The organism is Silvimonas sp. (assembly GCF_031291215.1).
GTDB classification, from domain to species: domain Bacteria; phylum Pseudomonadota; class Gammaproteobacteria; order Burkholderiales; family Chitinibacteraceae; genus Silvimonas; species Silvimonas soli.
On the sequence record NZ_JARLJK010000110.1, the window covers coordinates 1 to 57,671 of the forward strand.

Sequence of the window (57,671 nt, forward strand, 5' to 3'; positions counted from 1 at the left end):
GGGTGGGGGTGTGCGGGGTGGCTAGGGGGGGGGGGTCGGCCGCTGGCGCCCCGGCCACCCCCCCCGCCCCGGCCCGCCCCCCCCCCCCCCCCACGGCGCCGATCCCGGCGGCGTCCTGGTTGTTGAGCAGCAAGGTGCCTGCATCGACGTTGCTGCCGCCGCTGTAGCTGTTCGCCGCGCCCAGCGCCAGCGTACCGCTGCCTGCCTTGTGCAGGCTGCCGGTGCCAGCCAGCCCGTCGTTGTAAACCAGGGCGCGGTCCGCTTCGACCTTGGCATCGACGCTGCCGTTCAGCGTAATGCCGCTGGACGACAATGTGCCGCTACCGGTGATCAGGGCGCCGTCGTTGGCGTCGATGCGCACGCTATCGGTTACGCTCAGCGTGCCATCCGTAGCGCCATCGCCAACCTGCAATGTGCCGTTCAGCGCCACACCGTTGGTCGAGGTCACGGCGCCATTCCCTGCGAGTGTCCCGCCTGTGTTGACTTGTACTTTCCCGGCAAAGCCCACGTTGGCATCGTCCAGAGCCAAGGTCGCACTGTCCTGAATGCGCAGTGTGCTGAGCTTGTCGGTGCTGGTGAAGTTCAGGCTGTCGGTGACAACAGTCGTCCCACCGCTCACGTCGGCCAGTACGTTCACCACATTGGCGCCGCTGGTCATGCCGATGCTGGCCTGGTCCACATTGACGCGGGTGAGGTTCAGCGTGTCGGTGCCTGCACCGAAGGTGATCGAGTCGGTAGTGGTGCTGCCGAAAATGCTCACATTGGTGAGATTGGCCGTATCGTTGCCCGCGCCCAGCAGCATGCTCGATGCGTTTGCCAGATTCAGCGACATGTCGCGCAGATTGGCCGTATCGTTGCCGTTGCCCAGATCAATGGCGACGCCGCCTTGCAGCGTGGTGCCGGTCAGGTTCAGCGTGTCATCGCCGTCATCAAGCTTGATCGATACACCATTGAGCGTCGCGGCCGTGGCGGTGAAGGTATCCGGACCATTGCCCATGCTGACCTTGCCGCCGATGAGTTGCGCACCGTCAGCCACGGTCATGAAATCGTTGTAATAACCGAAGTTGTAGACGATGTCGGTGGACGAAGCATTCCTGCTGATTTGCACGGTGTCACTGGGGTTTTGCCCGGTGCCTTCCCCCATGCTGCCGGTCAGTCCGCCGGTGCCTTTGTCCTGGGTATCGGCAAATTCGTACATCCGCACTTCGCTCACTGGCTGGCCGTTGACTCGCAATGCGGTGATGGAGATGCCTTCGGGCACGATAAAGGTGTCCGAACCCATGCCCATCTCGATCTTGCCGATGGCTTGGTTGTCTTCATCCGCAGTGATGATATCGTCGCCGCCGCGGGTTGAAAGCCAGCCTCCGTTAAAGATGAAATTGGAGAGTTTTACATCGGTATCGTGGCGATAGGGGTCGTAGCGGAACGTCCCGCCAGTCAGCTTGATATGACTGTTTTCGCCGAAGACCACTGGCGTGTAGTTGTAGTCGTAGTTGCCGTTGTTGGTTACGGCGACATAATTGCGGCCTTCATAATTGAACGCGATTTCCAGCGTGGCGTTCTTTTCCAGCACCAATTGGCCGCCCGGTTCGCGCGGGTCGTAAAGCAGGAACATGGCACCGGATTTCGACGGCGCGACATCTAGTGCCGGAAGCGTCGGAAAGTAGGAAGGCAGCCCAGTACCACTGCCGCCAGTGATCTTGCCATATTGCCCTTCGGCGACGGTGAATTTGCCGGTTGCGCGGTAGTAACCACCGGTTACATCCAATGTTCCTCCAGTAAAGAAATAGTTTTCAACGACTTGCGTGGCATCCGGTGCGGCGCCACCGGCTTTGGCCTGGTCCTTGTAGCCGCCAAGGATTGTTTTGGTGTCGTCTTCGGACAGTTCAATGGTTGCCACGGCCAACGCATCTACATTGGCCAGCGCCAAAACCAGTCCGTAGCCCACGGCCAACACGCTGCGAGGCAAACTCACGTGCTCGCCCACTGTCTGCTGTTTGGCCGGTTTGCCATGTGCAGAGGCATTCTCGGCGACGGCAACCCAAGCATTGCGGCTGGCATTCCAGATTGTGCGAAAGAAGCGGTTCATGATTGGTACTCCCCACTCAAAGAGTTGGCTGGAGCGCGGAGCACTGCTTGCAATGCAAGCTGGTCAGCCCTTGAATTGCCCGCATTGGCAATGGTGATGAAGTCTTCGAGATTGAATCGATCTTTAGCTGTGCTCATTGCGGTATGGCGTTGCGGCAAATTCTGATTGGCATCTATTCGCAGGTTTTCATCGGTCACAAAATAATTTCTTTTCATTTGAGGATGCTCACTTTGCTGAATGAGATGAATTGGTCATGCCCAATTAAAATTCGCCAACTCGGTCATTCATGAAGTAATTAGGGACGTGACATTGCCTCGCAATGGAGCGAAACAAAGCGGATTCACGTTATTGAAAAGCAGCAAGCCGCTGGCTCTGATGAGCTGGAAATGAAACTGCCGCGTCTGGCTTTTAAAACCAGCGCAATATATCCAGCAAATGAAATGCTCTCAGAATCCCGCTAGCCAGCCGTAATTCAAGACAGCCTGGTTTTTCGGTACAGGGTCAGCACAAATACGGCAGGTATTCGAAACGAATTTCATGGGAAGCCCTTTCAGATAACAGCCATCCAACTGGTCTTATGACCAATACATGGCTGCTATCATGAAAGTTTTAGAAAATGACGATAATCGCCAGATCACGCACGTGACGTAGGAATGGCACTACATCGTATCTGCGAGGCCGGTTTTTCAAGGAATTGCCCATTCACCGGCGTTGCACCTGATGAATGCCTGGCACATATCCGCAGTCACGTTATGGCGCTGGCTCATCCAGCGCGCGAGGCAGCGGCAGCCACATACTGATTTGCTGCCCGTGCAGATTCAGGCGCCCATCCAGACGCTCCACCAACTGCCGACACAGCAACATGCTGGCGTGATCTTGGTCAGGTTGATCCAGCCAGATCGCATCCGCAGTATCAATGGAAATATCCAGTTGCATGTCCAGCATGGCGCGACTTTGCAGCGTGGAATGCAACTGCACATGCAACGTGCCAGTGCCTGACGTGGTGGCGACAGCATGGCGCATCAGCGCATTCATAATCCCGGCGTAACAGCGCTGATCCAGCCAGACCTGATCTTGTTGCATGCCGGTACCGCTTTGCGCCAGTTGCAGGTCCAGACCTCGCTGGCTGGCGGCATTGCGCCAGGACTCAAGCAATTCCACGGTCAGGCCATGCAGTGGCGTGCGCACCGCGAGCAAGCCCTGATCATCGCCTTCCGCCTGGACCAACAGTTCCAGGTTGGTGAGCCGCGTGCGCAATGCCAGCAAAGCGTCGCGTGTTTTGCCCAGCACCTCCTGGGTTGCAAGCGGCAGGCTGGCACGGTCTGTTTGCAGTTGTTGCAGTAACTCGCCGATCAACTGTACGGGTTCGCCTAGTTGCCAGTCGGTTTGCCCCAGCAACACGCTTTTTGCCTTGCTGGCGGCTTGCGCATGCTCTTTGGCCTGGCGCAGTTTCTGAAATCCCCTTTCCAGACTGGAGATATTCTGGCTGCCGCACACCATGGCGATCAGCTCGCTTTGTTCGTTCAGGATCGGCGCGCCCCAGTGCAGCACGGCCTTGGTGCCATCTTTTCCGGGAAAAGCTACTTCGCAAGAATAGGGCCTGGCTTCCTGCACCGCATCGGCAAATGCAGTCTTGACGGCAGCGACTTGCGTCAGGTCGAACAAGCCACCCAGATCGTCCAGATTGCTACCCATGACCTCACGACCTGGCAGGGTAAACGTGGACCGCAAATACACATTGGCAAACAGCACGGTACCGGTCAGGTCACGAATGGTGACAGGTGAGGGAATGGCATCCAGAATCGTTTTTGTCAGATGGGGGTTTTGCTCGTCAATGACCTGCAAGGCATTGGACTCGGCCTCGGCACTCTGGCCCGGTCCCAGCACGTTATGCCGTTTGGCAACCTCTGCCAGTTCAATCAGTGAACTCACGTTCAGCTTGCGCATGAGGCGGATTTTATAGGTGCTGACGGTGCGATCACTCAGAATCAGCGCTTGGGCGATCTCCCGGTTGCTGCGCCCGGCGGCCAGATAATTAAGCACGGTCATTTCGCGTGGCGACAGGGTCTGAATCTGCGCGTCGGCCGCCTGGGTGGCCGGGTCAGTGCCGGTAAATTCCAGTACGGAGGAAGGGAAGAAAGTTCGCCCGCGTCCTACGGCCTCCACCGCTTGTACCAGATCGCCCAGGTCATCCGTCTTGCTGACAAAACCGGCGGCACCTTCCTGCAGACACATGCTGATAAAGTGGCCGCTGTCCTGGGCTGTGAGTACCAGCACGCGGGTGTCTGCTCCGTGTTGACGCAAACGTTTGATGACTTCCAGTCCGCCCAGGCGTTTGAGCCGCAACGCCAGAATCAGGATATCCGGTTTGAGTTCCAGCACGCGATGCAGCGCATCCATGCCGTCGACGGCCTCTTCGACGACCTCGTGACCTTCTTGTTCCAGCAGATTGCGTATGGCGTGACGGGTAAGCGGTTGTTCTTCGGCAATCACGATCCGGTACATTGCACGGCTCCAGGCTTTACTCCAGGCAGCGTCAGAGTGAAGACAGTAATTACGCTGGGTATCGTTTCAATGTAGCTGGATTCCGGCATGTACCAAGGGGTTTTCCGCGATGGACAAGAGGCAGCACGGGCATGGCGACAGCTGACATGCGTCCGGCGTCTGGCAGGAAATAGTCCGGTTGCAGCGGTATCTTCTCCCGTAACCGTATCCAAACCGTCATAATTAGCGCAGTGCTGAGCCAATTATCAAAGAATCAAAGAAGGAGATGTCCATGACGCATCGCGCCACAGACCCGAACGGGCAAGGAATCCAGAGCGCGGAGTGGTTTCGTCACACTTATGGTGACAACGCCGTTGGCCTGTGTGAGATCTGTGAGGCCGAACTGGTGCTGCGCGTGGCGCATCCGCCGCACACGATGACGCACTTTGCCCACAAAGGCGGCAGCCGTTGCAGTTCCATCGAAAAATATCGTCACAACGTATTCAATTTGCCGCCTTCGGCGCTGGATGTTGCCAATGGCAAGCGCATTCGCGCATGGTTGCTGGACCAGCTTTATCCGGTCTATCTGAAGGCGTATTCGTTGTCGGGCCGCAAGCTGGCGTGGGGCGATTTTCAACGTGCGCTGATGGATGCCAACACCCGCGGCATCTTCGATCATGCCGGGCTGCAACCGCACTATCTGCCGTACTTGCTGCTGTGTTTGTATCCGGCCCGCTTTCACGAAAAAACCACCTACGACCAGATTGACGCCTACTTTGTGTTGCCGTCGGGCCTGACCCATCTGGACGATTTGTGGAACAAGCCGCAAACGGTCAAACAAACCATGTGGAAGGTGTCGCACATTGCGCGCCAGTCGCGACGCGGTGCGCCCAAGTCGGTTGAGCTGTTTACCGAAGTCGAAGCCATTGCCATCGACGATGCCCAGTTTTATATCCCGGACTGGGTGGAGTCGGCCAAAGCCAAGCTGGAACCACTGCTGGCGCCATAATTTGCTGCTACCGATGCACGGCGGCGCGGGTCAGGTGTTGTACTTATACCTGGGCTTGCGCCGCCGTTTTGCGTCCGGCCATCGGTCCGCGTTAACGTAACGCCAGTTCTCATAATTTTAAAAAAACATTCCCCCGACTTTCAGGAGCCAGACCCATGAATCACCCCGTCAAGATCGGGATGATCGGTTGCGGTGTCGCCGCTCGTGAGCTGCATTGGCCCGCACTGCAAGCGGTGACCGAACATGTAGAACTGGTTGCCATATGCAACCGCACCGCCCAGAAAGCCCAGCACTTCTCGGCCATGTCCGGCGGTGTGGATTGGTACGTGGGCTGGGACGAATTGCTGGCGCGCCCCGACATCGAAGCGGTTGATATCGTGCTTCCGGCCACGGAAAACCTGCGCGCCACGCGGGCAGCGCTGGCTGCTGGCAAGCACGTACTGGTGGAAAAACCGCTGGCCGCAACCGAGGCCGAAGCACAAGAAATGCTGGCGCTCGCGGCGCAATACCCACATCTGATCACCATGGTGGCCGAGAATTTTCGCTACGCCGCCGCATTCGAGCGCATCAAGCAGTGGCTGGATTCTGGCGAGGCTGGTCGGCCCTACGCCTTGAACTGGAACGCCATGACACTGATGCAGGAAGACAACCGTTACCTGGCTAGCGGCTGGCGGTCATCGGAGGCTTTCCCCGGCGGGCTGGTGCTGGATGCGGGCGTGCATTACATCGCCGTGGTGCGCGATTTGCTCGGCGAAATCTCTCGTGCCAGTTTGTCTCCCAGCCAGGTTAATCCCAAGCTCGGGCAACTCGATGGCGCCATGCTAAGCGCGCAAACCGCTTCAGGCGTCAACGTGACGCTCAACCTGTATTTCTCCGCAGCGGCGCACAATGAGTGGCGACTGGTGCTGCTGGCCGAACATGGTGCGGCGATATACGACGGGCGCAAATTGCTGCTGACTTCTGTGCGCCCCGATAAAACCCGCGAATGGCGCCGGGACGATGACGATGGCTATGCCGCCGAGATGCGTGCTTTTGTCCGGGCGATTCGCAGTGGTCAGCCGGTTACCAGCGATTTTGCCGCTGGCTGGCGTGACATGCAGGTCATTACTCGCACGTTGGCGCAGCCGGGAAAATGGGTGACGCTGGATTGATCACGGCACTTTCATCGGTGGGTGCGGACTTTGAAAATGTATGTGAATAAATTGTGGATAAGCTGTCTATAAGCCGGTATGACTTGTGGATGAATTTGCCCGCAACGCGGCTTGCACTACTTGCTTGTTTTTACCACTGCAGCGCTAACCAGAACCCCGAATCATGACCCAGACTTTGCCAAGTGACGACCCGTATCAGTGGCTGGAAGAGATAGACAGTGAACGGGCTCTGGCCTGGGTTGAGGGCCGCAATTCGGTTTCGCAGCGCGAACTGACCGGGCAGCCGGAATACGCCGAACTCAAGCCGCAGATCCTCGATGTGCTCAATGCCAGTGACCGCATTCCTTATGTGGTGCGCCGCGGTGAGTGGTTTTATAACCTGTGGCAAGACCAGGACCATAAGCGCGGATTGTGGCGGCGGACCACGCTGGATGAATATCGCAAACCGGCTCCAGACTGGGAAACCGTGCTGGACCTGGATGAACTATCGCTGCAGGAAAACGAAAACTGGGTCTGGGCCGGAGCACACACACTCGGGCCGGATCATAGGCATTGTTTGATCCAGCTATCGCGCGGCGGCGCGGACGCCGTGGTGGTGCGCGAATTCGATACGGTCAGTAAAATTTTTCTGACTTACGGGTTTGTGCTGCCGGAAGCCAAATCCAGCGTGGACTGGATCGACGGCGACACCATTTATGTCAGTACCCATTTTGGCGAAGGCTCGCTCACCGATTCGGGTTATCCACGCGTTATCAAGCGCTGGCAGCGTGGCAAGCCGCTGGCCGAAGCCGTTACCGTATTCGAAGGCGCAACGACGGATGTCGCCGTGAGCGTCTGGGTGGATCACACACCGGGTTTTGAGCGCACCGTGTTTACCCAGTCGATCGATTTTTACAACGCGCATACCTTTGTGCTGCACGACGACGACACTTTGCTGGCGCTGGATGTGCCGACTGATTCATCCCCGCATTTCGTGCGCGACCAACTGCTACTGCGCTTGCGCAGCCCGCTCACCGTTGCCGAGCAGAACTGGCCAGCAGGCTCGCTGTTGATTGCCAAAGCGGCGGCATGGCAGGGTGGCGACAAGCACGCTCAGGCGATCTTCACGCCAAGTGCCACGCGTTCTCTGGCCGACTACACCCTGACCCGCGACACCGTGCTGCTGAACGTGCTGGATAACGTGGCTGGCAAACTGGAGATATGGCGTCAGGACGCGGCTGGGCATTTTCGCGGCGAGGCTGTGGATGCGCCTTTTCCAGGTACGCTGGGCGTGGGCGCTTTGCATGATCCGCAACTGGCCGAGGACCCGCTGGCCGAACATTATCTGCTGAGCTACACCGATTTTCTCACGCCGGATTCCCTTTACCTGGCCAATACCGATAGCGCGGAGCGCGAATGTCTGAAAGCGCGCACCACCTTGTTCGGCACGGACAAACTGCGGGTAGAGCAACGGTTCGCCGTCTCCGCCGATGGCACGCGCATTCCCTACTTTTTGATTGGCAACAACGCTGCCAGCGGCACTCCACAACCCACGCTGTTGTATGGCTACGGTGGCTTTGAGGTATCGCTGGAGCCTTGGTACTCCGCTGTATATGGCCGCGCCTGGCTGGATAAAGGCGCGCAGTGGGTCGTCGCCAATATTCGCGGCGGTGGCGAGTTTGGCCCGGACTGGCACCGCAGTGCGATCCGCGAAAACAAACAGCGCAGCTATGACGACTTTATTGCTGTTGCCGAAGACCTGATCGACCGTGGTGTCACCAGTCCCGAACATCTGGGCATCATGGGTGGTTCCAACGGCGGTTTACTGGTCGGGGCAACCTTTACCCAGCGCCCGGAACTGTTCAACGCTGTGGTGTGCTCGGTGCCCTTGCTGGATATGCGGCGCTATCACACCTTGCTCGCCGGTGCCTCGTGGATGGCCGAATACGGCAATCCCGATCTCGACGATGATTGGGCATTTATGTCGCGCTATAGCCCGTACCAGAACCTGCAAGCTGACAGCAACTATCCGGAAGTGTTATTCACTACCTCCACAAGGGACGATCGCGTGCATCCGGCGCATGCCCGCAAGATGGCCGCGCGCATGCTGGCGCTTGGACACCCGGTGTTGTATTACGAGAATATCGAAGGCGGACACGGCGGCGCGGCGGATAATGAGCAACGTGCGCATCTGCTGGCGCTGGAATTCAGCTATTTGTGGCGGCAGTTGCGCTAACCCTAAAGCGGCGCTGTGTGTCGCGGTTGGTGGCTGATGAGCAGTTTGCGGTACTGCGCCTTCGAGAAAAGCGCCACACAATAGGGTATGACGATTGCAAAATTGCGTTTGGCAAATGAATATCCGAGTAATACACAGCCGTGGTGCTAGCGCATGAGTATCAAACCCGTTTGGGCAAACGATGCACCGCAAGGCTTGGCCGGTACCGCCGCCGTCTGTCGCGCATTGCTGCAGCAACGCTCGCTGGTCGGTATTGCCGCTTGCCTGGAGGCCGATAAACCGGTTTGGCTGATCGGTGACTGGGCCTGGTTTATCCATCGTGATGAATCGTGGCAGCAAGTCGCCGGCATCGACGACTTCAACCCGTTTGTCGAAGCCTTGCAGGACGACAACCCCATCGACGCCATTGGCGATATGGGCGGTCAGGCGTTTTTCGCTGGCGATCCACTGCGCCCCGATGGCTGTCTGATTGTGCGCGGGCAGGTCGATCACTTTGTGGCGATGTGCGCTGCCGAGGTTTTTGGCCGCTCCGTGCTGAGCCGGCATTCAGACCATTTGCAAAAAATTGCAGACGCCGTGATCCGGCTGGCCGATCTGGCTGCCAGTGAAACGCAGCTGGATGTCTTTTTGCCGCAGGTGCATCAAGTGATTGGCACCTTGATCGATGCCGAAAATTTCTACGTGGCGCTGTATGACCGCGCCCGGCAAACCCTGCGTTTTCCATATTTTGTCGACACGCTGGACGATGCGCCGCCGGACCCGGCCACTGAAACCCCGTTTACGCCGGATGAAATTTCGCTGACTGGCTGGGTGATCCGCAACGCCGAACCGCTACTGATCGACCGCGAAGGCATTCTGTATCGGCAGCGCACCGGCAGTCTGGGCACGGAAGGGCCGGTGGCCGAATCCTGGATTGGCGCACCGTTACGTGGCGCCAACGACGACGTGATCGGTGTGATCGCGGTGCAAACCTATCGGCCAGGCTATCGCTACGACGCGGATGACCAGCGCCTGTTTTTGCTGACGGCGCAGCACGTCGGACTGGCGCTGGAGCGCTTTTTGCGCAAGGCGTTTCTGGAATCCGAAGTTGCCCGCCGCACCGAAGAACTGGTGCAACTGAACCAGCGCTTGCTAAGCGAAGTCGAAGAACGCGAGCGCGGTGAAGCGTTGCAGCACGCGTTATTCCAGATTGCCGAGTTATCTTCGCGGCCCATTGAAATGGCCGACTTTTACGGCCAGATTCACGCCATTATCAGTACGCTGGTTTATGCCAGAAACTGCTTTATTGCGCTGCATGACGCCGACACCGATATCGTCAGCTTTCCGTATTTTGTCGATAGCTGCGAAACCACACCCAAGCCGCGCAAGATGCAGCGCGGCCTGACCGAATATGTCATTCGCCAGCGGCGACCGGTGTTGGTAAACCGGGCCGTAGCCACTGACCTGGCCATGGCAGGCGAGATCGATCGGCGGTTTTTAAATCGCGACGATAACTTCACCTGGTGGCTGGGTGCGCCGTTGTTTGAAGATAACGACGTTTGCGGCGTGATCGTGATCCAGATTTACGAAGGCCAAATTGAATTTGGCGACGCCGAAATGGCGTTGATGACTTTCGTCTCGCATCACATCGGCACCGCGCTGTCGCGCAAGCGCACCGCGGACCGGCTGCATGCGGCCTATGTGGAACTGGAACAGCGAGTACAAGAGCGCACGCAGGATCTGGATTCCGCTAACTCCCGCTTGCAATTCGAAAACCTGCATGACGCGCTGACCGGGATCGCCAACCGCAATTACTTCATGCGCGAGCTGGATGCCGCCTGGCAGGGCCTGGGCGTTTCCGAAGAATCGTTTGCGGTCATCTTTGCCGACCTTGATCGCTTCAAGCACATCAACGACACCTTTGGTCATATCGAAGGCGACACCTTGCTGATTGAAGCGGCCAAACGCATCCAGCACTGCTTGCGGGATGGTGATTTGCTGGCCCGCATTGGTGGCGACGAGTTTGCCATTCTGTTGCCAGGTGTACGCGTGGCGGACGCGGCCACGCTGATCTCGCAACGCATTGTCGATGCGTTCGATCACCCCATTGTGCTGGCGCGGCAATCGATTTTTGTCAGTTGCTCGCTAGGCATTGTGCTGGCCGAGCCCGAACTGCATCAGACTCCGCAGGATTTGCTGCGCGATGCGGATTCGGCCATGTATCTGGCTAAAGAGCGCGGGCGCGATGGTTATGTGTTGTTCAACCATAATTTGCGCGAGCAGGCTGGCGATTTGCTGGAGCAGGAAACGCGCTTTCGCAATGCGCTCAAAGGCCAGGACGCCATCGTGCCGTTCCTGCAGCCGATTGTGGATTGCCAGAAAGGCGAGGTGGTGGCATTTGAAGCGCTGATGCGCTGGCGTTCGCTGGATGGCAGCTGGACCATGCCCGCACAATTGCTGGCCGTGGCCGAGAACACCAAACTGATCACCCGCCTGGATTACTACATGCTGGACTGGCTCTGCCGCTGGCTGTCGCAGGTGCCGACGCACTGGCCACCGATTCATCTGAACTGGTCCGGCTTGAGCCTGGTGCAGCCCAACTGTGCACAAACCATTCTGGACCGGATGCGCCACTTTGGTATCGCGCCGGAACGCCTGCAGATTGAAGTGACCGAGGGTGCGCTGGTGGCTGATCCAGTGCAAGCCAACCAGACCATGCAAGCGTTGCAGGCGGCGGGCGTTAAGGTAGTGCTGGATGACTTTGGCACAGGCTATGCCTCACTCAGCTATCTGCATCACTACCAGTTTGATGCCATCAAGATCGACAAGAGCTTTATGCACTCGCTGGATAGCGACCCTAAAAGCGCAGCGATTGTGCAATGTGTGATCCAGCTAGCACAGGCCATGCAGCTGGATGTGGTCGCGGAAGGCGTTGAGACGGTCGCGACAGTGGATCGGCTGCGGGCGATGGGGTCCAGCAAATTGCAGGGCTTTTTGTTCGCCCGACCTATGCCCATTGGCGATATCGATCTGGTGAGCCTGGCGGCACAGATCAAGGAAACCTGCGCCAGAACGTGGGCGCTGGATCTGGTGGAAGTGCGTTGAGGTTTTTGCAGTGCGAGAGGGCCGATCAGTATCAGGCTATCTCTTTCAGGCAGCCAAAAAAATAAAAAGCCCGACGCAGAGCCGGGCTTTTTATTTGCGGTGTGCCAGCGGTGTTAAACCCGATAGCGTTCCACTTCACGTTGCATGTCGCCAGCCAGTTGGTGCAGCTGTTGCGCTGCGCTAGCAGTATGGCGGGCGGAGGCGCTGTTGCCTTCCGACATCTGGGCAATCCGTTCCACCAGTTGCGCGATATTGTTGCTGGCCGCGCTTTGCTCCTGGATCGCAGTGCTGATGTCATCCACGCGTTCCACCACATCGTTGGCACCGTGGCGAATTTCAATAATCGCCTGGCCAGCCTGACGGGCATGATCCACGCCATCTTCCATGCGCGAGACCACTTCCTGCATGCTGGACACTGCACGCAGCGCGCCATCCTGAATTGAGCTAACCGTTGCCGAAATTTCCTGGGTAGATGCCGACGTACGCTCTGCCAGCTTGCGCACTTCATCTGCCACCACCGCAAAGCCGCGGCCTTGTTCGCCGGCTCGGGCCGCTTCAATTGCTGCATTCAAAGCCAGCAAATTGGTCTGGTCCGCAATTTCCTTGATGACTTTCACCACGGCGTTGATCTGGCCGCTCATGGTTTGCAGGTTTCCGATTTCATCCGCGGCAGTGCGCACAGTACCGGCAATGCCTTCGATGCGGCTGACGGTGGACTCGATCACTTGCGAGCCAGTTTGCGCCAGCTTGCCCGAGTGACGCGACAACTCGTTGGCTTCACCAGCCCGATCTGCCACGTGGGTGATACTGACGGTGACCTGTTCAACCGTTGCGGCCATATTGCTGGCGGCTTCGCTGGTGTTGGTGGCATTGCCAGACATCTCGGCGGCGGAGCGCGACATATCGGTGGCGGCACCGGCAACCTGGCGAATTTGTTGATGGATACCTTGCAGGCTGTTTTGCAGACCGTCCAGCAACTGGTTGAATGCGCGTACTGCTGCACCAATTTCGTCACGTCGGGTTAACGGCACCCGCAACGTGAAGTCCAGATTCTGCTGAACCTGGGTAAACGTCTTCTTCATGGCGTTGAGCGGTTGGCGGATCGCGTTGTAAAGCACAATGCCACCGGCAATCAGCACCAGCGCGGCAACGGCAATGACGGCAATAAACCAGATCTGCGCAGTGTGGCGGCGCTGGTCGATGCCGGCTTGCTCTTTTTGCGCCCGGTTAACGTTATACGCGGAGACTTTTTCCAGCGTCTTTTCGACTTCAATCGATACGTCACGGCCTTGCGTGCCCGCTACGGTAATCGCCGTGGCGTTGTCACCGGCTTCCGAAGCTTTGATGATTTGATCGAATACGGTGTGCAGTTGATTCAGCGAGGTCTTGAAGGCGCCGAAGGCTGCCGTGTCTTCGTCGTCATGCACGCGGCTTTTCTCGTACGAGCCGATCTGTGTTTTGAGCTTCTCGCGCGTTTCCGCGATGCCCTTGCTCAAGGCCACGCGATTGTCCGGGTTCTGTTCCAGAATCAATCGGCCCAACTCGATTTGCTCAACTTTGTAGCTGTTGTTCAGATCGTTGGCGATCAGCATGCTGTCGATGTCATCGTCCATCAGCCGGGTTACGCCCGACTGGATTTGCGAAAACTGGTACATTCCTGTCGCGCCAATGACCAGCACCGCGGCCAGCGCGACGGCAATCATTGCAATTAAACGGTGACCAATGCTCATTTAAACTCTCCATAATTCTGTTTTGCTTACAAATTGCCGCAGCTTCTTGAGCGAGCCGCTAGCGGGTAAGGCGAACACTGTAGGCGAATGGTTCCGGTTTCCGGTCTCTGGCGCGGCTACTTCGTAAATAGCCGTCTTGGTGCATTTTTTAGCCAGTTTGCACGAGGATAGTGCGGGATGCACTGAAAAAATGATCAAGTGTTTCAATCTCGATACCCGCTTTGAAATGGATTGCAAAACCAGGTGTGCGGCCAGGTTTTTGTCCTATTGATTGTGCTGTTTACTGATAGAAAAAGTCAGTCTGGTGTCAATATGTGGCGTCAGTTTTGATGCGGGAAATCGGTCGGCAGTGGTTTATCGAGCGACCGTCAATCCGCATTGGCATCTCGCTCTGCCAATGCGGTATCGCCAGATCAGCCGCACACGGACGAATATATGCTCTGGTGCAGTTGGCCCGGCCACCTGTGCCAACGGCGAGCACGGCGTTTTGCCACATGTTTGCTGCTAAGATACGGCTCATTTTCATTACGCTGTTTCGGCCGCAATGGAGCCATCTTGAGCGAAGAGCGCAACAAACAACCCCGCCATTTTTCGATGATCCGCAGTTTTCATCTGGCGGACTGGATTACCCTGGCCAACGCCTTGTGCGGCACCGGCGCGTTGTTCTCCGTAATGACCTATCTGCAACGCCAGGCTCCCGTTCATTTATTGATCGCCTGCAGCCTGATTCCGCTGGCGTTACTGTTCGACGTGCTGGATGGCCAGGTGGCGCGCTGGCGTCATGCGCAGTCGGCGCTCGGGCGCGAACTTGATTCGCTGGCCGATGTGATTTCATTTGGCGTGGCACCTGCCGCCATTGCCTATGGCGCTGGCATGCAAGGCATGTGGGACCGCGTCGTGCTGGGTTATTTTGTGGCTTGTGGCGTGAGCCGGCTGGCGCGATACAACGTCACCGCCGAACAACTCAAGGGTGAGTCCGGCAAGGTGAAGTATTACGAAGGCACACCGATTCCGACTTCCCTGTTGCTGGTGTTTGTTCTGGCGGCGGCGGCATGGAGTGGGGCGGTGGGCGATGCGCTGTGGTTTGGTTATGTCCACATTGGGCCGTGGCGGCTGCATCCGCTGGTGCTGATGTTTGCGGTTTCGGGCTCGCTGATGATCAGCCGCACTTTGCGCATTCCCAAGCCCTGAGCAAGCGGCCGGGCCAGGCAATCTAGCTGGCGCCAGCGTGGAGATTGCAGCTCAAAACCGTCTATACGCTTGATTTTGCTGGTAATGCCCCGAACTGGGCTAACACGGTATAATCCGTTTCTTTTGGGGATATGCACATGCCTATTTATGCTTACCGCTGCACCGCTTGCGGCTATCAAAATGATCATATGCAAAAGATGTCAGACCCCCTGCTGACCGAATGCCCGTCCTGCAAGGCTGGTGCTTATCAAAAGCAGGTGACCGCGGCTGGCTTTCAACTGAAAGGCACCGGCTGGTACGCCACTGACTTCAAAGGCGGCAGCACCGCGTCTTCAACCTCTTCGGCTGCCAGCGACGCCCCTGCGGCCTCGTGCAGCCCCGGCTGCGCGTGCCACTGACCTGCCTTGGGCTGGTCAATAACATCGTTTTCGCGCCTGTGGCGCAAGGCTCAAACCTGAATGACGCATTTCAAGAAATACATGCTGACCGGCCTGTTGGTGTGGGTGCCTCTGGGCATCACCCTGTGGGTGCTGAATCTGATCATTGGCACAATGGATCAGTTGGGGACATTGCTGCCCCAGGCAGTGCGGCCTGATTTCTGGCTGCTCAAGCTGGTTGCACCTTATGCGCCTTTCCTGGATGGCGCACACCATATCCCGGGTTTTGGCGTGGTCTTGACCGTGCTGGTGGTGCTGATTACCGGCGTAGTGGCGACCAACGTGCTGGGCCGTCGTTTGCTGCTGATTGGCGAGCATCTGCTCAACCGTATCCCGATCGTGCGCTCGATTTATTCCAGCGTGAAGCAAGTCTCGGACACAGTGTTTTCTGATTCCGGCCAAGCGTTTCGCCAGGCTTTGTTGGTGCAGTTTCCGCATCAAGGTACCTGGTCAGTTGGCTTCATGACCGGCCAGCCGGGCGGGGAAATTGCGGATCATCTGGGTGGCGACCTGGTTTCGGTGTTTGTGCCGACCACGCCGAACCCGACTTCCGGCTTTTTGTTCATGGCACGCCGTGCGGATGTACGCGAGCTGAACATGAGCGTGGACGAAGCGCTGAAATACGTGATTTCCATGGGCGTTGTGGTGCCAACCAGCCGGCCCGCTGTCGTGCCTGCGCCCGCAGTAGTAGCCGCGCCCAATCCCGTTTAGTTTCAGATCATGACCGGGCTGGCTTGCGCTGGCCCGGTCGATTTATTTGCACTCTGGTTTATTGCAATTACGCTTTTCATATTTTCATATAGCACCCATCGAAAAACAGGTTTAGACAATGATACGTACTGATTACTGTGGCTTGATCGACAAACGATTCCTCGGCCAAACCGTTACCGTCAAAGGCTGGGCACATCGCCGCCGCGATCACGGTGGCGTGATCTTCATCGACTTGCGTGACCGTGAAGGTCTGGTGCAGGTGGTGTTCGATCCGGATACCCCGGAAGCCTTTGCCACAGCCGATGCCAGCCGTAGCGAATACGTGCTGGAAATCACCGGTATCGTGCGTGATCGTCCGGCAGGTACTACCAACAAGAATCTGATCTCCGGCGAGATCGAAATTCTGGCCAAAGACATCAAAGTACTGAACACCGCCAATACGCCACCGTTCCAGATCGACGATGAAAATCTCTCTGAAACCGTGCGTTTGCAAAACCGCGTGATCGACCTGCGTCGCCCGGCCATGCAAAAGAACATGCGCCTGCGTTACAAAGTGGCGTTGCTGGTGCGTAACTTCCTGGATAGCCGTGGTTTCATCGACGTGGAAACACCGATGTTGACCCGCTCGACCCCGGAAGGCGCACGTGATTATCTGGTGCCAAGCCGGGTGCATGACGGCATGTTCTTTGCGCTGCCGCAATCGCCACAGTTGTTCAAGCAGTTGCTGATGGTGGCCGGGTTCGACCGTTACTACCAGATCACCAAGTGCTTCCGTGATGAAGACTTGCGCGCAGATCGTCAGCCTGAATTCACCCAGATCGATATCGAGACTTCGTTCCTGAACGAAGACGAAATCATGGACATCACTGAAGACATGGCACGCCATGTGTTCCAGGAAGCCATTGGCGTGGATCTGGGCAAGTTCCCGCGCATGAAGTACGACGATGCCATGTTCTATTACGGCTCGGACAAACCCGATATGCGCGTTTCGCTCAAGTTCACCGAACTGACCGACGTCATGAAAGACGTGCCGTTCAAGGTGTTCGCTGGCGCAGCCAATATGGAAGGCGGTCGCGTGGTTGGTCTACGTGTGCCAGGTGGTTCGTCATTCAGCCGTTCGGAAATCGACGCCTATACCCAGTTCGTTGGCATCTACGGTGCGCGTGGTCTGGCCTATATCAAGGTTAACGACATCACCAAGCTGAACGAAGAAGGCCTGCAGTCGCCGATCGTGAAGAACCTGACGCCAGAATCGCTGGCAGCCATTGTCGAGCGCACCGGCGCGCAAAACGGCGACATCATCTTCTTTGGCGCAGACAAAGAGAAGATCGTTAACGAAGCCATTGGCGCGTTGCGTTTGAAGATTGGCCACGAAAAGGGCGAGGCGGGCGGTTTCTTTGTTCGCGAATGGCGTCCGTTGTGGGTTGTGGACTTCCCGATGTTCGAATACGACGACGATGGCAAGCGCTGGAACGCCTGCCACCATCCGTTCACCAGCCCGAAGGTCGAACACCTGGAACTGCTGAAAGACCAGCCGGGTGCTTGCCGTGCGCGTGCCTACGACATGGTGCTGAACGGTTGGGAAATCGGCGGTGGTTCGATCCGTATCCACAAGGCCGACGTCCAATCGACGGTGTTCGACGCGCTGGGCATTGGCGAAGAAGAAGCGCAGAACAAGTTCGGCTTCTTGCTGGACAACCTGCAATACGGTGCGCCTCCTCACGGTGGCCTGGCTTTCGGTCTGGATCGTCTGGTCACGTTGATGGCCGGTGCCGAGTCGATCCGTGACGTGATCGCTTTCCCTAAGACCCAGCGTGCCCAGTGTCTGTTGACCAATGCACCAAATGCGGTCGACGAAAAGCAACTGCGCGAATTGCATATCCGCCTGCGTAACACCACGCCGGCAGCTTGAGTTAAGCAATCGAACGCTTGTTTTAAACAAAAAGCCTTCACTAGCTGACGGCAAGCTTGTTGCGAAAACGCCAGAAATACTTACGTATTTCTGGCGTTTTGTTTTATTTAACACATAATGACGCCAACCAGGTTACCGCTCCCGCCAGGCTCATGCATGGATCGAATGTGTTTTTCAATGACTCACCGCTGTGGCCACAAGCAGTTGCCGACCACCTCTGCCTTCGACCAACACGAAGCCCGCTTTATCCGCGCGGCTTTTTCCTGTCCACACTGTCTTGCCGAATTGGCCCGCCGCTCGATGCTTGATACCCGTGTATTCATCAATTTGCAGCAACATGCTGCTGGTGGACTGGCTTTTGTGATTGAAGTAGCAGACGCCTCGGACGAATTGGGCGAATTGCTTGCCAGTACTGGCTACCACAGCAACCGCAAGGCGCTGGAGCAAATGGCTTCCAGCGTGCGCGGCGTGCCGGAAGATGACCGCTTCTGGCGCAAAGAACTCAGCTTTGCCAGCGACGCTGATCCGCGCCAGGTGGTGGCGATGATTGAACATGTGAAGCTGGAAATGTCCTGGCTGGAGCCTTATCTGCCGCTGGGCGCAGAGGCAATCGAATACTGTACTTTTCCGATCTGACCCACATTTGGGGTTTGCGGGCGCAAAAAACGGCGCTGGAGATGATGACCTCCAGCGCCGTTTTGTCGTTCTGCAGACGGTGTCTTTATCCGAACCGCCGCCGCTTCAGATACTTTCGCCCAGCAACGTGTGCCAGATCTGCCGCACGCTGGCCAAAGGCGCGGTCATGGCGCTGATTTCTTCAGCGTTGGGCTTGTGTCCGTTCAAGCGGCCACGATGCTGCAAGCGCCGCAGTTCACGATAACAGTAGCGCGCAGCTTCAGCGGCGGATGTATCAATCAAGCCGTGGGTCGCGGCGATGGCCAGCAAGGCGATATTGCCGCGATTTGCGGTCAGATCCGGGTATTGCTCGGCAAAGCCCAGCACCAGGTACTGCACCATGAATTCGACATCCACAATGCCACCCCGGCAGTGCTTCACGTCTTCGGGCAGGGCAGGGTGCGTTTCCAGCATACGCTGGCGCATCGCCACGACCTCGGCCGATAAAGTTGGCAAATCACGGGCGCGGCGCAAAATATCTATCCGGATTTGCTCAAACTGTGCGCCAATGGCAGTTGAACCGGCGGCAAAGCGGGCACGGGTGAGTGCCTGGTGTTCCCACATCCAGGCCGATTCATTCTGGTACTGCACAAATGCTTCGATGCTCGATACCAGAAATCCCGATGAGCCATTGGGCCGCAAACGCAGATCAACGTCGTAGAGTTGGCCGGCCGAAGTCAGCGCGCTTAACCAGCTAACAATCCGCTTGGCATAGCGGGCGTAGGTTTCGGCGGCGTCCGGGTGCGGGTCGTCGTAGAGAAAGACCAGATCCAGATCCGAGCCATAGCCGAGTTCTTTGCCTCCAAGTTTGCCGTAACCAATGATGGCAAACGCCGGGATATCCAGATGGCGATTGTTGACGTCGCGCCAGGCTTCTTCCAGCGTTACCTGCAGGCACAAATCTGCCAGGTCGGAGAGATGATCCGACAGCGTTTCCAGCTGCAAATGGCCGGCGATATCTTGCGCCATTAGCCGGAACAGCTGGGAGTGCTGAAAGTGGCGCAGCAAATCCATGCGCGCTTCGGTGTCACCCGCATGATCATGCATTTGTGAGCGTAGCTGGTCACCAGCCTGAGACCAGTCAGGCGCCTGATACAACAGTCGCACGTCCAGCAGTTCGTCCAGCAAAATGGGATGGCGGGTCAAGTATTCCGACACCCACGGGCTGGCGCTGTACAGGCTGGCAAGGCGATTGAGCGTTTGCGGATGTTCTGCCAGCAAGGCCAGATAGGATTCGCGACGGCCTATGCTTTCCAGCAAATCCAGAATGCGCAGCAAGGTGGTATCCGGGTTCGGATAGCCTGCGGCGACTTCAATCAGCGGCGGCAAAATGGCGTCCATGCGCTGGCGGCTGCGATCAGACATTTGCTGATAACGGCTGCTGCTTTGCATGCCCGCCAGGCGCCGACGAATTTCCGCCGGGTCGGCGTAACCCAGTTTGACCAGCCCTTCGTCAATGCCTTCGCCGTCTTGTGCCGATAACCACAAATCGGCTTGGGGATGGCTTTCATCCTCGGCCTGCGGCGATACAAATACCTGCTCGAAATGTCGATTGACCATACCGCGCCACTCCGACAAGCCTTGATAAAACGCCGTCCAATCCGCATAGCCCATACTGCTGGCGATGCGGGCCCGGTCATCATCGTTGCCTGGCAACATCTGCGTCTGGGCGTCATCGATATACATCAGACGGTGTTCCAGATTCCGCAGAAATACGTACGCGCCCAGCAGTTCGCTCACAGCGTCTTGCGGCAACAGGCCTTGATTGGCCAGTTCAGTAAGAATGACGCGGGTGGCGCGCTGTTGCAGGGTTTTATCGCGCCCGCCACGGATCAGTTGAAAGACCTGGCCAATGAATTCGATTTCGCGGATACCGCCTGGCCCCAGCTTGATATTGTCCAGCCGGTCTTTGCGTGTGACTTCATGGCGAATCTGGCTGTGCAACTCGCGCATGGAGCGGTAGGCGCCGTAATCCAGATATTTGCGGTAAACAAACGGGCGCACCAGTTGCATCAAAGCGTCGCCATCGCCAGTGAGCGGGCGGCCTTTGATCCAGGCGTAACGCTCCCACTCGCGTCCCTGGGTTTGCAGGTAGTTTTCCAGCGCACCAAAGCTGGATACCAGCGGGCCGGAGTCGCCAAACGGGCGCAAGCGCATATCAACGCGAAACACCATGCCTTCGTCGGTGGGATGGCCAATCAGCTGGATCAGCGCTTTGCCGAGCAAGCCAAAATACTGGTGATTGCTGACTTTGCGCGGGCCCGTGGTTTCGCCGTCTTCCGGGTAAACAAAGATCAGATCGATGTCGGACGACACATTCAGTTCGCGCCCACCCAATTTGCCCATGCCGACTACAATCAATTGCTGGACAGTGCCGCTTTCTTCGCCCACCGGGTCGCCATAACGCTCATGCAATTGGCGGCGGGCGGTTTCCAGCGCGCAGGCGATGCTGACTTCGGCCAGATCGCTGATGACGGCGACGGCTTCATCCAGATCAGACAAACCCGCCAGCTCGCGAGCGATTAACCGCGCCATGACATGCATGCGCAACAATCGCAATGTCCGGCTGGCGGTGGGTTCATCGTGTTCAGCACAAGTGGCCAGCGCGGTCAGCATTTCGTCGCGCGAAAACGGTTTATCCAGTGCGGCAGCAGTTTGTGCTTCCAGCTCGGGATACCGGGTAAACAGGCGTTGCAGATAGCGGCTGTGGTTAACCGCAGGGGCGAGCGAGGAATGTGTCACAGCATACATGTCTAATCTCTTGGGCTTGAACGCGTTCGGGTAGAATGCCGAAGCGACACCGTAGCACAACCTGGGCCAATGCCAGAACTGCGGTCACCGGCGATTAGCGCTGTTGCAAGCAGATTCGCAGCAGGAAAAAGCCAGTTGGCGCAGTCTCATTTTTTGATATTGTTTTTTTTGAACCGGGCCACCGGGTAGTGCATGACCCCATTTCGTTCGATCTCTATTAAACCCTTGCTGGCGTCCGCCTGGTCGCGCATCAAGGGTTTTGTCCACTGGCATTATCGCTTGTTGCTGCGCCTGCTGCTGGCCGGCGCGTTGCTGTTTGTCGTGCTCGCGCTGACATGGCAATTTTATCTGTTGCCGCGACTGGACCAGTTCCGCCCCATGCTGGAAGGCCGTTTTGCCGCAGCAACTGGCAGCCCGATCCAGCTAGGCCGCATTTCCGGTGGCTGGCACGGCATGCGCCCGGGCTTTCATATTGATGGCCTCACCGTCCTGAATCGCGATCGCACACCGGTCTTGCATTTGAATGCACTGGATGCCGACGTGGCCTGGCGCTCGATTTTTGTCGGAGAAATCATCTTTCGCCGCTTATCGCTGGCGGCGCCGGCGCTGGAAGTCACGCGCGACGCTTCCGGTTTGTGGCATGTCGGCGGTTTTGCCCTCACGGCTGGACAAGGCACTAGCGATAACCGTTTCATGAACTGGGTATTGAACCAGGATGAGCTGGATATCAACGGTGGCACACTCAATTACACTGACCTGCTGACCAACGCCCCACCAGTTCAAGCGCGTGATGTGCAGCTGCATGTGCGCTCGTTGTTTGGTCGCCACAGCTTCACTATCGGCGCAACACCACCATCCTCAATCGGCCAGTCCTTTACCTTGGGCGGCGTCTGGTACGGGAGCGACGTCGGGAAGTGGGCCACGTGGTCCGGGCACGCGCGGATTGTGGCGCCGCAAATTGCACTGGATAGCTTATGGCGGTATCTGCCGGCGGATGCTTTGCCGTTTACCGTGCAATCCGGCACTGCGGGTGGGTCAGTCGATTTCAGTTTTGGCCAGGGACAGTTGACCGGCGCTGATGTTGATCTCGTGGCGCAATCGTTGCTGGCCCAATACGGTAGCCGCTCTCTGGAACTGCCCCGGTTTGATGCGCGCCTGCACTGGACCGAGCAAGGCGGCAAGTCTGCATTGCGGCTGGATGGCCGCCAGATCGCCACCCGCGATGGCGTAGTGTGCAACAACTGCCGGTTTACCTGGGGCAAGGATAAATCCGGCAAGCAGGATATCTCGCTGTCTGGTTTGAAGCTGGATCATCTGGCCGGGTTACGCAGCGCATTGCCAGCGGCATTGCTGGAGCGCATCCCGGACGGCCAGCTTGCTGGCGATGTGCGCAATTCGAGTTATGCCTGGCAAGGGGACTGGGACAAACCGGCGCATTACAAAGGCAGCATCGACCTGGCCAATCTGGCCGTTCAGTGGCCAGGCGTGTTGCCAGAGCTGGGCCCAGCCAATATCCAGGCCGATTTCACTGAAGCTGGGGGCAAAGCCCAGCTGGTCTCCAGTAATTTTGTATTCAATTACCCCCAACAATTTGTAGAACCCATTCGGCTGGATTTGCTGAATGTGGCCACGCACTGGCAACGCCAGGCCAAAGGCTGGAACATCTCGCTGGATACCGTTCGGCTTAACAACAAAGACATGAATGTCAGCGTGGCTGGCAAATATTTCTGGCCGGACAGCGGTTTGGGGCAACTGGATCTGGACGGCGATATCAAGGGGCTGGAGGCTTCGCGCGCTTTCGCTTATTTGCCGCGGGTGGTGGGTGACGAAACGCTGGCCTGGCTCAAAGGCTCGCTCAAACACGGGCGCGCGTTTGACGGCAAGATTCTGGTGCACGGCAATCTGCACGACTTTCCGTTCCCGGATGATAAAGCCGGGCAATTCCGCATTACTGCCAGCGCCCAGGACACTACGCTGCAATTCGCCAGCGATTGGCCAGCTATTACGCATATCAATGGCACGCTCGATTTTCATGGCAAATCGATGCTGATCCGCGCACCACAAGCGCAAATCCACAATGCGCAGCTCAATAACGTTGAAGTATCCATCCCAGACCTGGAGCATCCGCATGTGCTGGTTGATGGCAAAGCCCAAGACAGCACAACGGGGTTTCTGGATTACATCAAGGCGACACCGCTGCATGGCCCGATGGCGGCGTATATCGATGGTCTGAAAGCTGAAGGCAAGGGCGACCTGACACTTAAGCTGGATATTCCGCTGGCCAATATGGCCCAGACCAAGGTGAATGGTTCGTATCATTTTGCTGACAACATGCTGGATTTTGCGGGCAATGTGCCGCCGATAACCGCAACCAGCGGGCAATTACTGTTTACCGAGAGCGGTCTCACCGTACGCGATGTTTCCGGGCAAGCCTTGGGCGGTACAGTACAGATTAGTGGCACATCCGATAAAGATGGCGTGGTGAAGCTGCAGTTGAACGGCAAAAGTCAGCTTGCCGATGTTGCCCATAATTTTGATCTGCCACTGGCTACGCGTTTGCACGGAATGATGGGCTGGCAAGGCCAGATCGCCGCCAGCCATGACCGCTTCGATGTAACGCTGACCTCGCCCATGAGTGGCACGGTGATCGATCTGCCAGCGCCCGTGGGCAAAGCCGCCAATGTATCCCGCTCACTGCGTTTGCGAGTCGCTGGTGACAAAACCGGGTACGAACTGGATATGACCTGGGAGCATCTGTTGCAACTGGTCATGCGTCAGCCGCAGGGCGGGGCGCTGACCGGCAATCTGGCTTTGGGTTCTGCCAATGCAGTCATGCCGGCGCGACCAGGCATGTTGGTTAGCGGCGGCTGGCCAGAGTTGAATGCGCAAGAATGGTACGAATTGTGGGACAAAGAAGGTCGCGGTAGCGACAGGAATGCCGCAAGCCAGACCGTAGCGCAAGCCGCACCGCCAGCGTCGTCTTCCTCCGCTGGCCCGGCCGGTGTGGATTTGAGCTTTGACCGTCTTAGCGGCTGGGGCCGCGTACTCAATGACGTGCATCTGAAAGCCAGTTATCCGGGTGCACAGAGCTGGCAGGGCGAACTGGCCAGTCGCGAGCTAAACGGCAAATTTGCGTGGAGTGGCCAGGGTAAAGGCAAGCTTATCGCGCGCATGAGCAAGGTGCTGTTGCCGCTGACCACTGCATCCGGCAATCAACCGACCGAAACCTCACCGATTCGCTCCTTGCCGGCGATTGACCTGAGCATCGATGATTTCCGCTACAAAACCCTGCAGTTGGGCAAGCTCGATGTGCAGGGCGAACAGCAAGGTGACGCCTGGACGCTCAAGAGCGTGAGCCTGGATAACCCTGACGGCCATTTCGACATGAGCGGCGTGTGGCGACAGAGCAATGGCAAATCGCGGGTGTCGGGCAAGTTCAGCCTGGGTAGCGATGACTTTGGCAAGTTCCTGGCACGGATTGGTTATCCGGATACTCTCAGACGGGCACCGGGCAAAATTTCCGGTGAAGCTACCTGGGATGGAGAGCCATTCCCGCCCGATTTTCAAAGCATGCAGGGCAATATCAATGTGGACGTGCAGTCCGGGCAATTTGCGCGGATTGATCCGGGCGCGGGCCGCTTGCTGTCCATTTTGAGCCTGCAATCGCTCACGCGCCGCGTGCAACTGGATTTTCGCGACGTGTTTTCGCAAGGCTTCGAGTTCGATACCATCAAGGGCGATGCGGCGATTGAACGAGGCGTAGCCCGTACCGAAAACCTGGTGATTACCGGTTCAGCAGCGCAGGTATTGTTCCGCGGCGCGGCCAACTTTGAAGCAGGCACGCAAGACTTGCGCGTACGCATTGTGCCGGTGATTGGCGATTCGGTTGCGGTGGCGACCACCATCGTCAACCCGATTGCTGGCGTTGCCGCTTTTCTGCTGCAACGGGCGTTGAAAGACCCGCTGGGGCAGTTGATCGCCTATGAATATGATATTACCGGCAGCATGCGCGACCCGCAGATTCGCAAGGTGGAAGACGTTTCGCAGCTGCTCCCGTCGATCATCCAGAAACACCGCACGCCCTGATCTCGATAACTGGTCCTGTTAAGGAAAGTTCGCCATGCAAACGGTGATTGCCGCCGCAGTGCAACTGATTTCCACCCCGGTGGTGAGTGAAAACCTGGCTACCGCGGGCCGGTTGATCGCCCAGGCCGCCGCAGAAGGGGCGCAGATTGTGGCCGTGCCGGAGTACTTTGCCATCATGGGTAAAGATCCGCGCGACAAGATTGCCGTGCGCGAAATGCCAGGGAACGGGCCGATTCAGGACTTTCTGGCACAAACCGCCGCCAGACACGGCATCTGGCTGGTGGGCGGAACGGTGCCGCTGGAGGCCAGCGTGCCCGACAAAGTGCGCAACAGCACGCTGGTATACGACCCGCAAGGCAATCTGGCGGCACGCTACGACAAGATTCATCTGTTCGGTTTTGACAATGGCGACGAGCATTTTGCCGAGGCCGATACCATTGAAGCGGGCAACGAGGTCGTTACTTTCACGACGCCATTTGGTCGGGTGGGATTGAGCATCTGCTACGATCTGCGCTTTCCTGAGCTGTTTCGCACGCCGGGTGAAGTGGATATCTGGTTCTTGCCCTCGGCCTTCACCGCCACCACGGGCAAGGCCCACTGGGAGCCACTGATCCGCGCGCGCGCCATTGAAAACCAATGTTTCTTTGTTGCGCCGGGGCAGGGCGGCATGCACGTTACCGGGCGCGAAACGCATGGCCACAGCATGATCGTTGACCCGTGGGGCCAGATTCTGGCGCAACGTGACAACGGCAACGGCGTGGTAATCGCTGAACTGAAAGCCAGCCAGAGTGAGCGCGTGCGCCGGATATTGCCTGCATTGCGTCATCGCATTTTGTAGGATGGATTCGGCGCGGCCAATTCGCCGTCCGCCTGCGGTCATCCCCAGAGCTGCAGACCTGCCCGGCTGTAGCCACCACAAAACTTAGTCCAGCCCACGCCTTGTCAAACCCCATGGGCGATGGCATGTTGTTCCATTGACCGTCATTTTTCAGAGCGATATCGGCATGAGCCATTTGAGTCTGCTACAAACCGCGCAATCCACCCTCCTGGCGCCTTATAGCCTGGATGAACAACAACTGGACCGCGTGTTCTCCGAATTGATGCAGCACGATCTGGATTACGCCGATCTGTACTTCCAGAGCACGCGCTCGGAAGGCTGGAGCCTGGACGAAGGAATCGTCAAATCTGGCAGCTTTTCGATTGACCAAGGAGTGGGCGTGCGGGTGGTCTCCGGTGAGAAAACCGCTTTTGCCTATTCGGATGAAATCGGCTTTTCGCCCTTGCTGGAAGCGGCGCGCGCCACACGGGCGATTGGTCGCCAAGGCGGCAATGGTTCGGCCGCGCTGGTAAAAACCGGTGCAGGCCACGCCTTGTATCGGCCGATTGATCCGCTGGCCAGTCTGAACGAGGCCGAAAAGGTTGCCTTGCTGGAAAAACTCGAACGCGCTGCTCGCGCTGCCGACAAGCGCGTGGTGCAAGTGATGGCGAGCCTAGCGTCTGAATACGACGTGATCTATATCGCGCGGCATGACGGGCATCGTGCTGCCGATATCCGTCCGTTGGTGCGTTTGTCTCTGAACGTTATCGTTGAAGAAAACGGTCAGCGCGAGCAGGGCAGCGCGGGTGGCGGTGGTCGCTTTGATTACAGTTACTTCACCGACGATGTGGTGAATCACTACGCGCAGGTCGCAGTGGCACAAGCGGTGCTTAATCTGACCGCACGCCCCGCGCCAGCCGGTGAGATGACCGTGGTGCTGGGCAACGGCTGGCCCGGCATTTTGCTGCATGAAGCCATTGGTCACGGTCTGGAAGGCGATTTCAACCGCAAAGGCAGCTCCGCGTTCTCGGGCCGTCTGGGTGAGCGCGTGGCGGCACCAGGCGTGACGGTGATCGACGACGGCACCATCCAGGATCGCCGTGGCTCGCTCAATGTGGATGATGAAGGCAACCCGACCAGCCGCACCACGCTGATTGAGGACGGCATTCTGCGTGGATATCTGCAAGACAGCCTGAACGCCCGCTTGATGAACATGCCACTGACCGGCAATGGCCGCCGCGAGTCGTACGCGCATCTGCCGATGCCACGCATGACCAACACGCTGATGCTGGGCGGCGATAAAGACCCACAAGAGATCATCAGCTCGGTCAAACGCGGTTTGTATGCGGTGAACTTTGGCGGTGGTCAGGTCGATATTACTAGCGGCAAATTCGTATTCTCGGCGTCTGAAGCCTGGTGGGTAGAAGACGGCAAGCTGCAATATCCGGTCAAGGGCGCCACGCTGATCGGCAACGGCCCGGACGTGCTGACTCGCGTTTCGATGATCGGCAACGATATGGCGCTTGATCCAGGTGTGGGTACCTGCGGTAAGGAAGGCCAGAGCGTGCCGGTAGGTGTCGGCCAGCCAACATTGCGTATTGACGGTGGTTTGACGGTGGGTGGCACGGGCTGAACAAGCCCGGTGTGAAAGCACCGATTTGCAATATATCACCAGATATACAGCTATTTACGAGGCGGCAAGGGCGGGGGTTTGTTACAATCCCGCCCTTCGTTTTTTTGAACAAAGCCGCAAGCATGAATAACCGGGTAGATGTCCCCGCAATCCCCGCCGCGCCCGAGACTGGCCTGGCGCGCCAGCTCAAAGCCCGCCATTTGACCATGATCGCCATCGGTGGCTCCATCGGCACCGGGCTGTTTGTGGCCTCTGGCGCCACCATCTCGCAAGCTGGTCCAGGCGGTGCCTTGCTGGCGTACGCGCTGATCGGCTTGATGGTGTATTTCCTGATGACCAGCCTGGGTGAACTGGCGGCGTACATGCCGGTATCCGGCTCGTTTGCCACTTACGGCGCCCATTATGTAGAAGAAGGCTTTGGCTTCGCGCTGGGCTGGAACTACTGGTACAACTGGGCGGTGACCATTGCGGTGGATCTGGTTGCCTCACAACTGGTGATGAATTATTGGTTCCCGGGTACGCCAGGCTGGATCTGGAGCGCGTGTTTCCTCGGCATCATGTTCTTGCTGAACTACATCTCGGTCAAAGGTTTTGGCGAGGCTGAATACTGGTTCTCGCTGATCAAAGTCGTGACCATCGTCATTTTCATTGCGCTGGGTCTGGCGATGATTTTCGGCATCATCAAGGGCGGCGAAACGGCGGGTTTCCATAACTTTACCGTGGGCGATGGTCCGTTTGCCGGAGGCTTTGCTGCGTTGATTGGTGTGGCGATGGTGGTTGGGTTCTCGTTCCAGGGCACCGAATTGATCGGTATTGCTGCCGGTGAATCGCAAAACCCGGCCAAAAACATTCCGCGTGCGGTACGGCAGGTGTTCTGGCGGATTCTGCTGTTCTATATCTTCGCCATTCTGATTATCAGTTTGCTGATTCCCTACACCGATCCGCGTCTGCTCAAGAACGAAGTGAGCGACATTGCCATTAGCCCGTTCACGCTGGTGTTCCAGCATGCCGGACTGGCGTTTGCCGCGGCGGTAATGAATGCGGTGATTCTGACCGCCGTGTTGTCGGCCGGTAACTCGGGCATGTACGCCTCCACCCGCATGTTGTACACGCTGGCGGTAGATGGCAAAGCGCCCAGAATCTTTGCCAAATTGTCTAAAGGTGGCGTGCCGCGCAATGCCTTGTATGCCACGACCATTGTCGGCGGGTTGTGTTTTCTGACGTCCATGTTCGGCAAGCAAGAGGTCTACCTGTGGCTGCTCAATACATCGGGCATGACCGGTTTCATTGCCTGGTTAGGTATCGCGATCAGCCACTATCGTTTCCGCAAGGGTTACGTAGCGCAAGGGCGTGATTTGAACGCGCTGCCGTACAAGTCGGGTTTCTTTCCGTGGGGGCCGATCTTCGCTTTCGTTCTATGCCTGGCCATTACTCTGGGTCAGAACTATGAGGCTTTCCTGAAGGACCGCATCGACTGGATTGGCGTAGTGGCAACGTATGTTGGCTTGCCGCTGTTCCTGGTGATCTGGGCTGGTTATCGCTTTAGCCGCAAAACGCGCTTTGTGCGTTATGCCGACATGAAATTCCCGGATTCTGTCCAATAAGCCCTGACGCAGCTTAACCCCTTGAAACGGCGCGCTTTGCGCCGTTTTTTATTGCGCTGGGGATGGCCCCGTTATGGACTGAAACAAGATGGTGAGTAACATCCCGGATGCATGTGCCGCCAAGGCAAAGTAAGCTCGCCATCCCGCAGATCAATTGTTTTTACGGAAAACCGATGGTTCGTTTCCAGCTTGTCCCAACGCATAACGGCGCCTGGATCGCCGAAATTCTGCTGGATACTCCCGGCACGCTCAATGCGCAGAATCTGCTCATGGTGAACCAGATGCGCGAGCAACTGGCGCTTTGGCGTACCGATGACAGGGTGGTGCTGGTCCTGATTCGCGGCGTTGGGGAAAAAGCCTTCTGTGCGGGCGGTGATATCAAAGCCCTGTATTACGCGATGACCGAGCCGGGCCGGATTGGCGAGGCGGATGACTTCTTTGCCAGTGAATACGCGCTGTGCCGTGATCTGCATCGTTATCCCAAACCTATCCTCGCCTGGGCCAATGGCCTGATCATGGGCGGCGGCTGGGGGCTGCTGGCAGGCGCGAGCCATAAAGTGGTGACCGAAACCAGTGTGCTGGCGATGCCGGAAATTGGCATTGGGTTGTTCCCGGATGTAGGGGCGAGTAGCTGGCTGGGACATTTGCACCACAATGTCGGGCGCATGCTTTATCTGACGGCCTCGCAACTGAATGCGGCAGATGCCGTCGCCGCCGGAGCCGCTGACTGGGCGTTGCCAGCCAACGGATTCGAATCGCTATTGCAGGGACTGCAGGAAATGCCGTGGCTGGCGCAAGCACAGGTCGATGCGCAAATGTTGTCGCAGTTGCTGAGTGCATTAAGCGCAGCCACGCCTTGCCCGTTGCCTGAGGCGCAATGGCCGCCGGTGAGCGAGCAAGTCGAGGAGGTGGTCTGCGGTGACGATCTGGCGGCCATCGCCACGCGAATTCAGGCGTATCGGGGTGAGAGTCGCTGGCTGCAACAGGCAATGAGCAATATGCAGGCGGGTTCTCCGGGTTCAATGGTCCTGAGCTGGACGCTGGCACAGCGTGCCGCGTCCATGGATTACGATGCCGTAGTGGCCATGGAAACCCTCGCGGCAAAGCATAGTGTGCGACATGGCGACTTTCGAGAAGGCGTGCGTGCAAGGTTGATTGATCGGGATAATCAGCCTCGCTGGTCCCCCGCAACGCTGGATCAAGCCTTGGCCGAAGGGGTTGCGCGCTGGTTCGAAAATATTTGATTCAGGCAAAAAGTACCGTTTGACTTGAAACTTTTGTCATATCCCTTCATCTTAAGCAGTACGAGCCAACCGCTCGATTGATCAGAAACGGAGAAGACACTATGGATTACACCACCGCCCAATACGGCGGCACGGCATTAGCCGTCGAGCGCAACAAGGTGTTGCGTAACACCTATTTCCTGCTGGCCCTGAGCATGCTGCCCACCGCCGCCGGTGCGCTGCTGGGTATTTCCATGCAGTTTGCAATGAGCCCGATGTTCGGCGCGATTGTGTTCCTGGGCGTGAGCTTCGGGATGTTCTTTGCCATCGAAAAGACCAAGAACAGCGCCATGGGCGTGGTTCTGTTGCTGGCGTACACCGGCTTTATGGGTCTGTGGCTGTCGCAAATACTGCAAGTCGCCCTGCGCTTTGCCAACGGCCCGGCCATGATTGGTACAGCCGCAATTGGTACCGCTGCCATCTTCTTTACCCTGGCAGGTATCGCCACCGTGACGAAGAAAGACTTCTCGTTCATGGGCAAGTTCCTGTTCGTGGGCGTCGTGGTGCTGATCCTGGCTTCGCTGGCTAACCTGTTCTTCCAGATTCCAGCGATCTCGCTGGCGGTTTCGGCCATTGCCATCATGATTTTCTCGGCCTACATCCTGATGGATGTCAGCCGCATCGTGAACGGTGGTGAAACCAACTATGTGACGGCAACGCTGCAGTTGTACCTGAACGTGTACAACATCTTTATCAGCCTGCTGAATATCCTGATGGCATTCAGTGGCAACAATCGCAACTGATAACGCCGCATATGCAAGTTCCAACGCCACCGCAAGGTGGCGTTTTGTTTTGGGTCCCCGGGGATGCAGGTGTAAGTCCGTAAAGGCAAATTTGCGATAAACAGGTATATTCTTCGCCCATGCGCTTACCCCGATTTCTACTTCCCTGGCACGCCATGCTGCCGTGGTTGGTTGCCCACATTGCCATTGGTCTCGTGCTGGTTGCCTTGGCTGGTTATACCTGGCTGGATCAGCGACAAACCCAATCCGCCCGCGATATGACCATGGCGCAGGATCTGCTGTGGCAGGAGCAGGGCCTGCGGCTGCATTTGCAAACTAATCAGAATGTGCTGGAAAACCTGGCCTATAGCTTGGCGGCCAATGCCATCAACGATACGGATTTCAACGCTCGTGCGGACGCGTTGATGAAAGACAATCCGGAAATGCAGTCGGTGGAATACCTGAATGCGGCGGGGCATCGCATGGGTGGCTTGCCAGTGTATAGCTCGCGCCCCAGTAGCCTGGTGCCGCTTGATGACGAGCAAGTGCTCGAGACCGTGGATGGCGCCAGTACGCTGGGTTATGCCGTTTACAGTAACGTTATCATCCGCGATCAGCCTGTGATTGTGCTGGCAGTGCCGTACTACCATTCCACTGTTTATGCCGGCATGGTCGTGGCGACTTATTCGCTGCCCGAATTGCTGCGGCTGCGTATTCCCTGGTGGATGATCCAGCGTTACGACCTGGCCTTGCTGGACGACCAAGGTCATGTGGTGGCACCGCTCGACGCCACGGTTATGCCCGGCTCGTTGCTGACTCGAACCGTCGGCGTAGACCCGCTGGGTCACGAACTCAAGTTGCGCGCCAGTGTGCGCGATAACCCACGCGCCAGTAGCCAGGCCTGGTTGCTGGGGGCCGTGTTCTTGCTGCTCACCTTGTTGTGGTGGGTGCTGGCCATGTTGCGTCGGCGCATGTTGGAACGCCAGGCCGCCGAGGTCGCCTTGCGCGACGAAATGGGTTTTCGCTCGGCGATGGAAGATTCGCTAACCACTGGCTTGCGGGCCATGGATCGCGATGGTCGTATCATCTATGTGAACCCGGCGTTCTGCCACATGGTGGGCTGGAGTGCGTCCGAGTTAATGGGGCATATTCCGCCCATGCCTTACTGGCCGCCCGAAGAACTGGAAAACTGTGCTGCCGCCTACCGCGCCATCCTGGAAGGGCAGACACCGCAGAATGGCTATCAATTGCGCTTTATGCGGCGAAATGGCGAGCGCTTTGATGTGCGTTTGTACTCGTCACGGCTGGTGGATGGGCGCGGTGAGTATCGCGGCTGGATGGCGTCGTTGTATGACGTCACCGAAATCCGCCGCGAGCGCGAAGCTTTGGCGGCATCACGCAAGCAGTTACTCACGGTACTGGAAGGGCTGGAAGCTGCCGTGTCGGTAACTGACGAGCAAAGTGGTCAATTGCTGTATCGCAATCGTCACCACGATGACCTGTTCCCGCTGCGCGATGAAGCCGTGTGTTGTTTGATTCCGCTGATTCCGGATGACTCGCTTGCCGCCGAATCACGCGATCCGATTACTGGCCGCTGGTATCACGTGCAACGGCGACGGATCGAATGGGTGGATCGGCGCCAAGTCTGGCTGGATATCGCTGCGGATATCACCGATGTGCGTCAGTCAGCCGAAGAAATGCGCTTGCAGAGTGAAAAACTGCAGCACACCGCCCGTCTGATCAGCATGGGTGAACTGGCCTCCAGTCTGGCCCACGAGTTGAATCAGCCACTGGCAGCGATCAGCAGTTACGCCGCGGCAGCAGAAGAGATGCTGGCTACGCCAACGCCCATGGTCGAAAAAGCGGGCGATGTGCTCACACGTATTGGCGGGCAAGCGCGCCGCGCCGGGCAGATCATCCGCGGGATTCGCGATTTTGCCGCCAAACGGGCGCCACGCAAGGAAATCTGCGACCTGGCGGAATTGCTGTCGGTGCCATTGCAATTGCTCGAACCTGTGGTGCGTAAGACGCAGTCGCGAGTTATTGTGGAACTGCCAGACTCACTGCCCGAATTTCAGGGCGACAGCGTGATGCTGGAACAGGTATTGTTCAACCTGTTGAAAAACGGTCTGGAAGCCATGGCCGCCGCCGATGGTGACGCACCACGTGAAATCACGGTTTCGGCAACAGCCACCGATGAATCGCTGGAGGTGGTCGTGGCTGATCGCGGGCCGGGGCTGGCGTCGCCAGACTCACTGTTTCAGCCGTTTTACACCACCAAACCCGACGGTATGGGTATCGGTTTGAATATCTGCCGTTCGGTGATTGAGCAACATCGAGGCCAATTGCTGGCTGAGGCAAATCCGGGCGGGGGTACCCGCTTTATCTGCAAATTGCCGCTAACCATCAGTACGGCACTGACCGAGGAAACCGAATAATGCGACCAATTGCCATCATTGATGACGACATTGCAGTACGCGATGCGCTAACCCTGTTGTTTGAAACCCGCAGCTGGCCAGCGATTGCTTTCGATTCCGCCGAAAGCTTTCTGGCGGAAGCCGGCCCGGCAGATTTCAGCTGCATGGTGCTGGACGTACGCATGACCGGCATGAGCGGTCTGGAATTGTTCAACAAGATCAAAACCGCCGAATACCTGCCGCCAGTGATCTTCCTGACCGGCCATGGCGATGTGGCTATGGCTGTCGCCGCCGTAAAAGAAGGCGCAACCGACTTTCTGGAAAAGCCTTGTGACAACCGGGTGCTGGTCAGCAAAGTCCAGGCTTACCTGGAGCAGGACGTCGCCCTGCGTGGGGAATGGGAGGCGCGCCAATCGTTGTCGGATCAACTGGATGCACTGACGCCACGCGAGCGTGAAGTGCTGAGCGAATTGCTGGCAGGCAAACTCAACAAACAGATTGCCGATGCGCTGGCGATCAGTATCAAAACGGTGGAAGTCCACCGTGCCCGCATTTACACCAAGCTGCACGTACGCTCTGCAGTCGAGTTGGCGGCGCTGCTCAAAGATGTACCCTTGGCTGCCATTAGCGGCAAAGAGTCGGCGCATTAAGCAGCAAGCCTTGCATCACGCTTGAATGTAAAAAGACCTGCCGCGGGGCAGGTCTTTTTATGTGTGCAAGCCAGAACCGATAGAGCGATCGAGGCTTATTGCGAGGCCTTGGTCTTGGCTGGCTTCGGCGGCTTGGTCGGTTTTGGCGTTGGCGTTGCTGCCGCTGCGGCTGGTGCCGGCGTCGGTGTTGCCTTGGCTGCCGGAGCTTTGCTGGCAGGCGCCGGTGTTTTGGTGGCCGCTGCCGCAGCAGCAGTGGTAGCGCCACTGACCGCGATATCGCTCTTGATCTTGTTGTAAGTGCCTTCCTTGATGCCTGGCACTTTCATGATATCTTCGGGAGCCTTGAACGGGCCGGTTTTGGTGCGATAGTCGATAATGGCCTGAGCTTTGGAAGGGCCGATACCGTTAAGGGATTCGAGTTGCTCCAGAGTTGCATTGTTGATATTGACTGCAGCAAACGCGGAACCCATCAGCATGAATACGCTGAGAAGCGCGACGAACCATTTCTTCATGAAAGACTCCTTGATTGGTGTGTTGATTGCGAGACCACCGTCTTGTTTTAGCAGACTGTGATGCCAAACGCCCACGTATGCTGCATGAAGTGTTAGCAATCTGTCAGCCTGAAGCAGGTTTATGTTTGATATAACTCCTGGCCAATCGGTCGAACATTACGAAAACTTTCCCGTCGGTTCAATGCTGTTGCCGCGCCGCTATCGCAAGGCGGTAGCCAGCGTTTACCACTTTGCCCGCCACGCTGATGATCTGGCGGATGAGGGCGATGCCACACCGGCAGAACGCTTGCAGGCACTGGCTGCTTGCCGGGCGGAACTGGCCCGCATTGAGCGCGGTGAAACACCACAAACGGCGCGTTATCAGGCGCTGGCAACTACGATTACCCAGTACCAGATTCCGCTTGGTCTTTGCGGCGATCTGCTGACCGCATTTGAACAAGACGTCGTCAAAACCCGTTACGCGGATTTTGGCGAGCTGGTGCAGTATTGCCGGCATTCGGCCAATCCGGTCGGGCGGATATTGCTGCATATCTTTGGCGCAGCAACGCCCACGCATCTGGCGCAATCCGATGGCATTTGCACTGCGCTGCAATTGATCAATTTCTGGCAAGACGTGGCCGTGGATTGGCAAAAAGGGCGCGTTTATATCCCGCAGGCCGATTTGCAGCGTTTTGGCGTCACCGAGGCCATGATTGCCCAGCAAACGTCAGATGTGGCGTGGCGAAGATTGATGGCGTTTCAGGTGGATCGTACCCGGCGCATGCTCAAGGGCGGCTCGCCACTGGCGATGGCTTTGCCTGGCCGGATTGGCCTGGAGTTACGGCTGACTGTGTTGGGCGGCGATGCGGTGCTGGAAAAACTCAAGCGCAGCGACTACGACATGTTCCGCCAGCGGCCCAAATTGGGTGCCACCGACTGGCCTGGTTTGCTCTGGCGCGCATTGCGCAAGCGTTGAGCAACAGTGCAAGCCTGCCGTAGCAGCAGGCTTGGCTGACGTGCTTATTCGACCAGATCATCCAGCGTGACAGGATCGCTGGCGTTCTCGGCCGCTGAAGCTTTGGCGGCGGCCGGGGCGCTGGCCGCAGGTTTGCTGGCTACCGGCGCGCTCGCTTTTGCGGGGGCCGATGCTTTGGGATGAGGGGGCAGGTAGAGCGGACCCTTGAAGCCGCAGGCGGTCAAGGATACCAGCGCAATACAACCTAACAGAGCGCGCATGAGTGGGGGCTTTGGTGGCAAAATCGCGATATTACCATGCAAGAACATGACCATGACTGAATCCGAATTCCTGAATCTTTCCGACACCATTCTCGATCGCATCGAAGCTGCTTGTGACGATGCCACTGCGGATATTGACCCACAGCGCCAGGGTAACGTGCTGGAACTTGAGTTTGAAGATGGCAGCAAAATCATCGTCAATCGCCACGTACCCAATCAAGAGTTGTGGATCGCCGCCAAACACGGTGGTTTTCATTACCGCATGCAAAATGGTCAATGGCGCAACACCCGCGACGATGGCGAATTCTTTGCCGATCTGGCCGCCGCCATCACCTTGCACGGTGGTGAAGAATTCCATTTTGGGGAGTCGTAAGCCTTCTGGACAGACTCATGCCCACCCTGGCGCAAGTGGCCGGGGGCATGAATGAGGATGTGCCTTGCGTTGCATGACTTTACGAAACGGAGTGCTGGTTGCGGCGCTGGCGGGTTTGCTGGCGCTGCCGGTCGTGCGTGCCGATACCGGCAATCTGCCCAATCTTGGTGAGGACTCCCGCCAGGGCCTGACACCCACTCAGGAGCGGCTGATCGGAGAGGCGGCGATGCTGGAAATTCGCCGCAGCGGCGATATGCTGGATGATGCCGAATTAACGGATTACATCAATCAGATCGGCCGTCGGCTGGTGGAAGCCAACGGTAGCAATATCCCGTTCACGTTTTTTATCGTGCGCGATGGCTCCATTAACGCTTTTGCCTTGCCTGGCGGCTTTGTCGGCGTCTTCACCGGGCTGATTGCCACCACCCAGCATGAATCCGAACTCGCCGCGGTCATGGCGCATGAGATCTCACACGTTACCCAGCACCATCTGGCACGCATGATTGACTCCCAGCGCATGACGCCGTGGATCACGCTGGCGGCGTTGGGGTTGGCGATTCTGGCGGCGCACGGCGGCGCGGGTGATATTGGCGTGGCAGCTGCGGCGGGTACGTCGGGGTATCTGATCCAGCGGCAACTCGACTTCACCTATGCCTATGAACAAGAGGCCGATCGCATAGGCATGCAAACACTGCTTGCTTCCGGATTTGATCCCTACGCCATGCCGACCTTTTTTGGCCGCATGCAAAAGGCCAATCGTTTGCTGGAATTCAGTGCGCCTGAATTCCTGCGTACCCATCCGGTGACCTACCGCCGTATTGCCGAAGCAGAAGACCGGCTGGCCGACGTGCGTTACAAGCAAGTCCTTGATTCAGCGGACTATCTGTATTTGCGTGAGCGCGCCATTGTGCTGCAGTCGGACGACCTTAAAGCCACCGTCCAGCGTTACCGCAGCACGCTGGCAGAAAAACGCTACCTCAATCTGGGGGCTCATTTATATGGTTTGGCGTTTGCCCAAGCCCGCGTTGGCGATTACGACAATGCCTGGCAAACTTTGCTGCGTGTCCGGGAGGTCTATGGCAAGCCCGAGTCGCACCCGGTGCTGGAATATCTGGCTGGCTCTATCCGGCTGGAGCAACAGAAATATGACGACGCGCTAACGCTCTTTCGCGATGCGGAACGGCATTTCCCCGCCAGTCGGGCGCTGATTTATGGCGAAGTGGATGCGTTAACGCGTGCAAGGCGATATGACGAAGCGCTGGCGGCTATTCAGACGGCAGGGGTGATGGATGCCGCGTTGTACCAACGGCAGGCAAAAATCTATGAAGCCACTGGCCAGGCACAGCGCCAGCATATGGCTCAGGGCGAGTATTACGCCTTTCAGCATGAATACACCGCCGCCATTGAACAATTCCAGATTGCGCAGCGCCAGCCTGGTGCCGACTTTTATCAGCTATCCGGGATCGACGCGCGTTTGAAAGAATTGCAGGTACTGGTCGCCGACCGCAAAGAGCTGAGGGCGCAGTAACTGCAACGGCTCAGGTGGGCTGATTCGGTGGGTTGGTCGCGCTGCCCGGCAGCTTTTGGCGCAGGATATTGAGGTACACTGACGGATCAGGCGGCAAGCCGTAGCGTTGCGCCTGCCACAGCATTTCACCCAGGCCTTCCATCATCCAGTGCTGCGCGTCGTGCTCGTTGCCCGCCACTTTGCACAACTCTCCATATAGCGCGCGAATGCCAAAGGGCTGATCAATGGAAAGTTGTTCCTCGATAGCCAGATGCATGCTGATATGCAGAAAAGGATTGGTTTCGCCGTATTCCACCGGCCAGTCCTGGTCCAGATAATCCGGCATCAAAAAATGGTGGTATTCCGGGTGGCGCAGCAGAACCGCCGCCGTCATCTTCTCCAGATCCGTCATTGGCTCAAGGCCGGGGATCTGGTGTTTGCGCCATGATTCGATCATGAAGTGGCGCGCTTCATCGCGGGATGGATTAAACAGCATCAGGATTCGGGCTTTATTCGCATTTTTCAGAATTACACAGCCAGATTGTCACCCAGCCCATGTGTGGCAGGAAAGCACTATCTGGCAACGCACGGAGAAACACCATGTCCAGTCTTTACGGGATTCATGTCGACGACATTCAGGGTAACGATGTCGCCATGGAGCGCTTTCGCGGCCAGGTGCTGCTGATTGTGAATGTCGCCAGCCGCTGCGGCTTCACTCCTCAATATGAGGGCCTGCAGGCCATTTACCAGCGCTTTCATGACAAAGGCCTGCAAGTGCTGGGCTTTCCCTGCAACCAGTTTGGCGCGCAAGAGCCTGGTGAAGATGCAGAAATCCTCGATTTTTGCTCCACCAGCTTTGGCGTGCAGTTCCCGATGTTTTCCAAGGTGGATGTCAACGGCAGCGGGGCACATCCGCTGTATCAGTTTCTGAAATCCGAGCATCCGGGGCTATTGGGCACCGAGTCGATCAAATGGAACTTCACCAAGTTCCTGGTTGATCGGGAAGGCAATGTGGTCGACCGTTATGCGCCTACCGCCACGCCAGAGTCGCTGGTGGCCGATATCGAAAAACTGCTGTAACAAGGTTTAAACACGCGCGGATGTCATTGATCGCAAAGGCTTTAATGGCCCATTGCGCGGTGATGTCGGGGTGCTCCTGCATTTGTCCTAACGCATTGAAATGTTGAAGTAAAACGCGTTTCGCGATAGAATCCGGAAAATTTTGTGCAGACGAACGGGCCAGGGAAACCTGTCCCGTTTTTCTACGTATAGGGGAGCCTGAACGGCCCGAAAACCCCGCCCATACTGGCCGGGTGGGCGGGCGTTGCTACAGACTCCCGCACCGATTCTCATATCTGCGGGCGCAATGCCCAGGAGCCGCCAGTGTCCAAACCTGCTTTACTTGCGCTTGCCGACGGCACCCTGTTTCACGGTACATCGATTGGCGCTGATGGCGAAACCATCGGCGAAGTGGTTTTCAATACCGCGATGACCGGTTACCAGGAAATTCTGACCGACCCATCCTACTGTCGTCAGATCGTTACCCTGACTTATCCTCATATTGGCAACTACGGTGTGAATCCGGAAGACGTGGAAAGCCGTGGCGTGTTTGCTGCCGGTTTGATCATCCGCGATCTGCCTTTGCTGCATTCGAACTTCCGCGCTTCGATGAGCCTGGGCGAGTATCTGGTCAAACACAATGTGGTGGCCATTGCCGATATCGATACCCGCAAGCTGACCCGTATCCTGCGTGAGAAGGGCGCTCAGCCTGGCTGTATCGTGAGCGGCGACAACATTGACGCCGCCGCTGCCGTAGAAAAAGCCAAGTCGTTTGGCTCGATGGCTGGCCAGGATCTGGCCAAGGTCGTGAGCGCTACCGAGCGCTACGAGTGGACTACGGCAGAGTGGAAACTGGGCGTGGGTTACACCGTTCAGTCCAACCCGAAGTTCAAGGTCGTGGCCTATGACTTCGGCGTCAAACACAACATCCTGCGCATGCTGGCCGAACGGGGCTGTGAGCTGACTGTGGTGCCGGCACAAACCCCGGCTGCCGATGTTTTGGCGATGAATCCGGATGGTGTGTTTCTGTCCAACGGCCCTGGCGATCCAGAGCCATGTGATTACGCGATCGAAGCCATTCAGGTGTTCCTGGAAAAAAGCATTCCGACCTTTGGTATCTGTCTGGGCCATCAGTTGCTGGGTCTGGCCACTGGCGGCAAGACCAGCAAGATGAAGTTTGGTCACCACGGTGCCAACCATCCGGTGCAGGATCTGGATACCGGTCACGTGATGATCACCAGCCAGAATCATGGCTTCCAGGTTGATGAAACCAGCCTGCCTGCCAACGTGCGCGTGACTCACCGTTCCTTGTTTGATGGCACCGTGCAAGGCATTGCGCTGACCGACCGCCCGGCCTACAGCTTCCAGGGTCACCCGGAAGCCAGCCCAGGCCCGCACGACGTAGCGTATCTGTTTGATCGCTTCATCAAAATGATGGAAGAACACCGACGTTAAGCAGTGTATGCGGCGTGCCCGGCGCGCCTTCACTTCTTCTCGTCATCACAGGTAGCAAGCAATGCCAAAACGTACAGACATTAAAAGCATTCTCATTATTGGCGCTGGCCCGATCATCATCGGCCAGGCGTGCGAATTCGATTATTCCGGCGCGCAGGCATGTAAAGCCCTGCGTGAAGAGGGTTACAAGGTTATTCTGGTCAACAGCAATCCGGCCACGATCATGACCGACCCGAACATGGCCGACGTGACTTACATCGAGCCTATTACCTGGCAAGTGGTCGAGAAAATCATCGACAAGGAACGCCCGGATGCGATCCTGCCGACCATGGGTGGTCAGACTGCGCTGAACTGTGCACTGGATCTGTGGCGCAACGGTGTGCTGGACAAGTACAAGGTCGAGCTGATTGGTGCCACGCCAGAAGCCATCGACAAGGCTGAAGATCGCCAGAAATTCAAAGCGGCAATGGACAAGATCGGCCTTGGTTCTGCCAAGTCTGCCATTGCCCACACGCTGGAAGAAGCGCTCGCCGCCCAAGCCAATCTGGGCTTTCCGTCGATCATTCGGCCATCGTTTACCATGGGTGGTTCGGGCGGCGGTATCGCTTATAACATCCAGGAATTCATCGAAATCTGTACCCGCGGTCTGGATTTGTCGCCGACCAAAGAGCTGCTGATTGAAGAGTCGCTGCTGGGCTGGAAAGAATACGAGATGGAAGTGGTGCGTGACCGCGCCGACAACTGCATTATCGTGTGCTCCATTGAGAACCTGGACCCGATGGGCGTGCATACCGGTGACTCGATCACCGTCGCCCCGGCGCAAACGCTGACCGACAAGGAATACCAGATCATGCGTAACGCATCGATCGCGGTATTGCGCGAGATCGGTGTGGATACCGGCGGTTCTAACGTGCAGTTCTCGGTCAACCCGGCAGATGGTCGTTTGATCGTGATCGAAATGAATCCGCGCGTATCGCGTTCGTCGGCGCTGGCTTCCAAGGCGACCGGCTTCCCGATCGCCAAGATCGCTGCCAAACTGGCCGTGGGTTACACGCTGGACGAGCTGAAGAATGAAATCACCGGCGGCAAGACCCCGGCTTCGTTCGAGCCGTCTATCGATTACGTGGTTACCAAGATTCCGCGTTTTGCGTTTGAGAAATTCCCGCAAGCCAATGACCGCCTGACCACACAAATGAAGTCGGTCGGCGAAGTGATGGCGATTGGCCGCACTCAGCAAGAGTCGCTGCAAAAAGCATTGCGTGGCCTCGAAACCGGCATGTCCGGCTTTGACGAACTCACCACTGATCGCGCGAAGATTGAGTCTGAAATTGCCTCGCCTGGCCCGGAGCGCCTCTGGTACGTGGCTGATGCATTCCGCGTCGGCATGAGTCTGGATGAAATTCACAATCTGTCGAAGATTGACCCGTGGTTCCTGGTACAGATTGAAGACTTGCTGAAAGACGAAGCCGCGCTGCGTGGCCGTACTCTGGAAAGCCTGACTGGCGCTGATCTGCGCAAACTGAAGCGTAAAGGCTTCTCGGATCGTCGCATCGGTGCTTTGTTGGGCACTGACCAGAACGCCGTGCGCCGTGCGCGTCATGCTGCTGGTGTGCGCCCGGTGTACAAGCGCGTGGATACGTGTGCGGCTGAGTTCTCCACTAACACCGCGTACATGTACTCCAGCTATGACGAAGAGTGCGAAGCCAACCCCACCGACAAGAAGAAAGTTATGGTGCTGGGTGGCGGTCCGAACCGCATCGGCCAGGGTATCGAGTTTGACTACTGTTGCGTGCACGCCGCACTGGCGCTGAGCGAAGATGGTTATGAAACCATCATGGTCAACTGTAATCCGGAAACCGTTTCTACCGATTACGACACGTCTGATCGTCTCTACTTTGAACCGCTGACACTGGAAGACGTGCTGGAAGTCGTGGCCGTTGAAAAACCGGTTGGCGTGATCGTGCAATACGGTGGTCAGACTCCGCTGAAACTGGCGCGGGCGCTGGAAGCCAACGGCGTGCCGATTGTCGGTACCAGCCCGGATATGATCGACGCCGCAGAAGACCGCGAGCGCTTCCAGAAACTGCTGCAGGATCTGGCATTGCGCCAGCCGCCTAACGCCACCGCGCGTAACGAGAAAGACGCGCTGGTGCTGGCTGCTAACCTCGGTTATCCGCTGGTAGTGCGCCCGTCTTACGTGCTGGGCGGTCGCGCCATGCGCATCGTGCACTCTGAGGACGATCTGGCCCGCTATATGCGTGAGGCGGTGAAGGTCTCCAACGACAGCCCGGTGCTGCTGGATCGCTTCCTGAATGACGCGATTGAAGTGGACGTAGATGCCATCTCCGACGGCGAAGAAGTGCTGATCGGCGGCATCATGGAGCACATCGAACAAGCTGGCGTGCACTCCGGTGACTCGGCTTGCTCGCTGCCACCGTATTCGCTCAGCAAAGAGCTGCAAGACGAACTGCGTCGCCAGACCGTGGCGATGGCCAAAGCACTGAACGTGATCGGCCTGATGAACGTGCAGTTTGCGATCCAGGGCAAAGGCGCGGAAGCCACAGTATTTGTACTGGAAGTAAACCCACGCGCTTCGCGGACCGTGCCGTATGTGTCCAAGGCCACCAGCCTGCCGCTGGCCAAGATCGCTGCCCGCTGCATGATGGGGCAGACCCTTGCCAGCCAAGGCGTGACCAAAGAAGTGATCCCGCCGTATTACTCGGTGAAAGAGGCGGTGTTCCCGTTCGTGAAATTCCCCGGCGTGGATACCATCCTTGGGCCGGAAATGAAGTCGACCGGTGAAGTCATGGGCGTAGGCGAGACTTTTGCCGAGGCCTTTGTGAAGTCGCAACTGGCCGCCAGCATCGTGCTGCCGACATCAGGCAATGTGTTTATCTCGGTGAAAGAGAGCGACAAGCCCGTGGCCGTGGAGTGCGCGCGCGTATTGGTGCAATTGGGCTTCAAGATCATTGCTACCAAGGGCACGGCTTTGGCGCTGGAAGAGGCTGGCGTGGAAGTGACGCCAGTCAACAAGGTGACTGAAGGCCGTCCGCACATCGTGGACATGATCGTGAATAGCGAGATCGCCATGATCGTGAATACGGTGGAAGAGCGTCGTCAGGCGATTCAGGATAGTTACTCCATCCGCCACGAAGCGCTCAAGGCCAAACTGCCGGTGTACACCACCATCGCGGGCGCGCGTGCAGCATGTATCGGCATGCGTGATCTGGGCGAGGTGAAGGTTTACGACCTGCAGGGCTTGCACCGTTTGCTTAAAGCCTGATACCTTATTACCTGCAACGCCACAACCGCCGCCCTTTCTGCAAAGGGCGGCGGTTGTGCTTTTATTGTCTGGCCGCGAGACCTTCAACCTGGTTTGCAAGGCGGCGCCGCACTGGAAAACCAGGCCTCTTGGGCCGCAGGAGAACAAGAAATGATCAAAGTCCCGCTGACCGTTGTCGGTGCGGAAAAACTGAAGGCAGAGTTGCAACGTCTGAAAAGCGTTGACCGCCCTGAAGTCATTGCCGCCATTGCCGAAGCCCGTTCACACGGCGATTTGTCGGAAAACGCAGAATATGATGCTGCCAAGGAAAAACAATCCTTTGTAGAAGGCCGTATTGCCGATCTGGAAAGCAAAATTTCCAACGCGCAAGTGATTGACCCTGCTTCGCTGGCGCAAACCGCAGAAGGCCGCGTGGTGTTTGGCGCAACAGTTGACCTGGAAGACCTGGAAGCCGGTGGCAACGTCACTTACCAGATCGTGGGTGACGATGAAGCCAATCTGAAAGACGGCAAGATTTCCGTCTCCAGCCCGATTGCCCGCGCGCTGATCGGCAAATATGCCGGTGATGTCGCTGAAGTTGTAGCGCCTGGTGGCATCCGCGAATATGAAGTGCTGGATGTGAAGTATCTGTAAGGCTTGGCGAGCGCGGGTCGAGGTATAAGGCCCGCTCTGCGTTTTACCTGCACCACGTGCTGGCTATCCCTCGTACCTAACCCCTCACTTCTCGTAGAAAAAAATGGGTAACGGACTCAAAAACGTACTGACCGTATTGTGGATTGGTGGCCTGTGGATTGTGGGGCTGCTGGTGTTGCCATTGTTGTTTTTGACGCTGGATGCCAGTCATGGGTTCGCGCCGGTGCTGGCGGCCAAGATATTGCACGCCATGGGCTGGGTTGGGATTGTGGCTGGCGTATATCTGCTGATCTATCGCATCTGGTTTGATGGATTGCGGGCGTTCCAGACTGGCGCGTTCTGGCTGCTGATTGGCATGCTGGTATGCACACTGGTCAACCAGTTTGCCATCTTCCCGATTCTGGCCGGGGTGAAATCAAAACTGAGCGAGAGCGCTGTCGGCGTGTTTGGTGGTGGTTTTGCCAACTGGCATACCATTTCTACCGCTATCTATGCGGTGCAGGCATTGTTTGGCTTGGTCTACGTCTGGAAGATGGACAACAAATAAGCGGGTAGGGCGGGAAGGGTGAAGCGCGGGGTAAAACCTGGTGTATTTGCCCGGCAAGCCAGAGTGGGGAGGGCGGTGAATCTCGCGCCGTTACCCCACTCCTCAAGCATTACTTGGCTTTTTTGGCCTTCGGCAGCACGATGCGGGTGCGTTCTGCATCTGCCTGACGATAGATGATCAACAGCTTGCCCAGATGCTGTACTGCCGATGCACCCAAGTCTTTGCAGATTTGTTCCAGGTATTGCACGCGGGCTTCGCGATCATCACCCAGCACACGAACCTTGATCAGTTCATGCGCATCCAGATTGAGCGCAATCTCACGGATCACGGCATCGGTCAGGCCGTTGTTACCGATCATCACGACCGGATTAAGATGATGGGCAAGGCCACGCAAATAGCGGCGCTGATCCGGAGTAAGTTCCATTTTTGATTTAATACCTTGAATAAACAGGCGATTGTACCGGATGGCACGGACCAAGACCAGCAATGCATGGTTGCAAGAACATGTGAATGACCAGTATGTGCAGATGGCGCAAAAGGATGGCTATCGCGCCCGTGCTGCATATAAGCTGCTGGAAATAAACGATAAAGATCAGCTGATCAAACCCGGGATGTGGGTGGCTGACCTGGGCGCTGCCCCCGGAAGCTGGTCGCAAGTCGCGGCGCGGATCGTTGGTAATAGCGGAAGGGTCTTTGCGCTGGACATCCTGGAAATGGGATTTATTCCAGGCGTTGATTTCATTCAGGGCGATTTTCGCGAAGAATCGGTACTGAAGGCATATAGTGATTTGCTCGGAGATCGTCAGGTAGACCTTGTGATTTGCGATATGGCCCCAAATATCACTGGGACGGCGGTGACCGATCAAGCCCGTTCCATGTATCTGTGTGAGCTTGCTCTGGAATTTGCTCAAAATCATTTGAAACCAGGTGGCCATTTCCTGGTCAAGGTATTCCAGGGTTATGGCTATAACGAATATATGACCGCAATGCGTGACACTTTTGCCACAGTGGTAACGCGTAAACCGAAAGCTTCGCGTGACCGTAGCGCGGAAATGTATCTGCTTGGCAAGCAAAAAAAGGATTGAGCGGTTAGAATTCCGCTGTGCAGCAAGCATTTATGCGACAGGAGCAAGGTGTGCGCCCTTGTGTGGTTCCTGCTTCGTTACCCGGTTAAAGGGCTTGGGAAATGAATAATTTAGGTAAGAATATCGCCATCTGGCTGATCATTGGTTTGGTCCTGATGACGGTCTTCAATCAATTTACCAAACGCCAGGACACAGTCGGCCAAGTGCCGTACTCGCAGTTCATGGCGGATGTGGAAGCTGATCGTGTCTCCAGTGTGGAGATCGAAGGCTATCCACTGCGTGGTCAATGGATTCGCGGCAAGCGCAATGACGGCTCCGCGTTCTCCACTTACGCGCCGTTCGATTTCCGCCTCGTTGATACGCTGATCAAGCACAACGTGAAGTTTGCGGCCAAGCCGGAAGAAGAGCAGGGCTTCCTGACGCAGCTGTTTATTTCGTGGTTCCCGATGCTGTTGCTGATTGGCGTCTGGGTCTTCTTCATGCGACAGATGCAAGGCGGTGGCAAAGGCGGGGCGTTCAGCTTCGGCAAATCCCGCGCCCGCATGCTGGATGAATCCAACAATTCGGTGACATTTGCTGATGTCGCCGGTTGCGATGAAGCCAAAGAAGAAGTTGCTGAAATTGTTGATTACCTGCGTGATCCAACCAAATACCAGAGCCTGGGTGGCCGTATGCCACGCGGTATCTTGATGGTGGGGTCGCCCGGTACCGGTAAAACGCTGCTGGCCAAGGCCATTGCTGGCGAAGCCAAGGTGCCGTTCTTCTCGATTTCCGGTTCGGATTTCGTTGAAATGTTTGTCGGTGTGGGTGCGGCTCGCGTTCGCGACATGTTCGAAAACGCCAAGAAAAACGCCCCTTGTATCATTTTCATCGATGAAATCGACGCCGTTGGTCGCCAGCGTGGCGCCGGCATGGGCGGCGGTAACGATGAACGTGAACAAACACTGAACCAGATGCTGGTTGAGATGGACGGTTTTGAAGGCAACTCCGGCGTGATCGTGATTGCTGCGACCAACCGTCCAGATGTACTGGACCCGGCTTTGCTGCGTCCGGGCCGGTTCGATCGTCAGGTTGTGGTTTCGCTGCCGGATATCCGTGGTCGCGAACAGATTCTTGGCGTGCACATGCGCAAGGTGCCGATCTCCAATGACGTCGAGCCGAGTGTGCTGGCTCGCGGTACTCCGGGTATGTCCGGGGCCGATCTGGCCAACCTGGTGAACGAAGCCGCGCTGTTTGCCGCTCGCCGTAACAAACGCCTGGTCGATATGGATGACTTTGAGTCGGCCAAGGACAAGATCATGATGGGCGCGGAGCGCCGCACCATGGTTATGTCGGAAGAAGAAAAGCGCAACACGGCTTACCACGAATCCGGTCATGCGGTGGTGGCAGAGCTGTTGCCCAAGGCCGATCCGGTGCACAAGGTCACCATCATTCCGCGTGGTCGTGCGCTGGGTGTGACCATGCAACTGCCGGAAGAAGACCGTTATGCTTATGACCGTGAATACCTGCTGAACCGCATTGCCATTTTGTTTGGTGGCCGGATCGCAGAAGAAGTGTTCATGAACCAGATGACCACCGGTGCGTCGAACGACTTTGAGCGTGCTACGCAAATGGCGCGCGACATGGTGACCCGCTACGGTATGAGCGACAAGCTCGGTCCGATGGTTTATGGCGAGAACGAAGGCGAAGTGTTCCTTGGTCGTTCGGTAACCACGCACAAGAGCGTGTCGGAAACTACCATGCAGCAAGTCGATGGCGAAATCCGCCGCATTATCGACGAGCAATATGCATTGGCGCGCAATCTGTTGGAGACCAATCGTGACAAGGTTGAAGCGATGACGCGTGCGCTGCTCGATTGGGAAACCATCGATGCCGAGCAGATCGAAGACATCATGCAAGGTCGCGATCCGCGCCCACCAAAATCGCCACCAACCCGGCCAACAGCGCCGTCCGGTGACCGTCCAAGTGGTGATGCTCCGGCAGCGACGACAACCCCGGCTACTGAAGCCTGATTGTCAGCAAGTAATACCAAAGCGGCCACATTGTGGCCGCTTTTTTCTTCTGTAGCGTGGCAAAGCAAAGGTTCTGATTGAATTGTCTTTTGCGCGCATGCCCGGAGTTCCAATGCACAGTTTGCAGTGTGGCCGCTTTACTCTGACGCTCGATCGCCCCCAAGTCATGGGCATCTTGAACGTGACGCCCGATTCGTTTTCTGATGGTGGCAGTTTCGATACCTGTTCCAAAGCCGTTGCGCATGCGGAGACGCTGGTAAGCCAGGGCGCGGACATCATTGATATCGGCGGCGAATCGACGCGCCCCGGTGCTGAGTTGGTCAGCATCGAAGACGAAATTGCCCGCGTGGTGCCGGTTATTGCCGCGCTGAAGTCGCTGAATGTGCCTCTGTCCATTGATACCCGGCGCCCGGCCGTAATGTTGGCCGCGCTGGATGCCGGTGTTGACCTCATCAACGACATCGCCGCGCTGGAAGGTGAGGGCGCGCTGCGAGTGGCGGCCAAAGGCAACGTGGCTGTCTGTCTGATGCATATGAAGGGCGAGCCGCGCACCATGCAGGTCGCGCCAGAATATGACGACGTGGTGGCTGAAGTTACCAGCTATCTGGCAACTCGCCGGGACGAGGCTGAGCAAGCCGGCATTGAACGCAGTCGCATCCTGCTGGATCCGGGTTTCGGTTTTGGCAAAAACCTGGCGCACAACATCGCGTTATTTAACGCCATGCCGCAAATGCGCGAGGCGCTCGGCTGTCCCTTGCTGATTGGCGTATCGCGTAAATCCATGCTGGGTCAAATCACCGGCCGGGTCGTGAGCGACCGCATGGCAGCCAGTGTGGCGGCGGCGTTACTCGCTGCGCAAAAGGGTGCGGCCATCGTGCGGGTGCATGATGTCAGGGAAACTGTGGATGCGCTGAAAATCTGGCAAGCCTTACAATGAGCGCGGCTTTTTGCTTAACGGTTGGTTAATTTCAGGATTCAGAAATGGGACGCAAATATTTCGGTACGGATGGTGTGCGTGGCTTGGTTGGGGAGTATCCGATTACCCCGGAATTTGCCATGAAGCTGGGTTACGCCGCTGGCCGGGTGCTCGCTACAACCGAACGCCGCCAAAGCGGTGACCATGCTGCGGTCCTGATTGGTAAAGACACCCGGGTTTCAGGTTACATGCTGGAAGCCGCCCTGCAAGCGGGTTTGAACGCCGCGGGTGTGGATGTGCATGTGACCGGGCCGCTGCCTACGCCGGGCGTCGCTTATTTGACTCGCGCATTGCGTTTGTCCGCGGGCGTAGTGATCTCTGCGTCGCACAATCCTTACTATGATAACGGCATCAAGTTCTTTGGTGCTGGTGGCAAAAAGCTGCCGGATGACGTCGAGCAGGCCATTGAAGAGGCTATCGACGACGCGCAACCTTGCGTCGGCTCCAAAACGCTAGGTAAAGCCTGGCGCGTGGGTGATGCATCTGGCCGCTATATCGAATTCTGCAAATCAACCTTCCCCAACGAATTTGACCTGCGTGGCCTCAAACTCGTGGTCGATTGTGCCCACGGCGCAACCTACCAGGTAGCGCCTCACGTATTCCACGAGCTGGGTGCCGAAGTCATTACCATCGGCGATAAGCCCAATGGCTACAACATCAACGAAAACTGCGGTGCCACGCACGTTGAGTTGCTGCGCAAAACCGTACTGGCCGAAGGCGCCGATTACGGTATCGCGCTGGACGGTGACGGCGACCGGCTCATCATGGTGGATGGCGATGGTTCCATCATCGATGGCGACTTGCTGATCTATGTACTGGCCCGTTATCGCGCCGAGCAGGGCTCGCTGCGTGGTGGCGTGGTCGGCACACTCATGACTAACCTCGGGGTCGAGAACGGCCTGAAAGCCGCTGGAATCGCCTTTGAACGTGCCAAGGTGGGCGATCGCTATGTGCTGGAGCGCCTGCAAGCTAATGGCTGGGTGTTGGGCGGCGAAGGTTCCGGTCATATTTTGAGCCTGGATAGGCACACCACGGGCGACGGCATTGTTTCGGCGTTGCAAGTGCTGGAAGCGCTGATCGAGCAAGGCAAGACACTCAGCGCCTTCCGCGATGAACTGACCTTGTCGACGCAGGTGCTCAAGAATGTGCGCATCGGCAAGGGTTTCCAGGTCAGTTCTTCGCCTTCAATTCGCGAAGCGGTGCAGAAGGCGGAAGCCGCAATGGGTAGCCAGGGGCGTGTACTGTTGCGTCCTTCGGGCACCGAACCGCTGGTTCGTGTCATGGTCGAACACGTTGATGCCGGTGCCGCCGAGCAATGGGCTGAGTCGATTGCCGCTGTAGTCACCAACGAAGCGAGCGCAGACTGATCCAGTTGTGATGTGTATCGGGCAGAAGGCTCGTTTCTTCTGGTAGCGACAAAAGAAAAAGCCCGCTTTTGCGGGCTTTTTCTTGTCTGACGGTCAACTGCCAGAATGTGTTCAACCAGTAATCAACCGAATTTACCGGTGATATAGTCTTCGGTCGCTTTCTTGGTTGGTGTGGTGAAGATGGTGTCGGTTTCGCCCACTTCGACCAGTTCGCCCAGGTACATATAAGCGGTGTAGTCCGAAACGCGCGCTGCTTGCTGCATGTTGTGGGTCACAATCGCGATGGTGTAATCGCGCTTGAGTTCGTGCACCAGTTCTTCGATATGCGCAGTGGAGATCGGGTCCAGCGCGGAAGTTGGTTCATCCAGCAGCAGCACTTCTGGCTTCACGGCAATGGCGCGGGCGATACACAGACGCTGTTGCTGACCACCCGACAGGCCCAGGCCCGACTGGCGCAGCTTGTCTTTGGCTTCATTCCACAGCGCAGCCTTGGACAATGCCCATTCCACCCGATCATCCATCTCGGATTTGGAGAGGTTGTCGTACAGCTTCACGCCAAACGCGATGTTGTCGTAAATCGACATCGGGAAGGGCGTTGGCTTCTGGAACACCATGCCCACCTTGGCGCGCAGCATGTTCAGGTCAACGCCACGATCCAGCACGTTGTTGCCATTCATGATGATCTCGCCCTCGGCGCGCAGCTTCGGGTAAAGCTCATACATGCGGTTAAAGGTGCGCAGCAGCGTGGATTTGCCGCAACCCGAAGGGCCGATAAAGGCGGTGACTTTGCCTTCGCGGATATTCAGATTGATGTTTTTCAGCGCGTGATAGTTGCCGTAATAGAAATTCAGATTATTGACGGCGAGTTTGATCTTGGTTTCTGCGGTCATGCTGGAGTCCTGAAGTCGCATTTTCGTTTCGTCCCTGCGGCTTAGTGTTGTTGCTGGGGTTTGATCAGCGTACGGGCGATCACGTTCATCGCCAGTACAAACAGGCCAATCAGCAAACTGCCGGCCCATGCCAGGTTATGCCAGTCTTCGTACGGGCTCATTGCGAACTGGAAGATCACCACTGGCAAGTTGGCCATTGGCTGGTTCATGTTGCTGTAGAACTGGTTGTTAAGCGAAGTAAACAGCAGCGGCGCGGTTTCACCCACGATGCGGGCCACGGCCAGCAGTACGCCGGTGACCACACCAGCTTTGGCGGCGCGCAGAGTGACCAGCAGAGTCATTTTCCATTGCGGTGCACCCAGCGCGTAGGCTGCTTCACGCATGCTGTGCGGAACCAGGCGCAACATGCTTTCGGTAGTGCGTACCACCACCGGAATAACCAGAATGGCCAGCGCAAACGAACCGGCCCAACCCGAGAAGTGCCCTGTCTTGACCACGTAGACTTCGTACATGAACAAGCCGATCACAATCGACGGCGCGGATAGCAGAATGTCATTGATAAAGCGGGTTACCGGAGCCAGCCAGCCACGATCGCCAAACTCGGCCAGATAGGTGCCGGCCAGAATGCCAATCGGCGTACCCACCAGCGTGCCAGTCAACGACATCAGCAAGCTGCCCAGAATCGCATTGGACAAGCCGCCTGCGCTGCCCGGGGCAGGTGTGGTTTGCGTGAACAGTGTGAGTGCCAGGCCTCCAAAACCGTTCTTGAACAGCGTGTAGAGAATCCAGGCCAGCCAGAACAGACCAAACAACATGGCAGCAACTGACAGGGCGAGGCTCAGTACGTTGACAATGCGTCGGCGAATATAAGTAGACGACATGTTCGCTCCGCTCAGGAAGATTTGCCTTCTGCGCGTTGCATGCGCAGAAGCATCAGCTTGGAAATCGTCAGCACCACAAAGGTGATGAAGAACAGCAACAGGCCCAGGAAAATCAGGCTGCTGGTATGCAGTACGGTGGTCGCTTCGGTGAACTCATTGGCCAGTGTGGCCGAGATCGAGGTCGAAGGATCAAACAGGCTGTGGATGGGTTGCTGTGCGTTACCAATCACAAAGGTGATCGCCATGGTTTCACCCAAGGCACGGCCCAGACCAAGCATCACACCGCCGACCACACCGTTACGGGTATAGGGCAGAACCACGTTCCAGACGACTTCCCAAGTGGTGCCGCCAAGGCCGTAGGCGGATTCCTTGAGCATCGGTGGGACGACTTCAAACACGTCGCGCATGACTGACGATACATACGGAATGACCATCACCGACAGGATCAAACCGGCGGTCAGCATACCGATACCCATGGGTGGACCGTCGAACAAGCCGCCAATCAACGGCAGGCCGGCGCTATGTTCGGCCAGCCACGGTTGCACGTTGTCGGCAAACCACGGTGCGAATACAAACAGACCCCACATGCCGTAAATGATCGATGGCACGCCAGCGAGCAGTTCGATGGCAATGCCCAACGGGCGGCGCAGCCATACGGGTGAGAGTTCGGTCAGGAAAATCGCAATGCCAAAGCTCACCGGCACGCCGATCAACAAGGCAATGAAAGAAGAGAGCAGGGTGCCGCGGATTGAGTTCCAGCCACCGAATTTTTCAGTGACGGGGTTCCAGTCGGTACCAGTGATAAAGCCGAAGCCATACTCTTTGATCGCCGGCCAGGCGCCGATCAGGAGCGAAAGAATGATGCCCGCCAACAGGACGAGCACAAAAAAAGCAAAAAAGCGGGTAGTGCCGCGGAATATACGGTCTTGCAGCATTTGCTGCCGCAGCCGCTGTTCTTGTGAAGTCATCTGCTTCTCCGGGGTCGGCGTAACAACAACAGGAGCCAACCCGGCTCCTGTTGTTTGTGGCGCGTACTCAGGGTGCATTTTATCGTTCATGCCAGTCCCTTGTACTTATTATGCCGTTAGCCGTCTTACTTCCAGACTGGCGCGTTGCTGTTGTCGGTGATTTGCTTCCACGACGAGCGGATCACGTCCTTGACGTCGTTTGGCATTGGCACATAGTCCAGGCCCGAAGCAGTCTGGTCGCCATTGGCGTAGGACCAATCAAAGAACTTCAACACTTCTTTGCCTTGTTCCGGCTTGTCTTGTTTCTTTTGCATCAGGGCAAACGTGGCACCGGTGATTGGCCATGCGGTCTTGCCGGCTTGTTCGGTCAGGATCACATAGAAGCCAGGTGCGCTCTTCCAGTCGGCGCCAGCAGCAGCAGCCTTGAATGCAGCTTCAGTCGGTGCAACAAACTCACCCGACTTGTTCTGCAGGTTGATGTAGTTCATCTTGTTCTGCTTGGCGTACGCGTATTCCACGTAGCCAATCGCGCCCTTGATGCGCTGAACGTATTGAGCAACACCTTCGTTACCCTTGCCACCTACACCGCTCGGCCATTGCACGGTTGCATCTTCGCCAACCTTGCTCTTCCAGTCGGCGTTAACCTTGGACAGGTAGTTGGTGAAAATGAAGGTCGTGCCGGAACCGTCAGCGCGGTGAACCACGGTGATGGCTGAATCAGGCAGTTTTGCAGTCGGGTTCAGCTTGGCAATGGCCGGGTCATTCCACTTCTTGATCTTGCCCAGGAAAATGTCAGCCAGTACGGAGCCGTTCAACTTCAGGTCACCGCCTTTGATGCCAACCAGATTGGCAACCGGCACCACACCGCCCATTGCTACCGGGAACTGTACCAGGCCAGCCTTATCCAGCTCTTCTTGCTTGAGCGGCTTGTCGGAAGCGCCAAAGTCAACAGTCTTGGCCTGGATTTGCTTGATACCGCCGCCCGAACCGATGGACTGATAGTTCAGACCTACGCCAGTCTTGGCCTTGTAGGTTTCTGCCCATTTGGCAGCCAGCGGGTAAATAAAGGTAGAACCAGCGCCGGTGATATCGGCAGCCATGGCTTGAGCAGTAAAGAGGCCAGCAGTCAGGCCCAGCGATACGAGCACTTTGCGCCCATATGTCATGATGTTTTTCTCCGGTTGAGCAACGACGGGTACCATTCCCGACTCGGCGGCATCCTAGACCTGAAGTGTTTCCGAAATATTACAAGTCGGTGTCACATTACTCCCATGGATGCAGGAGTAATCTCAGGTGAATGATATTAAAGAGAAATGTTGTTTTGATGTAACTGGCACCTGCATGAAAATCCGACAACCAGTCGACTCCCGCATACAACGGGCTGCAACAAACCGACGCCCGACCCAGTCTGATACATGAGTATTAGTGATGCTGCGGCGTGGCGGATGACTCATTCACCGCGGCATGTCGCCAAATGACTGTTAATCCAGTGTTTCATGCCGCCCGCCAGGTTTGACGCACCCTACGCGCGCGGCCTACAATCGCGTTCTTTTGCAAACCACATTGGTATGTGGCATGGCCAAGCAACTGGTAGTTGGTAACTGGAAAATGCACGGCAGCGTCGGGCAAGTGCGCTCGGTGGTGCCAGAGCTGGCAAGAGCTGAACTCGGCTCCAATGTCTCGATTTGCATGCCTTATCCTTATTTGTCGCTAGCCAAGTCCTTGCTGGTGGATACCCCGGTGCAACTGGGGGCACAGGATTTGTGCGAATTTCATATTGGTGCATACACCGGCGAAGTCTCAGCCGCGATGCTGGCGGACGTAGGGTGTGAACTGGTGATCATTGGTCACTCCGAGCGCCGCACTTATTTTGGTGAGACCAGTGAAACAGCCGCGCGCAAGGTTCGCGCAGCGCTGGATGCCGGTTTGCTGCCAATCTACTGCGTTGGCGAAAGCCAGGCACAGCGTGATCAAGGCGTGGCGCGCGATGTCATTGCCGATGAGCTGAAAGTATTGTCTGGCGTGCCAACAAGTTTGTATGCGGTCGCGTACGAACCGATGTGGGCAGTGGGTACCGGCGTAACGGCTGCACCTGAACAAATCGCAGAAATGCATGCGTTCATCAAGCAGACGTTAAGTCAGCATACCTGCGTGCTATATGGCGGAAGTGTAAAGGGAAACAACGCCGCAGCCATCATGGGAGTCGATGGCGTGGACGGGGTTCTGGTTGGGGGTGCGGCGCTTTCGGCGACCGAATTTTTGCGGATTTGCCGCGCTGCACATTAATGCAAATGTAATCCTTGCGCAGGGTCAACAGCGTTGTAATGACCTTGCCTTTGATTGCAAAAATACCACGGCGGCGCTAGAATTCGCGCCGCGTTGATGAGAAAAGATGGAACTTCTTAAAAGCCTCGTTTTGATTGTGAATGTGTTGTCTGCACTGACGACAATCGTTCTCGTCCTGATGCAGCACGGCAAAGGTGCGGACATGGGTGCAGCCTTCGGTAGCGGTTCGGCTGGCAGCTTGTTCGGCTCTTCCGGTTCGGCGAACTTTTTGAGCCGTAGTACCGCTGTGCTGGCAACTGTCTTTTTCGCAAGCAGCCTTGCTCTGGTCATGCTGACTTCGCCAAGCCGGTCTTCCGAGTTGGGCGTGATGGGCGATGTTAAGGCTGTGGCTTCGGCGCCTGCAACGGCATCCGTGCCAGCGCAAAGCAAGATCCCTGAATAATCGCTGCCCGGTTATTGTTCAGGTGTTGTACCAGGCCGACATGGTGGAATTGGTAGACACGCTATCTTGAGGGGGTAGTGGCTGCGGCCGTGAGAGTTCGAGTCTCTCTGTCGGCACCAAGGATTCGGAAAAACGCCGGGGCAACAATCCCGGCGTTTTTTCCTGTATGAAATCAGTGCTTCTTTGCGTTGATCAAGTAAATCGGGCCTGCTGGCGGTATTCGCAGGCTGCAGTACCAGGTTTCAGAAATAGCTTCAGTAAAAAAATAGTCGCAACCGTTTCATTTCTATTTGTCTGTAATTGATCTTATCGGGGATCGACATGCTACAGAATTACTTCCCCATATTGCTCTTCATCATCGTCGGTACGTTGATCGGTGGAGGGTTGATGGCCATGGGTGGGCTTTTTAGTCGTCTGCTTGGAACCTACAAGCCGGACCCCGCAAAACTCTCCCCTTATGAATGTGGTTTCGAAGCGTTTGAAGATGCGCGTATCCAGTTTGACGTGCGCTACTACCTCGTTGCCATCCTGTTCATTCTGTTCGATCTGGAAGTGGCCTTCCTCGTGCCTTGGGCGCTCGTGCTCAAGGAAATCGGCTCTTTCGGTTTCTTTTCCATGTTGATTTTCCTGGCCATCCTCGTTGTCGGTTTCGCCTACGAGTGGATGAAGGGCGCGCTGGAGTGGGAGTAAAGCAATGACTGCAGCTGCATCGCAAAGTCTTGAAAAAGGTTTCGTTACTACATCCGTTGATGCGGTAATGAATTGGGCACGTACCGGCTCGTTGTGGCCGATGACGTTTGGTCTGGCCTGTTGTGCGGTCGAGATGATGCACGCGGGCGCCGCGCGGTATGACCTCGACCGTTTCGGCATCGTGTTCCGCCCGTCGCCACGTCAATCTGACTTGATGATTGTTGCCGGTACGCTGTGCAACAAAATGGCACCGGCCCTGCGCAAGGTGTACGACCAGATGCCGGAGCCACGCTGGGTGCTCTCCATGGGCTCCTGTGCCAACGGTGGTGGCTACTATCACTATTCTTATTCAGTGGTGCGCGGTTGTGACCGTATCGTGCCGGTGGATATCTATGTCCCGGGCTGCCCGCCAACGGCTGAAGCCTTGCTCTATGGTTTGATCCAGATGCAGAACAAGATCAAGCGGACCAACACCATCGCCCGGGCTCGCCAGCTCGAGCAGGCGAACGGGTGAGGTGACTTGTGGCAAAAACCCTGAATCAACTGATTGAAGACATCAAACGCGTACTGGGTGACGACAAAATTGCGTCGCTGACCATGGCGCTGGATGAAGTAACGCTCGAAGTGCCCGCCGCCAAACTGATCGAAGCCGCAACCTTGCTGCGCGATCACGCTGATCTGTGTTTTGAGGCCAATGTCGACCTGTGCGGTGTGGATTACAGCACCTACGGTGATGGCGCCTGGACCGGTCTGCGTTTCGCTTCGGTTTCGCACCTGTTGTCTTATACCCACAACATCCGTCTGCGTTTGCGCGTGTTCTGTCCGGATGATGATTTCCC

General features: G+C 57.0%; 47 protein-coding genes and 1 tRNA gene (1 of these 48 running past the window's edge). 35 read left to right on the forward strand and 13 right to left on the reverse strand.

The features are described 5' to 3' along the window. The 3 genes from P4L78_RS11275 to P4L78_RS11285 all read right to left on the reverse strand — a co-directional run. A partial coding sequence (locus tag P4L78_RS11275) for an ESPR-type extended signal peptide-containing protein (protein ID WP_309328185.1) occupies positions 1–2,089 on the reverse strand: 2,089 nt, incomplete at its 3' end. Continuing rightward, positions 2,086–2,304, reverse strand: coding sequence for a hypothetical protein (locus P4L78_RS11280; protein WP_309328186.1), 219 nt, complete (start codon positions 2,302–2,304; stop codon positions 2,086–2,088). The genes P4L78_RS11280 and P4L78_RS11275, both read right to left, overlap by 4 nt. Before the next feature lie 535 nt (positions 2,305–2,839). Further along, the gene (locus tag P4L78_RS11285) at positions 2,840–4,594 is read right to left on the reverse strand and encodes a response regulator (protein WP_309328187.1); all 1,755 of its coding nucleotides are present in this window, start codon (positions 4,592–4,594) and stop codon (positions 2,840–2,842) included. Positions 4,595–4,865: 271 nt separating this feature from the next. Here P4L78_RS11285 and P4L78_RS11290 point away from each other — a divergent pair, with 271 nt between their 5' ends. The 4 genes from P4L78_RS11290 to P4L78_RS11305 all read left to right on the forward strand — a co-directional run bounded on the left by P4L78_RS11290 (position 4,866) and on the right by P4L78_RS11305 (position 12,032). After that, on the forward strand, positions 4,866–5,582 hold the full coding sequence (locus P4L78_RS11290) for a hypothetical protein (RefSeq protein WP_283150287.1): 717 nt from the start codon (positions 4,866–4,868) through the stop codon (positions 5,580–5,582). 155 nt (positions 5,583–5,737) lie between these two features. Beyond that, positions 5,738–6,733, forward strand: a complete 996-nt coding sequence (locus P4L78_RS11295; RefSeq protein ID WP_309328189.1) for a Gfo/Idh/MocA family oxidoreductase — start codon at positions 5,738–5,740, stop codon at positions 6,731–6,733. A 163-nt stretch (positions 6,734–6,896) separates the two neighbouring features. After that, positions 6,897–8,948, forward strand: coding sequence for a prolyl oligopeptidase family serine peptidase (locus P4L78_RS11300; protein WP_309328190.1), 2,052 nt, complete (start codon positions 6,897–6,899; stop codon positions 8,946–8,948). A 153-nt stretch (positions 8,949–9,101) separates the two neighbouring features. Next, a complete protein-coding gene (locus tag P4L78_RS11305) occupies positions 9,102–12,032 on the forward strand; it encodes an EAL domain-containing protein (RefSeq protein ID WP_309328192.1) in 2,931 nt (976 codons plus the stop codon). 113 nt (positions 12,033–12,145) lie between these two features. Here P4L78_RS11305 and P4L78_RS11310 read toward each other — a convergent pair whose 3' ends face one another. Next, complete coding sequence (locus P4L78_RS11310) at positions 12,146–13,762, reverse strand: methyl-accepting chemotaxis protein (protein ID WP_283150283.1); 1,617 nt, start codon at positions 13,760–13,762, stop codon at positions 12,146–12,148. 555 nt (positions 13,763–14,317) lie between these two features. On the opposite strand from P4L78_RS11310, the gene pssA reads away from it, so the two are divergent. From pssA to P4L78_RS11335, 5 genes are all read left to right on the forward strand, one after another. Beyond that, positions 14,318–14,953 (forward strand): CDP-diacylglycerol--serine O-phosphatidyltransferase, encoded by a 636-nt coding sequence (gene pssA / locus P4L78_RS11315; protein ID WP_309328193.1) that lies wholly within the window; start codon positions 14,318–14,320, stop codon positions 14,951–14,953. A gap of 137 nt (positions 14,954–15,090) precedes the next feature. Next, the gene (locus tag P4L78_RS11320; protein ID WP_309328194.1) at positions 15,091–15,351 is read left to right on the forward strand and encodes an FmdB family zinc ribbon protein; all 261 of its coding nucleotides are present in this window, start codon (positions 15,091–15,093) and stop codon (positions 15,349–15,351) included. A gap of 60 nt (positions 15,352–15,411) precedes the next feature. Then, entirely contained in the window at positions 15,412–16,101 is a 690-nt protein-coding gene (locus P4L78_RS11325; protein WP_283150281.1) for a DUF502 domain-containing protein, read from the forward strand. Positions 16,102–16,222: 121 nt separating this feature from the next. After that, positions 16,223–18,013, forward strand: coding sequence for an aspartate--tRNA ligase (gene aspS, locus P4L78_RS11330; protein ID WP_283151400.1), 1,791 nt, complete (start codon positions 16,223–16,225; stop codon positions 18,011–18,013). A gap of 177 nt (positions 18,014–18,190) precedes the next feature. Further along, positions 18,191–18,649: a hypothetical protein gene (locus P4L78_RS11335; RefSeq protein ID WP_309328195.1), complete on the forward strand. Its 459-nt coding sequence runs from the start codon at positions 18,191–18,193 to the stop codon at positions 18,647–18,649. A gap of 105 nt (positions 18,650–18,754) precedes the next feature. Here the strand turns inward: P4L78_RS11335 and glnE are convergent, their stop codons facing one another. Further along, positions 18,755–21,439, reverse strand: a complete 2,685-nt coding sequence (gene glnE, locus P4L78_RS11340) for a bifunctional [glutamate--ammonia ligase]-adenylyl-L-tyrosine phosphorylase/[glutamate--ammonia-ligase] adenylyltransferase (RefSeq protein ID WP_309328196.1) — start codon at positions 21,437–21,439, stop codon at positions 18,755–18,757. Positions 21,440–21,631: 192 nt separating this feature from the next. Between glnE and P4L78_RS11345 the strand changes: the two genes are divergently transcribed. The 8 genes from P4L78_RS11345 to P4L78_RS11380 all read left to right on the forward strand — a co-directional run bounded on the left by P4L78_RS11345 (position 21,632) and on the right by P4L78_RS11380 (position 34,651). Beyond that, the gene (locus P4L78_RS11345; RefSeq protein ID WP_309328197.1) at positions 21,632–25,525 is read left to right on the forward strand and encodes a YhdP family protein; all 3,894 of its coding nucleotides are present in this window, start codon (positions 21,632–21,634) and stop codon (positions 25,523–25,525) included. 34 nt (positions 25,526–25,559) lie between these two features. Continuing rightward, a complete protein-coding gene (locus tag P4L78_RS11350; RefSeq protein WP_283150277.1) occupies positions 25,560–26,363 on the forward strand; it encodes a carbon-nitrogen hydrolase family protein in 804 nt (267 codons plus the stop codon). 166 nt (positions 26,364–26,529) lie between these two features. After that, positions 26,530–27,975: a metalloprotease TldD gene (gene tldD, locus P4L78_RS11355; RefSeq protein ID WP_283150276.1), complete on the forward strand. Its 1,446-nt coding sequence runs from the start codon at positions 26,530–26,532 to the stop codon at positions 27,973–27,975. Positions 27,976–28,097: 122 nt separating this feature from the next. Further along, on the forward strand, positions 28,098–29,579 hold the full coding sequence (locus P4L78_RS11360; protein ID WP_309328199.1) for an amino acid permease: 1,482 nt from the start codon (positions 28,098–28,100) through the stop codon (positions 29,577–29,579). Positions 29,580–29,752: 173 nt separating this feature from the next. Next, a complete protein-coding gene (locus P4L78_RS11365) occupies positions 29,753–30,823 on the forward strand; it encodes an enoyl-CoA hydratase/isomerase family protein (RefSeq protein WP_309328201.1) in 1,071 nt (356 codons plus the stop codon). Positions 30,824–30,924: 101 nt separating this feature from the next. Beyond that, on the forward strand, positions 30,925–31,605 hold the full coding sequence (locus P4L78_RS11370; protein ID WP_283150273.1) for a Bax inhibitor-1/YccA family protein: 681 nt from the start codon (positions 30,925–30,927) through the stop codon (positions 31,603–31,605). 155 nt (positions 31,606–31,760) lie between these two features. Further along, on the forward strand, positions 31,761–34,022 hold the full coding sequence (locus P4L78_RS11375) for a PAS domain S-box protein (RefSeq protein ID WP_309328203.1): 2,262 nt from the start codon (positions 31,761–31,763) through the stop codon (positions 34,020–34,022). Beyond that, positions 34,022–34,651, forward strand: coding sequence for a response regulator transcription factor (locus tag P4L78_RS11380; protein WP_283150271.1), 630 nt, complete (start codon positions 34,022–34,024; stop codon positions 34,649–34,651). Before P4L78_RS11375 ends, P4L78_RS11380 begins: the two co-directional genes overlap by 1 nt. 95 nt (positions 34,652–34,746) lie before the next feature. Here the strand turns inward: P4L78_RS11380 and P4L78_RS11385 are convergent, their stop codons facing one another. Next, positions 34,747–35,163 carry a ComEA family DNA-binding protein gene (locus tag P4L78_RS11385; RefSeq protein ID WP_283150270.1) on the reverse strand — a complete coding sequence of 139 codons (417 nt, stop codon included), beginning with the start codon at positions 35,161–35,163 and terminating at the stop codon, positions 34,747–34,749. Positions 35,164–35,284: 121 nt separating this feature from the next. On the opposite strand from P4L78_RS11385, the gene hpnC reads away from it, so the two are divergent. Further along, positions 35,285–36,118 (forward strand): squalene synthase HpnC, encoded by an 834-nt coding sequence (hpnC, locus tag P4L78_RS11390; protein ID WP_309328205.1) that lies wholly within the window; start codon positions 35,285–35,287, stop codon positions 36,116–36,118. Between the two features lie 44 nt (positions 36,119–36,162). Here the strand turns inward: hpnC and P4L78_RS11395 are convergent, their stop codons facing one another. Further along, positions 36,163–36,378 carry an LPS translocon maturation chaperone LptM gene (locus tag P4L78_RS11395; RefSeq protein WP_283150268.1) on the reverse strand — a complete coding sequence of 72 codons (216 nt, stop codon included), beginning with the start codon at positions 36,376–36,378 and terminating at the stop codon, positions 36,163–36,165. Positions 36,379–36,430: 52 nt separating this feature from the next. On the opposite strand from P4L78_RS11395, the gene cyaY reads away from it, so the two are divergent. Together cyaY and P4L78_RS11405 are read left to right on the forward strand one after the other, a co-directional pair. After that, positions 36,431–36,751 (forward strand): iron donor protein CyaY, encoded by a 321-nt coding sequence (cyaY, locus tag P4L78_RS11400; protein WP_309328207.1) that lies wholly within the window; start codon positions 36,431–36,433, stop codon positions 36,749–36,751. Between the two features lie 73 nt (positions 36,752–36,824). Beyond that, complete coding sequence (locus P4L78_RS11405) at positions 36,825–38,279, forward strand: M48 family metalloprotease (protein WP_309328209.1); 1,455 nt, start codon at positions 36,825–36,827, stop codon at positions 38,277–38,279. 10 nt (positions 38,280–38,289) lie between these two features. Here P4L78_RS11405 and P4L78_RS11410 read toward each other — a convergent pair whose 3' ends face one another. After that, positions 38,290–38,754 carry a DUF1841 family protein gene (locus P4L78_RS11410; RefSeq protein WP_309328210.1) on the reverse strand — a complete coding sequence of 155 codons (465 nt, stop codon included), beginning with the start codon at positions 38,752–38,754 and terminating at the stop codon, positions 38,290–38,292. Between the two features lie 104 nt (positions 38,755–38,858). On the opposite strand from P4L78_RS11410, the gene P4L78_RS11415 reads away from it, so the two are divergent. From P4L78_RS11415 to P4L78_RS11435, 5 genes are all read left to right on the forward strand, one after another. Further along, a complete protein-coding gene (locus P4L78_RS11415) occupies positions 38,859–39,338 on the forward strand; it encodes a glutathione peroxidase (RefSeq protein ID WP_283150264.1) in 480 nt (159 codons plus the stop codon). Between the two features lie 303 nt (positions 39,339–39,641). Then, the gene (carA, locus tag P4L78_RS11420; RefSeq protein ID WP_283150263.1) at positions 39,642–40,772 is read left to right on the forward strand and encodes a glutamine-hydrolyzing carbamoyl-phosphate synthase small subunit; all 1,131 of its coding nucleotides are present in this window, start codon (positions 39,642–39,644) and stop codon (positions 40,770–40,772) included. A 61-nt stretch (positions 40,773–40,833) separates the two neighbouring features. Further along, positions 40,834–44,055, forward strand: coding sequence for a carbamoyl-phosphate synthase large subunit (gene carB / locus P4L78_RS11425; RefSeq protein WP_283150262.1), 3,222 nt, complete (start codon positions 40,834–40,836; stop codon positions 44,053–44,055). 150 nt (positions 44,056–44,205) lie between these two features. Then, positions 44,206–44,688, forward strand: coding sequence for a transcription elongation factor GreA (greA, locus tag P4L78_RS11430; RefSeq protein ID WP_283150261.1), 483 nt, complete (start codon positions 44,206–44,208; stop codon positions 44,686–44,688). 103 nt (positions 44,689–44,791) lie between these two features. After that, positions 44,792–45,235 carry a DUF4149 domain-containing protein gene (locus P4L78_RS11435; RefSeq protein WP_309328211.1) on the forward strand — a complete coding sequence of 148 codons (444 nt, stop codon included), beginning with the start codon at positions 44,792–44,794 and terminating at the stop codon, positions 45,233–45,235. 109 nt (positions 45,236–45,344) lie between these two features. Here the strand turns inward: P4L78_RS11435 and yhbY are convergent, their stop codons facing one another. Then, positions 45,345–45,659 carry a ribosome assembly RNA-binding protein YhbY gene (yhbY, locus tag P4L78_RS11440; protein WP_283150259.1) on the reverse strand — a complete coding sequence of 105 codons (315 nt, stop codon included), beginning with the start codon at positions 45,657–45,659 and terminating at the stop codon, positions 45,345–45,347. Between the two features lie 40 nt (positions 45,660–45,699). Here yhbY and rlmE point away from each other — a divergent pair, with 40 nt between their 5' ends. The 4 genes from rlmE (at position 45,700) to glmM (ending at position 50,675) form a co-directional block, all read left to right on the forward strand. Beyond that, on the forward strand, positions 45,700–46,320 hold the full coding sequence (gene rlmE / locus P4L78_RS11445) for a 23S rRNA (uridine(2552)-2'-O)-methyltransferase RlmE (protein WP_283150258.1): 621 nt from the start codon (positions 45,700–45,702) through the stop codon (positions 46,318–46,320). A 101-nt stretch (positions 46,321–46,421) separates the two neighbouring features. Continuing rightward, entirely contained in the window at positions 46,422–48,332 is a 1,911-nt protein-coding gene (gene ftsH, locus P4L78_RS11450; protein ID WP_283150257.1) for an ATP-dependent zinc metalloprotease FtsH, read from the forward strand. Positions 48,333–48,444: 112 nt separating this feature from the next. Continuing rightward, complete coding sequence (folP, locus tag P4L78_RS11455; protein ID WP_309328212.1) at positions 48,445–49,269, forward strand: dihydropteroate synthase; 825 nt, start codon at positions 48,445–48,447, stop codon at positions 49,267–49,269. A 44-nt stretch (positions 49,270–49,313) separates the two neighbouring features. Further along, positions 49,314–50,675: a phosphoglucosamine mutase gene (gene glmM / locus P4L78_RS11460; protein WP_283150255.1), complete on the forward strand. Its 1,362-nt coding sequence runs from the start codon at positions 49,314–49,316 to the stop codon at positions 50,673–50,675. A 122-nt stretch (positions 50,676–50,797) separates the two neighbouring features. On the opposite strand, the gene pstB is transcribed toward glmM, so the two are convergent. The 4 genes from pstB to pstS all read right to left on the reverse strand — a co-directional run bounded on the left by pstB (position 50,798) and on the right by pstS (position 54,580). Continuing rightward, on the reverse strand, positions 50,798–51,565 hold the full coding sequence (pstB, locus tag P4L78_RS11465; RefSeq protein ID WP_283150254.1) for a phosphate ABC transporter ATP-binding protein PstB: 768 nt from the start codon (positions 51,563–51,565) through the stop codon (positions 50,798–50,800). A gap of 41 nt (positions 51,566–51,606) precedes the next feature. Continuing rightward, positions 51,607–52,446 carry a phosphate ABC transporter permease PstA gene (pstA, locus tag P4L78_RS11470; RefSeq protein WP_283150253.1) on the reverse strand — a complete coding sequence of 280 codons (840 nt, stop codon included), beginning with the start codon at positions 52,444–52,446 and terminating at the stop codon, positions 51,607–51,609. Positions 52,447–52,457: 11 nt separating this feature from the next. Beyond that, entirely contained in the window at positions 52,458–53,414 is a 957-nt protein-coding gene (gene pstC / locus P4L78_RS11475; protein ID WP_283150252.1) for a phosphate ABC transporter permease subunit PstC, read from the reverse strand. 125 nt (positions 53,415–53,539) lie between these two features. Beyond that, a complete protein-coding gene (pstS, locus tag P4L78_RS11480) occupies positions 53,540–54,580 on the reverse strand; it encodes a phosphate ABC transporter substrate-binding protein PstS (RefSeq protein ID WP_283150251.1) in 1,041 nt (346 codons plus the stop codon). 409 nt (positions 54,581–54,989) lie between these two features. Between pstS and tpiA the strand changes: the two genes are divergently transcribed. The 6 genes from tpiA to P4L78_RS11510 form a co-directional block, all read left to right on the forward strand. Next, positions 54,990–55,700 carry a triose-phosphate isomerase gene (gene tpiA, locus P4L78_RS11485; protein ID WP_283150250.1) on the forward strand — a complete coding sequence of 237 codons (711 nt, stop codon included), beginning with the start codon at positions 54,990–54,992 and terminating at the stop codon, positions 55,698–55,700. Between the two features lie 106 nt (positions 55,701–55,806). Next, complete coding sequence (secG, locus tag P4L78_RS11490) at positions 55,807–56,142, forward strand: preprotein translocase subunit SecG (RefSeq protein WP_283150249.1); 336 nt, start codon at positions 55,807–55,809, stop codon at positions 56,140–56,142. 34 nt (positions 56,143–56,176) lie between these two features. Continuing rightward, positions 56,177–56,261: transfer RNA gene (locus P4L78_RS11495), tRNA-Leu, on the forward strand. Between the two features lie 202 nt (positions 56,262–56,463). Continuing rightward, a complete protein-coding gene (ndhC, locus tag P4L78_RS11500; RefSeq protein WP_283150248.1) occupies positions 56,464–56,832 on the forward strand; it encodes an NADH-quinone oxidoreductase subunit A in 369 nt (122 codons plus the stop codon). Between the two features lie 4 nt (positions 56,833–56,836). Continuing rightward, on the forward strand, positions 56,837–57,346 hold the full coding sequence (locus tag P4L78_RS11505; protein WP_283150247.1) for an NADH-quinone oxidoreductase subunit B family protein: 510 nt from the start codon (positions 56,837–56,839) through the stop codon (positions 57,344–57,346). A gap of 8 nt (positions 57,347–57,354) precedes the next feature. After that, positions 57,355–57,671, forward strand: the 5' portion of a protein-coding gene (locus P4L78_RS11510; RefSeq protein WP_405051544.1) for an NADH-quinone oxidoreductase subunit C. It continues 283 nt past the right edge of the window; only the first 317 of its 600 coding nucleotides appear in the window; it begins with the start codon at positions 57,355–57,357; the stop codon falls past the right edge of the window.

Bases quoted from the DNA above. Each gene is read 5' to 3' on its own strand.
- P4L78_RS11280 (WP_309328186.1), bottom strand. From the start codon at position 2,304: ATGAAAAGAAATTATTTTGTGACCGATGAAAACCTGCGAATAGATGCC.
- P4L78_RS11285 (WP_309328187.1), bottom strand. From the start codon at position 4,594: ATGTACCGGATCGTGATTGCCGAAGAACAACCGCTTACCCGTCACGCC.
- P4L78_RS11290 (WP_283150287.1), top strand. From the start codon at position 4,866: ATGACGCATCGCGCCACAGACCCGAACGGGCAAGGAATCCAGAGCGCG.
- P4L78_RS11295 (WP_309328189.1), top strand. From the start codon at position 5,738: ATGAATCACCCCGTCAAGATCGGGATGATCGGTTGCGGTGTCGCCGCT.
- P4L78_RS11300 (WP_309328190.1), top strand. From the start codon at position 6,897: ATGACCCAGACTTTGCCAAGTGACGACCCGTATCAGTGGCTGGAAGAG.
- P4L78_RS11305 (WP_309328192.1), top strand. From the start codon at position 9,102: ATGAGTATCAAACCCGTTTGGGCAAACGATGCACCGCAAGGCTTGGCC.
- P4L78_RS11310 (WP_283150283.1), bottom strand. From the start codon at position 13,762: ATGAGCATTGGTCACCGTTTAATTGCAATGATTGCCGTCGCGCTGGCC.
- P4L78_RS11320 (WP_309328194.1), top strand. From the start codon at position 15,091: ATGCCTATTTATGCTTACCGCTGCACCGCTTGCGGCTATCAAAATGAT.
- P4L78_RS11325 (WP_283150281.1), top strand. From the start codon at position 15,412: ATGACGCATTTCAAGAAATACATGCTGACCGGCCTGTTGGTGTGGGTG.
- P4L78_RS11335 (WP_309328195.1), top strand. From the start codon at position 18,191: ATGACTCACCGCTGTGGCCACAAGCAGTTGCCGACCACCTCTGCCTTC.
- glnE (WP_309328196.1), bottom strand. From the start codon at position 21,439: ATGTATGCTGTGACACATTCCTCGCTCGCCCCTGCGGTTAACCACAGC.
- P4L78_RS11345 (WP_309328197.1), top strand. From the start codon at position 21,632: ATGACCCCATTTCGTTCGATCTCTATTAAACCCTTGCTGGCGTCCGCC.
- P4L78_RS11350 (WP_283150277.1), top strand. From the start codon at position 25,560: ATGCAAACGGTGATTGCCGCCGCAGTGCAACTGATTTCCACCCCGGTG.
- tldD (WP_283150276.1), top strand. From the start codon at position 26,530: ATGAGCCATTTGAGTCTGCTACAAACCGCGCAATCCACCCTCCTGGCG.
- P4L78_RS11360 (WP_309328199.1), top strand. From the start codon at position 28,098: ATGAATAACCGGGTAGATGTCCCCGCAATCCCCGCCGCGCCCGAGACT.
- P4L78_RS11365 (WP_309328201.1), top strand. From the start codon at position 29,753: ATGGTTCGTTTCCAGCTTGTCCCAACGCATAACGGCGCCTGGATCGCC.
- P4L78_RS11370 (WP_283150273.1), top strand. From the start codon at position 30,925: ATGGATTACACCACCGCCCAATACGGCGGCACGGCATTAGCCGTCGAG.
- P4L78_RS11375 (WP_309328203.1), top strand. From the start codon at position 31,761: ATGCTGCCGTGGTTGGTTGCCCACATTGCCATTGGTCTCGTGCTGGTT.
- P4L78_RS11380 (WP_283150271.1), top strand. From the start codon at position 34,022: ATGCGACCAATTGCCATCATTGATGACGACATTGCAGTACGCGATGCG.
- P4L78_RS11385 (WP_283150270.1), bottom strand. From the start codon at position 35,163: ATGAAGAAATGGTTCGTCGCGCTTCTCAGCGTATTCATGCTGATGGGT.
- hpnC (WP_309328205.1), top strand. From the start codon at position 35,285: ATGTTTGATATAACTCCTGGCCAATCGGTCGAACATTACGAAAACTTT.
- P4L78_RS11395 (WP_283150268.1), bottom strand. From the start codon at position 36,378: ATGCGCGCTCTGTTAGGTTGTATTGCGCTGGTATCCTTGACCGCCTGC.
- cyaY (WP_309328207.1), top strand. From the start codon at position 36,431: ATGACTGAATCCGAATTCCTGAATCTTTCCGACACCATTCTCGATCGC.
- P4L78_RS11405 (WP_309328209.1), top strand. From the start codon at position 36,825: ATGACTTTACGAAACGGAGTGCTGGTTGCGGCGCTGGCGGGTTTGCTG.
- P4L78_RS11410 (WP_309328210.1), bottom strand. From the start codon at position 38,754: ATGCTGTTTAATCCATCCCGCGATGAAGCGCGCCACTTCATGATCGAA.
- P4L78_RS11415 (WP_283150264.1), top strand. From the start codon at position 38,859: ATGTCCAGTCTTTACGGGATTCATGTCGACGACATTCAGGGTAACGAT.
- carB (WP_283150262.1), top strand. From the start codon at position 40,834: ATGCCAAAACGTACAGACATTAAAAGCATTCTCATTATTGGCGCTGGC.
- greA (WP_283150261.1), top strand. From the start codon at position 44,206: ATGATCAAAGTCCCGCTGACCGTTGTCGGTGCGGAAAAACTGAAGGCA.
- P4L78_RS11435 (WP_309328211.1), top strand. From the start codon at position 44,792: ATGGGTAACGGACTCAAAAACGTACTGACCGTATTGTGGATTGGTGGC.
- yhbY (WP_283150259.1), bottom strand. From the start codon at position 45,659: ATGGAACTTACTCCGGATCAGCGCCGCTATTTGCGTGGCCTTGCCCAT.
- rlmE (WP_283150258.1), top strand. From the start codon at position 45,700: ATGGCACGGACCAAGACCAGCAATGCATGGTTGCAAGAACATGTGAAT.
- ftsH (WP_283150257.1), top strand. From the start codon at position 46,422: ATGAATAATTTAGGTAAGAATATCGCCATCTGGCTGATCATTGGTTTG.
- folP (WP_309328212.1), top strand. From the start codon at position 48,445: ATGCACAGTTTGCAGTGTGGCCGCTTTACTCTGACGCTCGATCGCCCC.
- glmM (WP_283150255.1), top strand. From the start codon at position 49,314: ATGGGACGCAAATATTTCGGTACGGATGGTGTGCGTGGCTTGGTTGGG.
- pstB (WP_283150254.1), bottom strand. From the start codon at position 51,565: ATGACCGCAGAAACCAAGATCAAACTCGCCGTCAATAATCTGAATTTC.
- pstA (WP_283150253.1), bottom strand. From the start codon at position 52,446: ATGTCGTCTACTTATATTCGCCGACGCATTGTCAACGTACTGAGCCTC.
- pstC (WP_283150252.1), bottom strand. From the start codon at position 53,414: ATGACTTCACAAGAACAGCGGCTGCGGCAGCAAATGCTGCAAGACCGT.
- pstS (WP_283150251.1), bottom strand. From the start codon at position 54,580: ATGACATATGGGCGCAAAGTGCTCGTATCGCTGGGCCTGACTGCTGGC.
- tpiA (WP_283150250.1), top strand. From the start codon at position 54,990: ATGGCCAAGCAACTGGTAGTTGGTAACTGGAAAATGCACGGCAGCGTC.
- secG (WP_283150249.1), top strand. From the start codon at position 55,807: ATGGAACTTCTTAAAAGCCTCGTTTTGATTGTGAATGTGTTGTCTGCA.
- ndhC (WP_283150248.1), top strand. From the start codon at position 56,464: ATGCTACAGAATTACTTCCCCATATTGCTCTTCATCATCGTCGGTACG.
- P4L78_RS11505 (WP_283150247.1), top strand. From the start codon at position 56,837: ATGACTGCAGCTGCATCGCAAAGTCTTGAAAAAGGTTTCGTTACTACA.